The following is a 43,227-nucleotide window of genomic DNA, read 5'->3' as shown; positions in this document are numbered from 1 at the left end:
GTTATAGGGGCATAGTTTAAAGGTAGAACAAAGGTCTCCAAAACCTTTGGTGTGGGTTCAATTCCTGCTGCCCCTGTCCGGAAAGAAGTTACGATCAATCAGATAAACATCCAAGAGCTGCCATATCAGCTCTTTTTGACATGGAATTTATATGTTTTGGGTTCTGGGGTAAGCAATACTGTGCTATCGCTTGAGCGGATTCTCCGCGGAGAGGAAGTACAGGGCTCTATTTCATCGAAATAGGTTTTTTTCGCGCGGAGGGGGAACTGTGGTCCTCTATTTGTCCGTTTTTTTAGATAAAATGGGGTAAGAAAAGTAAATAAGGCCCTGTAGTTCCGTTGAACGCGGAAATGGGCTGAATTTGCTAGAATAACGGCCTGTAGTTCCTCAAAGGTATATCGAGATGGCCAAAGTAACTCTAGTTGAGGTTGGACCCTCACGCCAAGTGTCTTCGTAATGCGCGCCTAAATGTTCTCCACCCCCAAAAAATTCGCTCCTACTGGTATTTTAACAAACTAAATTAACCTCCAACGTTTTCTCCCCCGCAGGGGGAACTACAGGGCGCTATTTCATCGAAATAAGCCCTTTTTAGTTCACTCAACAAACGCGCTCATCCTAATAGAATGACGAAGTCGGTTATCCGTATATTCCATTTTTCAAAAAAGGTTGGTATCCTAGTATTTCATGCTGTAAGCATAACGCTCGTCAGGAGCCATAAATTCATTTATAATCGTGCAAGATATCGCACAAAATACGTCGTACTAGTGGTAGATGATGTAAATCTGGATAAGGAGTCTGTTATGACGATTTATTGCAAGGTTCTGATTGTTGATGATGAGATGTTGGTGCGCCAAGGCATCCGGCATCTTTTGGATTGGGAAAGCGAAGGGTTTCAAATTGTCGGTGAAGCCTCCAATGGCAAAGAAGCGCTAGAGATGGTTCATTTGTACCAACCGAACATTGTGTTGACCGATATCGTCATGCCGGTGATGGATGGCGAGGAGTTGACGAGAATCGTCAAGGGCCTGTACCCGGAGATGGAAATCGTGGTGCTCAGCAGCTTCGGAGAATTCGAGTATGTGCGTTCTACGTTTCAAAGCGGTGTCGCCGACTATATGTTAAAGCCCAAATTGGACGCGGTATCCATGCTAGCTGTTCTGAAAAAAACGGCAGAACGGATTCCTGCTTTTCAACATTCGGAGTGGAAAAGTGAGAAAAAGCAGTCAGTCGATTACATCCTGGACAAGCTGATTTCGGGTTATTCCGTTGATTATAACAAAAATGAATTAAGTGCGATCGTTCCGTATTCCAGTTTTGTCTTACTCTCGGTGGTTCAGGATAAATCCGTGTCCCTGACGCGAAATGAGGAATGGTTAGAAGCGGCCCTGAAAGCGATCATTCAAAATAGGGATAGACCCGTCGCTACACGCCGCCTTTCGCATCAAGATGGCTATATTCGCTACCTGCTGAATCTGGACAACTCCGCACAAGAGGACGCCGTACAGATCGCCCAGCAGCTGCTTGAAGCCGGTGATAAAGGGCATATGTCCATCGTCGTGGCGCTCAGCCATGTTTTTGAGCAGCTATCTGAGCTGCACGATATTTATACCAATGACATGCTGAAAGTGTTGGATCACCGCTTTTTTCTACCGGATCGCAGACTTCTCATTGTCAATGAATTGGAGAAGCAGGCGGAGAAAGGCGCTCCTTTTGATATGGAGGCGTTCACGGCAGAATTGAATCATCAAGAGTTCGATCTGGCTTTTGGGCGTCTAAGTACATACACTCACTCGATGAATGGCAGACTGGATACCGACATGTTTGAGTTTAAATCTTTTTTGGACCACAGCCTGTTTAATATTATTGTTACGCTAAAGCATTTTCACTATGAGGCAAGTTCGTTGGATGAAGGCAAATACGAGTATTTTCGCGCGATTCATGAGGCTGAGCATATTGGCGAAGTTATTCTTTTGCTAGAAAAGTTTTTGAATGAGGCTGTATCATGCGTCAGCGATAATCGGACGGGATCTCCGGGTATTCAGAAAATTTTATTGTATATGGATAAACATTTTTCACAGCCACTGACATTAACTGAGGTCGCCAAACACTTCCACTTCAATCCTTCCTACTTGTCCAATTACTTCACGGTTCATAATAAAGAAGGTTTTAATGAATATTTGAACCGGATTCGGATAGATAAAGCCTGTACGCTGCTGCGCGAAAACCCTAATCTCTCCATTTCAGAAATAAGCAATCTCGTCGGATACTCCGATCACAGCTACTTTACGAAGGTGTTCCGTAAGCTGATGGGAATTTCCCCAAGTCACTATCGCAAAAAATAAGAACGAAGGGACTACGAACCATAATGGGAGCATGGGCAAAAAAAATAACCGATCAAAGTCTGTTTACTAAAATGTTTATTGTGATGGTCGTAAGCATTATTTCCGTCACGATTCTGACCTCTTGGGTATCGGTTCAAATGTCGCAGAAGCTATTCGTCCAAACGTTCAGTATTACCAATTCCAAAATTATCAACCAGATCAAAACGGGATTAGACGCCATTCATTATTCCAATATAAATATTGCCATTAGTGTCGCGCAAAGCGGTGCGATTAGAAGCTTTCTAACGGAAGGGGATACGGATTCGTTAACGAATTTCAAAACGAATTTCAGCATGAGTGATCAGATGAAGCGAATTCAGTCCGGGATTGGGGCCAAAAATATTGGCATTAGCGTCCTGGGCATGAATGGCAGGAGCTACGTGAGCGACGTCACCTACTGGTCCGGTTCCTCGAAGGAGCTCCAGAATAGCCCGCTAACACAAGAGACATGGAAGCAGCCGGGCAGGATATTATACAGCTTCATGAGGGCGGGAACATGGGGCTCCAATGAAGATCGGATTGTTGCCACCAAAGCGCTGCTTTCTTCAGAAAGCAAAGAAGGTTACGGATCGCTCTACATGATGATTAGAGAAAGTGATTTTAAGAAAATCTATGCGAGCTTCACGAGTCAAGGCAACGATGTCATGATTTTGGATCAAAATGGTTTAATTGTCTCTAGCAACAGAGAGGACTCCATCGGAACGATATCCGAGGAACTCTTGTCGAGCGCCAAGCAAGCCCAGCAATCTCAAGCGACAAGTCAAGAAATGACTTTGTTTAATCATGACGTCATCGTTTTGGCGGATTATTTACCTATGTATGATTTCTATCTCGTCAATGTGATTGATAAGCAAATGACACTGGGCCAGATGCTCAACAGGAAGGCCTTATTTATGATTGGCGCCGGTATCGTATTGACGGCTGTGCTTGTTGTCTATTTTATCACTCGGAGAGTAACGCGATCTTTAAGAACGCTTGTCATGAAGATGTCGAACATCACCAAAAAGAATTTTCTCAACTACATGGCGGTGACCGGTTCGTATGAAACAAGAGAGCTCAGCAATGCTTACAACTATATGCTTGATGAGCTGAACGATTATATAATCCAGCTGGTGGAGACACAGGAGGAGCAGCGGAAGGCCGAGTTAGCTGCGCTGCAGCAGCAAATTAACCCGCATTTTCTCTATAATACGCTGACTTCCGTTAATATTCTGGTTCAACAAGGGAGTAAAGAAAAGGCCACGGACACGATTCATGCCCTGATTTCTCTGCTGCAAAATACGATTAGTAATGTGAAAGACACGATATCTGTTGAGCAGGAACTTTTGAATTTAAAACATTATGTCTTCATCAATCAAGTGCGCTATGGAAATGGCATCAAGGTGGATTATTTCGTTTCTCCAGACTGTCTGAAGTCGCAAGTGCCTAAATTAATGCTCCAGCCATTTATTGAAAATGCTTTTTTTCATGCTTTTAATAAAAAAACGACGGGGTATATTTATGTCATCATCACGAAAGAAGGGGATACGCTGCACTGTGAAATCGTGGATAACGGCGATGGCATGGACCTTGCGGAAGCGAAAAGCGAGCAGCGTACTTCAACGAGCGCGAGACAGCTTTTTACAGGGATTGGCATCCGCAACGTGCATGATCGCATCCTGCTTTTATACGGAGATAAATATGGAGTTTCCATTACGAGCACGCTTGGACAAGGAACAAAAATTGCCATTAGTCTTCCCTGGCGAACTTAGCAAGTCCCCCCATGTATAGAAATCTAAAGAAAGTACAAATTATAAATAAAGTACCAAAAGGGTCATTATGATAGCGGATACAATACACAAGAATTTCGCTAATTATGACAAATTTTTTTCTAACAGAAGGGATTTCCGAGATGCTATTCTTTTAAAAGAAAGCATTTTCAAAAAATCAAAACTACACGGGGGGCGCACATGAAAAAGAAAGTTTCAACCATCTTATTGGCTAGTTTTTTGCTGTTGTCTGCATGCTCAAGCAAAGCACCAGACACGACTGGAACAGCGACAGGGACTCCAACTGGAACAGACAAGGGAGCAGCGAAGGAAATTACGGTCTGGGCCTGGGATAAGAATTTCAACATTGCAGCGATGAAGCTGGCACAAGAGGCTTATGCCAAAGATCATCCTGACGTGAAAATAAACATTGTTGAATACGCGCAAGATGATATTATTCAAAAGTTGAACACAGGCTTGAACTCTGGAACAACGACCGGTCTACCGAATGTTGTACTGATTGAAGATTATCGTGCACAAAGCTTTTTGAAAACGTATCCTGATTCCTTTCAAGATTTGTCGGCATCCATCAAAGCATCCGATTTCGCAGATTACAAAATCGGTCCAACAAGCTTAAATGGCAAACAATATGGCCTTCCATTTGATTCCGGTGTGACAGGTTTATATGTTCGCTCTGATTATTTACAACAAGCAGGCTATAAACTGGATGATTTGAAGGATATTAACTGGCAGCAATTGATTGAAATCGGTAAAGCGGTCAAAGCTAAAACAGGTAAGGATTTGTTATCGCAAGATCCGAATGACCTTGGATTAATCCGTATGATGATTCAATCCGCAGGCGCTTGGTATCTGAAAAGCGACGGATCTACACCGGACCTGAAAGATAACGCAGCTTTGAAAGATGCTTTTGCTACATACAAAGAATTGATGTCCGCTAACATCGTTAAGATCACGTCAGATTGGAATTCCTTCCTGGCAGCTTTCAACAGCGGCAGTGTAGCGAGTGTACCGACAGGTAACTGGATTACGCCTTCGATTAAGTCGCAAGCTGACCAATCCGGCAAATGGGCGGTTGTACCTTTTCCTAAGTTGAAAAATACACCAAGTTCTGTTCATGCATCAAACCTTGGAGGCAGCTCATGGTATGTATTGAACAATCCTGGTAAAGAAGCGGCAGCTGAATTCCTTGGCAAAACACTCGGTTCCGACGTGAACCTGTATCAGAAGTTAGTGACAGACGTTGGTGTTATCGGTACGTACAAACCGGCAGCACAAGGTGATGCTTACACGAAACCGGATGATTTCTTCGGAGGTCAAAAAGTCATTTCCGATTTCGCAACGTGGACGACGCAAATTCCTAAAGTAAACTATGGCATGCATACGTATGCGATTGAAGATATTCTGAAAGTAGAAATGCAGAACTACCTGAAAGGCACGGATATCAATAAAGTGCTAAGTGATGCTCAGTCTCAAGCGGAGTCTCAAATTAAGTAAGTTTTTCCAATTAACCTAAGGGCGCTGACCCCCGAATTGCATGATGGTGCAAGCGGGGGACAGCGTTTCGATTTTTAAATGCAATATAGGAAGGATCTGGATAAATTGAACTACTCGATGAGTAACCGTGTAAGACTGACAGGTTGGGTGTTTATCGGTATAGCGGTATTGATGATTTGTTTGTTTTACTTCTATCCCATGATTCAGGCGCTGCTGCTGTCGTTTAAAACCGGCGCAGGGGCTAATCTGCATTTCAATGGCGTCAGCAACTATAAGCGTCTGTTGAGTGATAAAACGTTTTTCACAGCCGTAAAAAATACGTTTCTATATCTAATCATTCAGGTACCGATTATGATCGTTCTCGCGATGATGATTTCCGTTTTATTGAACGATAGCAAACTTCGTTTCAAAGGATTTTTCCGTACAGCGATTTTCTTGCCTTGTGTTACCTCGCTTGTTGCCTACTCCGTCGTATTCAAATACTTATTTGGCAATGATGGACTCATCAACTTGGCTTTAGTGAAAATGCACTTGATTGCACAACCGATTCAATGGATTTCCGATCCCTTCTGGGCGAAAATTACGATTATCATTGCCATTACATGGCGCTGGACAGGATACAACATGATTTTCTTCCTTTCCTCTTTGCAAAATATCGATAATTCGATTTATGAAGCAGCACGCATCGACGGAGCCTCTCCGTTCAAACAGTTTTTCTTTATTACGTTCCCAATGTTAAAACCAATTGTTCTTTTTACGTCGATTACATCTACGATCGGAACCCTGCAATTGTTCGACGAGATCATGAATATTACGAAGGGTGGCCCAGGTAATGCAACCCTCTCCATATCGCAGTATATTTACAATCTTTCCTTCAAGTACACACCTGATTTTGGCTATGCGGCGACAGTTTCCTATTCGGTTGTAGCTATGATCATTGTGTTATCTGTCCTTCAAATCAAATTGGCAGGTGATAAATAATGAGAGTTCTCAATCGCACAATTGTCTATGTCTTCCTTATTGTCGTAGCCGTGATTTCGATTTTTCCATTTCTATGGATGATCGTTAGTTCAACGAATCTTTCTGTGGATGTCACGCAGGGAAGAATGCTGCCAGGTACGCATTTTGTCTCTAACTTTAACAAACTGGTTGATTCCATCAATCTCCTTCCTGCCCTGTGGAATTCCCTTAAAATTTCTTTATCGACCACGATATTGGCACTGCTCGTTGCTTCGCTCGCTGGATATGCCTTTGAAGTGTACCGGAGTAAAGCGAAGGACGTCGTGTTTAACTTGCTGCTTGTCTCCATGATGATTCCGTTCGCAGCATTGATGGTTCCGCTTTACCAAATGTTCTCCAGCTTGTCGAAGACGGTTCCTTTTCTCGGGATCAACACGATGAATGCCGTCGTTCTTCCAACCTTTACAACGGCTTTTCTTATTTTCTTCTTTCGCCAAAGCACAAAAATGTTTCCGAGAGAGCTATTGGAAGCAGGACGCATGGATGGGTTAACGGAATTAGGTCTGTTTTTCCGAATTTATATGCCAACGATGAAAACGACATATTCAGCAGCAGCTATTATTACGTTCATGTCCAGTTGGAACAATTACTTGTGGCCGCTTATCGTGCTGCAAACACCGGAGAAACGAACAATTCCTTTATTGATTTCAAATTTAGGATCTAGTTACGCACCGGATTTCGGGGTCATTATGACTGCCATTGTCATATCTACAATACCCACAGCGCTCGTGTTTTTCCTTATGCAAAAACAATTTGTTGCAGGTATGGTTGGTTCAGTAAAATAGGAGCTGATAGCAGTCAAAATAGAGGTGTGATTCCAGTTTTATTTCTCAGGAGGCATTATTCATGAAACAATCGGTACCAAGCCTTGATTGGCTGCAAGATGTGCGTGTATTTCGAGTCAACAGGTTGGATGCTCATTCCGACCACCGTTATTATCGATCGATGGCTGCTGCTGAAGCAGGCGCATCCATGGACATGAGGCATAGCTTGAATGGCAGCTGGCAGTTCAGTTACGCGCCAAACACAGCGAGCCGTGTGCAATCTTTCTATCAATTGGATTATAACTGCAGCAGTTGGGAACATATCCAAGTGCCGGGACATATTCAGCTGCAGGGCTGGGGACAGCCGCAGTATGTGAATACGATGTACCCTTGGGATGGCGTAGAGGCACTGCGTCCTCCATTCATCTCGCAAGAACATAATCCCGTGGGCAGCTATGTGAAAAATTTCCAACTCCCTGACACGATGAAAGGAAAACCGGTTTATATCTCCTTCCAAGGTGTTGAATCAGCTTTCTACGTATGGCTTAACGGGGAATTCGTCGGTTATAGCGAAGACAGTTTTACGCCTTCAGAATTTGATCTTACGCCTTATATTCGCGAAGGTGAAAATAAGCTGGCCGTTGAGGTTTATCAGAGAAGTACAGGAAGCTGGCTGGAGGATCAGGATTTCTGGCGGTTATCCGGTATTTTCAGAGATGTATACTTATATACGGTTCCTAAGGTGCACGTATGGGATCTGCGCGTAAAGGCAGACTTGGATGATGCGTATGTGGAAGGATTGCTTGAAATTGATCTTGACCTCCGAGACGCTCATGCGAAAACAGCGAGTGCCAAACTTGAATTAAAAGATGCCAAAGGGCAGGCGATTCTCACAGAATCGGGTGAATTCCGAAATGGAAAGCTGTCTTTCAACCTCGCTGCGGGCATTGTTCAACCATGGAGTGCGGAAAATCCATATTTATATACGGCTTGTATCTCGATCTATGATGAGAACGGAAATTTGGTCGAGGCGATCGTGCAGAAAACCGGCTTCCGTCGCTTTGAAATGAAAGACAAGCTGATGTGCTTGAATGGCAAGCGAATCGTATTCAAAGGTGTAAACCGACATGAATTCAACAGCCGCAGCGGACGAGCCATCACGAAGCAGGATATGCTGTGGGACATTCAAACGCTGAAACGCAGCAATATCAATGCGGTCCGGACTTCCCATTACCCGAATCAGACCTTATGGTATGAGTTATGTGACGAGTATGGCGTTTATGTCATCGACGAGATGAATTTGGAGACGCACGGCTCGTGGCAAAAAATGGGGGCTGTCGAGCCTTCGTGGAACATTCCGGGCAACGATATGCAGTGGCAGGACATCGTGCTTGACCGGGCGATTTCGATGGTCGAGCGCGATAAAAATCATCCTTCGATTCTCATCTGGTCATGCGGAAACGAATCGTATGCCGGTCAAGTGATTTTGAATGTAGCCGACTACTTCCGTGAGACGGACCCAGGCCGACTCGTTCACTATGAGGGCGTATTCCATAATCGTGATTATGACGCTACAAGCGACATGGAGAGCAGAATGTATGCCAAGCCTGCGGACATTGAAGCATATCTCAACAGCCAACCTGGCAAACCATATATCAGCTGCGAATATATGCACGCGATGGGCAATTCCGTCGGAGGGCTTCATAAGTACACGGAGCTGGAAAACAAATATCCGATGTATCAAGGCGGCTTTATTTGGGATTATATCGATCAGGCGATTATGAAAAAAGATCGGTATGGCCGTGAGTTTTTGGCCTATGGCGGGGATTTCCAAGACCGTCCTACGGATTACAGCTTTTGCGGAAATGGACTGGTATTCGCTGATCGTCAGCTGACGCCTAAGATGCAGGAAGTTAAATTCCTTTATCAGAATATCAAGTTGGAGCCTACAAGAAGCCATATTAAAATAATTAACGAAAATCTATTTGTGAATACAGATTCGTATGTGCTTGAATATCGCCTTTATCATGAAGGCATAGAAATTGGTAATGGGTTTAAGGATGTTGCCGTTGAAGCGCAGAGTGAAAGCATCATTCCGATCGAGCTGCCAGACGTGAATGGGCAATCAGGCGAATATTGCATTCAGGCTTCATTAGTGCTCAAAGAGTCTGCGATTTGGGCTGACGCCGGGTTTGAGACGGCATTTGGCCAATCCACTTTCATCGTAGAAGCAACCGGTCAAAACGAACAACCTGCCGGTGAAGTCAACGTGGTAGAGGGAGACGTCAATATCAGTGTCACTGGGAAAGGATTCGCCGTTATTTTCTCGAAGCAGGTCGGATCGCTTGTTTCGCTTAGATATCATGGTCGTGAGATGATTGCGATACCCCCGGCTCCATTATTCTGGCGGGCAACCACAGACAACGATAAAGGTACCGCAATGGGCTATACAGCCGGCGCTTGGTACGCCTCGAGTCTGGCACGTAAATGTGTCAGCACAGAGTTGAAGCAAGAGAAAAGCTCGGCAACGGTTGCCTTTGAATACAGATTCAGCATTAGCTCTGAAGTCAGCGTTCGTATTGCTTATACGGTGCATGCGGATGGAACCATTCGGATTCACACGAATTACAAAGGAGCAGCAGGTCTGCCGAATCTTCCGATACTTGCCGTTTCCTTCAAAATGTCGGCTGATTATAACCAGTCCGAATGGTACGCAATGGGACCTGAGGAGAACTATAGCGATCGCAGCTTTGGAGCTCGTTTAGGAATCTTCAGCCGTCAGGTTGATCAATTGCCGACACCGTACCTCGTTCCGCAGGAATCCGGTAATCGAACTGGTGTTCGCCGTGTGAATGTGACGGATGTGAAGGGGAATGGCCTTATGATTAAAGCTGACCCGCAAGCCCCGGTAGAATGCAACTTGTCTCCTTATACGGCATTTGAGCTTGAGCATGCTGACCATGCTTGGGAGCTGCCGGATGTTCATTATACGGTTGTAACAGTTGCCGGCAAACAGATGGGTGTCGGTGGCGACGACAGCTGGGGAGCTCCTGTTCACGAGGAATATCAGATTCCGGCTGATCAAGAGATCTCGTTCGAGTTTGTTATTGCTAGTGCAGGAAACTAGTTATTTGAAAAAAGTCCAAGACACTTGTCTTGGGCTTTTTTGTCCCCTGGCGTGAGGTGAGCAATTTGCTTGGCATGATTGCATCGCGCCAAGAGACTAACCCGCTCAGCATGCTCGCCTCGCACCAAGTAATCATACCCATGCCTCATTACCGCTTAGCGCTCGGCCCCTCGCTCCCATGTCTATGTTGTAGAAAGTACACTATAGAACAGCTTTAACCCCCACAACCACACTCTTCCTTGCACAAAGTACAACGAATTCTATGCAAATAACGCAAAAACAGCGCTATCCTGCCCAAATCGTTGTACTTTGTACAACGTAGAAGGCTACAGCGGCCGATCTGGAGCCTTAATATTGCACAAAATGCAATATAGCGATGGCAGTGGCCATTGCTTACGGTTGACATTGGATTTCTTCCAATGTCACACACAGCCACAACGCGTCTGTGCCGCGCAAATAGCGGGAAAGCTGCACTATCCTTGCTCGTAGTTTTTGGAAGGGAACTACAGTCCTCTATTTCCTGCAAATTTACTATTTTCCATTTCAAAGGGAACTACAGTCCACTATTTTTCCAATTTTACGCGAATAACAGGTCATGGAGGCTAAATAAGATCCTGTAGTTCCGCTCGGTAAGGAAAACAGCTCATTTCCTACAAATAGAGTACCCTAGTTCCTCTAAGCAAAACCCTCGTTCAACTTTTATGCAAATCGCAGGGGGAGGGAGTAGTTACTGCATAGCGAACAGTCTGAATAGACGGCAGCCAGGTCTAATGCGATGTGCCCCTCATAATAGATTGCCATAAAATTACAAGAAATGCCTGAAATCTGTAAATACAAACAGCTAGATGGACATATATGCTTGATATGCGCTCACTTTTGATTTGAGGGTAATGCCAAGTTGAAAAGGAGAGGAGGCATATGCAAGAAGACTCGTTTTATAACCTGTAAATCCAGTAATTCAAAAGAGGAGAATTGTACAAATGAAAACGACCAGAAGGCTTGTGCAGTTATTTATCTTTTCTATGCTGATCTGTATGATTCTTCCGCATAGTTTATCCAAAAGCCATGCGGCAGATTCCAATCCCAATGCAACCAATTATGGGTTAAAAGCTGATTATTACAAGAACTCCGGACCCGATGAGTTTAGGTTTGAAAACTTGGTGACGACCGTGGTCGATCCGTACATTAATTTCAGTTCATTGGAAGGTGCATTCACAACGCTGGTAGGGCAAAACGATCGCGTGAATGTGAGATGGACAGGACAAATTACACCTGAATTCTCTGAAAATTATACGTTCTGGATGATTGGTGACAACGGCTTCAGACTATGGATCGACAACAAACTAATCATTGATCATTGGGTTAATGACTGGGATAAGGAGCAAACAAGCAGTCCAATTGCCTTGGTAGCCGGCAAGAAATACGACATTAAAGTGGAGTATTTCGAGAATGACGGCGGGTCCAATTTGTATCTAAGATGGGGCAGCCCAAGTGTGCCGAAGCAAATCGTACCTGCAACAGCTTTCACGCTGCCTGCCGATTTTGAGAATAGCGGGCCTGTTGCCGGATCGGTTCTCCCTGATGGTTTGCATGCCGAATTCACATTTGCGGAGGCGTTAGCGGAGCTAGGCAGCGATGCGAGCAAGCAACTTTCGGCTAATGTGCTCGGGAAGGATTGGCCGATCAAATCGGCGGTTTTAAAGTCAGGTGATCCGAAAACGATTCAGCTAGAGTTTGAATATCCTATGTATTATCAAGATGCCCCGATGGCCAATATCGGGTATACAGGAGGAGGCGCTCTTGTTTATGCAGCAAGCAGCAAGCCACTCAAAGATTTTTATCTTGCAATCAAAAATAACTCCACCTATCAGATTGAAACGCCGTGGGCAAGCCAAGTCGATTCGAACAATCCGCTGCCGGATTATCCAAGACCGCAGATGGTTCGTGATGAGTGGCTCAACCTGAACGGGAAATGGGAATTCCAGCCCGCCAAGCAAGGGGACGCCCTTCCAACAGGTCAAACGCTGAAGGAGAACATCACGGTACCGTTTGCCGTGGAGTCCCGGCTTTCAGGCATTCAACGCCAAGAGCAGCTGATGTGGTACAAGCGAAATTTCACGGTGCCGCAAAATTGGAATGGCCAGCATGTGAAGTTGAATTTTGGCGCAGTGGATTACGAGACGGACGTCTATGTGAACGGAACAAAGGTAGGAAGCCATAAAGGCGGCTACACGTCATTCAGTTTCGATATAACAAGTCAGTTGAAACCCGGGGAAAATGAATTGATTGTTCACGTACTCGATTATACGGATACCCAAGGGGATCAAATCAAAGGAAAGCAAACCGTTGTACAACCAGGAGGCATCTGGTATACGTCGGTGTCCGGGATCTGGCAAACCGTTTGGCTGGAGCCTGTCGCTAGCGCAAGCATTGACCGGATGAATATGGTGCCGGATATCTGGAATGGCCAGTTGAAGCTGACCGTTGATGCGGTAAATGGGACAGGTAAAACCGTAGAGGCTATAGCACTAAAAAATGGCGTTGAAGTCGGTCGCGTTAGCGGAAACGCTGGCACTGAATTGCAGCTTCCGGTACCGAACGCGAGATGGTGGACACCGGACGATCCGTTTCTCTACGATCTCAAAGTGTCTTTGAAGGATGGCGGAACGATCATCGATAACGTTGACAGTTACTTTGGAATGCGAGAAGTGAAATTGGGAAAAGTCGATGGCATCCAACGCCCATTGCTGAATGGGAAATTCGTTTTTCAAATGGGAACTTTGGATCAAGGGTATTGGCCGGATGGCCTGTATACAGCGCCAACGGACGAGGCATTGAAATTCGATATTGAAGCCGAGAAGCGGATGGATATGAATATGATCCGCAAACATATTAAGATTGAACCGGCCCGTTGGTACTACTGGGCAGATAAGTTGGGACTTCTCGTTTGGCAGGACATGCCAAGTGGAACCAGCAGAGATGTATCGGCTCAACCGCAATATTACAAAGAATTCGATGAAATGGTTAAGCAATTGCAGAATTCTCCTTCCATCATTGTCTATATTGTTTTTAATGAAGGGTGGGGGCAATTCGACAATGGTGGCGACTATACCCGAGAGGCAATTGCACATGCGATAAAAGCAGATCCAACTCGCCTCATTAATGGAGTTACCGGTTGGTATGATGCCGGAGGCGGGGCCAATGAGTCCAAAGCAGGCCATTTCCTGGATTGGCACAAGTATCCAGCACCTGAGTCGCCGACACCTTCGGACTATCGGGCAGCCACGCTTGGCGAGTATGGGGGCGTAGGACTTCGCGTGCCAGGGCATGAATTCAGTCCTTTGACCGTGTATGCCGGACTCGCGATGAACACGAAAGAAGAGTTAACGGATCAGTATATTCGTTATATTAACACGATCAAAACACTCAAAGATAAACCTGGACTTAGTGCGGCTGTATACACCCAAATCTCGGATGTCGAATACGAAATCAATGGATTATTAAGCTATGACCGCAAAGTGGAAAAGGTTGACTTCGCTCGCGTTGCCGCAGCACATAGGGAATTAATCGGGAGCAGCAATAAGTCCGATCTCCTAACCAGCATTCAAACGGCGAAGCAACTTCGCGATAACGCCGTTGTAGGCGATGGACCGGGACAGTATAAGCAGCAAGTCGTGAATCTTTTCTCAGCGGCCATTGTAAACGCACAAGCTGCGTATGACAATGAACAAACTACCGCTGACGGCATTAAAACAGCGATAGCTGCGCTGGATGCAGCCACGAAGCAATTCCTAGATAGAGCGAATAATCCGCTGCCTTTTGTTGATACGTTTGATGATCGGAATGCGGATGGTTGGACGACCTATGGCGGTGAGTGGAGTGCTGCTAAAGGCAACTACACCGTGATTAACGGTGAAGGTTATAAAGCTGTGGCTAACGATACGAAATTCAAGGACTTCACTTATGAAACGGATATTTCCATGAGTGCCAGCCCTAATTTAGCTAATGCCGGCGTCATATTCAGAGTGAATAATCCAACAGTTGGAACGGATAACTTGCAAGGATATTATGCGGGCATTACATTAGCAGGTCGAGTACAGTTGGGTAAACTGAATAACAATTGGACAGAACTGGCGAATCAAGCGCTCCCTTCGATCACCGTAGATACGGTTTATCGATTAAAGGTTGTAGCGAAGGGACCAAACATTGATGTTTATGTAGATGATAAGCTCGTGGCTAGTGCGGTTGACGGTACCTACACAGAAGGTGCTATTGGGGTTCGCACATACAAGGCTAACGCAACGTTCGATAACATTCGTGTGACTGAGATGGAAGATGCGGTACAGCCGAACATGACGTTAGACGGAGCAAGCCTTGTCAATGAAGGTTCGACGTTCGCGGTGAAGCTTGGTGTATCCAGTGTTACAAACTCGGTCTACGGATTAGATGTTACGTTGAAGTATCCGGCCGATTTGTTCGAACTGCAGAAGGTAGACTCGGCTGCAGACGCTATTGCCGTTGTTCATTATGTCGATGATCACAAGGGCAGCGTTCGCATGGTGCTTGCGAATATCGGGGGAGATGATCGAAGCAAGCATGAAACGCCGCTTGTTACGCTGCAATTGAAAGCGAAGGGTTCTCCGAATTCCTCAGGAAACATCTCGGTGCTCAAAGCCATTTTGGCCGATGAAAAAGGGGTGGAGACAGAAGCCGTGCTTGCTGAGCTTACGGTGAGCATTGAAGGTTATGTCTCGGATGGCGACTTGAACCATGACAGTAGATATTCAATTGGTGATTTGGCAATCCTTGCTACTCATTATGGGAAAAATAGCAGCAGCCCGGACTGGAATATTGCTAGAGCAGCAGACTTAAATGGCGATGGCAAAGTAGATGTTGAAGATCTGGCGAAAATGGCCCAGAAGGTATTGAGTCAATAAGAAGAATGGAATCATGGCTTTTTTAGCATGATTCCATTTTTTTTATTTGGAGGGAACTACAGTCCGTTATTTACATGAAAAAGCACGTTTGCACAAATTATGGGAACTAGTGTTCGCTAATTTGTCAGTTTTCATCTAAAAACGCGCAATGGAGGGCAAATAGGATCCTGTAGTTCCGCTTAGACAGGAAACTGCTCGTATTTCTCCAAACAGAGGATGCCAGTTCCATTCAGTCGAGCTTTTTCAATAGATCGATCATTTCCTGTGGCTCCGCCCGATTCATGAAATCGGGATCGACGCTGGCATAACGGAGGATACCTTGCCTGTCAATGAGGTAAGTCGCCGGAACCGGCAGCAGCCAGCGGTCGCTTGCATTGAACTTGGCGAGATCCCGTCCAAGTATGTCTGTAAACGTATTTTGAAGATAAGCAGGCAGTTCAAATAAAAGGTTGTAACTGTCAGCGACACGGCCGTTCGGATCGCTTAGCACATGGAACGTAAGCTGCTCTTTTTCCATCTGAGATAGCGAGTTGTCGGGGCTTTGCGGAGAGACGGCAATCAGTTGGCCGCCGATCTTTTGAATTTCAGGCAGCAACTGCTGGTAAGCTCTAAGCTGGACATTGCAGAATGGGCACCATCCGCCCCGGTAAAAGATGAGAATAACCGGGCCGTTGGCAAGCTCGTTATAAAGGTTTATTTGCTCTCCGAGCGGATTGGCTAATGTAAAGTCGGGGGCTTGATCCCCCTCGTTCAGACCATAAACGATACCGGATTGCTGCTGCTCCTGGATATGGCGAAAAATATTTTCTTGAGCCAATGCAGGCACTTTCGCGATAAAACCTGATTTGGTTTGTTCCAATTGTTCGTTCATCGACATCGGACAACGCTCCCTTTTGAATGGAATTTTGGTGCTTCAATTTGGATTCATATTGGGCCTCACGCAACATAAAATACCGATTGGTATCTTTTAATTGTAGCATACATCCAATAAATGGCAATGGATCACGCGAAAAATTTGCTATAATGAATTATCGACTACGGTTTGTACGGAGGGCTTATGAAAAAAGGAGATAGAACCAGGGAACACATCATCATGAAATCTGCTGAACTTTTTAATCAACAAGGATATGCGGGTTCATCGTTAAACGATATTATTGCCGCCACCGGCATTAAGAAGGGAGGCATCTATCGCCACTTTAGCAGTAAAGACGAAATTGCCCTTGAAGCCTATCAATATGCGGCAAGTACAGTCGGCAGGAGATTTACCGAAGCTATGGATAAAGAGGAGTCTGCCTCGAGCCGATTGCTCGCTTTTTTCCATGTCTATGAAGACGTTGCGGACAATCCCCCGTTCATCGGCGGGTGTCCCTTGCAGAACACAGCGGTAGAGAGTGATGACACTCATCCGATATTGCGCGATAGAGCGCAGCGTAGCCTTACCACTACTCTGGATATGATGAAGAACATTATTCATGAAGGCATACGATTGGGAGAATTTAAGGGGGATTTGGATGTAGATGCCTTGGCTACGTTTGCCCTTTCCTTATTGGAAGGAGGCATTATGTTGAGCAAGCTAGAAGGCAACAGCAGGCATATGCACAGGAATATGGCCAGCTTCACTTCGTACCTGCAGCAGTGTTGTTTGGATGTTCATTGAACGGCCGCACCTGCTCCCGGCACCTCGAATCATCTCAGGGAATTCGAATCAGCATACTGGGGACTGCGGACAAATACGGATGGGAAGTGAATCATTAGCATGATGGTACGATTTAAGGCTTATTGCCATGCTATTTTAAACAAATATCTTTCAGGGGAATCGATCGATTACCGGCAGGTCATCTCGTTATTTCTGCCGATCCTCATCGACCAAGCCTTCCTTGTTGGCTTAAGTTTGGTGAACACCGCGATGATCAGTTCATCGGGCGTGGCGGCGATCAGCGCCGTAAGTATGGTCGATTCGCTCAACATGTTTTTGGTTAACGTTTTTGTCGCCATAGCGACCGGCGGTACAGTCGTAGTGGCGCAGTATAAGGGCAGCGGGAACGATAAAATGGTTTCCAAAGCAGCGTCCAGCTCGCTTTCAGCGGTCACGCTGGTTGCGGTAGCGCTCAGCCTGCTCGTTCTGCTGTTTTATCATCCCATTCTGAAGGTACTGTTCGGTACGGCGGAGCCGGAGGTGTTCTCCCATGCCGGTACCTATTTGGTGGGCAGCTGTATTTCCTATACCGGGATCGCGATCAAGGAAGCGGTTAACGGAGCGCTTAGAGGGATCGGCAGAACGAGAGTGACCTTGGTGCTGTCTCTGATTATGAACCTCACCTACGTGCTGCTCAATGTCGTATTTGTCCATTATTTGGACATGGGCGTTCTAGGATTGAGCGTGGCTGTGAATATTTCCCGGTATGTAGCCGCAGGTTGCGCATTATTCTATCTGCTGCGGATGGATGCCAGCCTGCGAATTCAACTTCAGGATGTACTCGAATGGAATTTCTCCATGTTTAAGAAAATCATGTTCATTGGGCTGCCTTTCGCAGCGGAGCAGTTATTTTTTAACGGGGGAAAAATGTTAACCCAAATCTATATCGTCAGCCTGGGCACCTATGCGATTGCAACTAACGCCATCAGTTCGGTGATCGCCATGCTGCTGCAAATCCCTTCCATTGCCTTGTCTACTGCGTTAGTCACGGTGGTAGGGCAATGTATCGGGAGGCGCAATATTCAGGATGCCCGCAAGTTTACAAGGTCGTTCATGTGGCTGTCATCAGGCGCCCTCTTATTAATGGGGCTGCTGTTACTTCCGTTTTTTAATCCGCTTGTAAAAATGTTCAGCCCTCCGGCAGAGATTATGGACGACCTGTATCTCATTATGCTGGTCAATTTCTTAGCTCAAATTCCGTTATGGTCGATCAGTTTTCTGCTGCCAGGGGCACTGCGAGCTGCGGGGGATTCACGCTTCACCTCGATCTCATCGATGCTGACCATGTGGTTGTTCCGGGTTGTGCTCGGCTATGTGTTTGGCATCACCCTGGGTTACGGCGTTATCGGGGTTTGGGCGGCTATGCAATTGGAATGGGGCGTGCGCGGGGCGGTTTTCCTCTGGCGCTACTATGGCGACAAGTGGTATAAACACCGTTTGATCGAGCCGACGGGCGGGAAATAAACCGGGAAATAAGCCCCATTCCATCCGGGGTCATTTGAGAGCTTGTTTGCTCGCGTAATACTTGGGCAGCACGCCTACTTTTTTCTTAAACATGCGCAGGAAGCCAGTGTAATCATTAAAACCTGACCCCATGCAGGCTTCGGTTACGTTGTAACCATCTGCGAGCATTTTTTTGGCAAGCGCAATCCGCTTGTAGATGATGTACTCATGGATGGTGCTGCCAGTATGTTTTTTAAAAAGTCGGCTTAGATGGTATTTGCTGATAAAAAACATTTTCTCCAGCCGTTCAAGGGTCAAATCTTCCGTGAGATGTTGATCCAGATACGCCAGGATGGGGCTCAATCTTTTCGGCAAATCCATGCCGTTTTCGTTAGCTTTGTTGGTATAAAAGAACCGATGAACCAGAACAAGAATTTCAATTAAACAGCCAAGTCTCACGAGGGAATCCCCTGGGAATGGATGGTTGATGATGTCATTATATTTCGTAAATAAATCAAGCAAGGCGGATGACTGTTGTTCGCTAAGCTTGATTTTGTTTTTTTCACCGGCGGGACGATCATAGAAGCATTGAAGCGGTTTCAAGTCTTCGGTTTGAAAGAGAGCAATCAGAGCCGGATTAAATTCAATCGTTACACGTTCATATAAATCGTCTGTTGTGAGTGCAGGTTTATGAATTTCATGCTCATTGGTAATGATCAGATCACCGAATTCCAGGGGATACATCGTCTTGTCAACGAAATAGTTCACATCACCCCGGATTAAAAAAAAGATCTCACAGCCCTGATGCAAATGAAAATGCACATTAAACGGGGCTGTTCGAATGGCATGACGGAATTTAACATGTTCATCAAACTGTTCCAAGTAATCCGAAATCATGATAATGGCCTCCTGTGATGAGAGCAAGTTTATCCACTTTTGAGGCAATTTCATCAAGGAAGTGGTAATTGTAATGATATAGGATGATAGTGTGATATTCAATAGATTTGGGAGGGAACTACCTATGAGTGAGCAAAAAATCAAATTTGGACTTGTTGGCATTGGGAATATTGGAAATACGCATTTGAAGTATTTGAGTGAGATGGATAATGTAGCGCTTGTGGGCGTTTGTGATGTAGATAAAGAAAAGGCCGATTTGAATGCTAAAACGTATGGTACGACGGCTTATTACGATGTCTTGGATTTATTGGACAACTCCGGGCTGGATGTCATCATTATCGCAGTTCCCCATTACGATCATCCATACATTGCCATTGAGGCTTTCAAGCGGGGAATTCATGTTATGTGCGAGAAACCGATCGCGGTTCATGTCAATGATGCCAACCGCATGATTGACGCTTATGAATCCGCTAAAGAGACATATCCGGGTCTCCAGTTTGCCATTATGTTTCAAGAAAGAACGCTGCCATTTTATGCAAAACTTAAAGAAATTGTGGCAAGCGGAGAGTTGGGCCAACTTACTCGCGCTACTTGGATTCATACCAAATGGTTCCGCTCCCAGTCTTATTATAATAGCGGTGGATGGCGTGCGACATGGGCCGGTGAGGGCGGCGGCATCCTGACGAATCAGTGTCCGCACACACTCGATATGTACCAATGGCTGTTCGGGCTGCCTTCGCTGATTTCCGGTCATGCGCATATCGGTAAATATCATGACATCGAAGTTGAGGATGAAGTAACCGCTTACTTTGAACATTCAAACGGGATGATCGGGCATTTGATTGTGACGACAGCTGAGCTGCCGGGAACCAACCGCCTGGAAATCGTCGGCGATACCGGTAAACTCGTGTTGGAGAACGGGAAGCTGCTTCACTATAAATATGAGCAATCCATGCTCACGTTCACGAGAGAAACGGAGCAAAAGTTTGCCACTTGGCAGATTGAACCGGAGGAAGTTGAAGTGGATGAGAATGCTCCTAATGGCCATCATGTCGTAACTGGCCGTTTGGTTGACCGTCTCTTGGGCAAGGAGATTGACTTGATTGCTGAAGGTCCAGAGGGACTGGGCTCTTTGACGCTGGCTAATGGCATCATGCTGTCCTCCTTCCAGAAGCGCCCTGTTGAAGTTCCAATTGACGGCGATGCTTTCCAATCTCACTTGGACGAACTGATCAAATCCTCTACATTTGTGAAAAAAGTCGTTACAGAGTCTAAGACGCAAGAAGATATGTCAGCTTCTTTCGGCAGCAGCAAATAAAAAAAGGAGAGATGGCCATGCTTAAAGCAAAAATCACTTGTTTCGCCGATGAAATCTCGCAGGATTTGGAAGAACAGTTAGACGTGCTGCAGCAAGAGGGAGTCTCCTATATCGAGCTGCGGAATGTATGGGGCAAAAATGTCTTGGAGTTAAATGATGAGGAGCTCTCCTCCATTCGTCAAATATTGAAAGATCGCGGTTTTCAGGTATCTTCCATTGCTTCTCCCATCGGTAAATATCCGGTTGCGGAAGAGTTTGGTCCCCAAGTACAAGCGGTTCAGAAGGCGATTCATGCTGCACACGTGTTAGGAACCCCGTACATTCGTATATTTTCCTACCACCCGCCCGAAAATGCGGATCTCGATACGTGCAGAGATGAAGTGCTGCGTAGAATGAAGCAATTAACAGAAATTGCAGTACAGAACAACGTTGTCCTCATTCTTGAGAATGATAATAACTTGTACGGAACGTCGGATGAACGTTGTTTGGAAATTTTACAGCATTGCGCGTCCGATTCCCTGCGTATGGCTTTTGACCCAGGTAACTTTGTTAAGAATGATATTAAACCGATGCAGGATGCGTATCCGAAACTCCAAACTTATACGGATTACATTCATATTAAGGATGCTACATTCGAACCGAAGCTATTTGTTCCTGCAGGAGCGGGAGACGGAGAGGTGGATACACTGCTGCTGTCTCTAAAAGAGAGAGGCTACGACGGATTTCTGTCTGTAGAGCCGCATTTACAGCATTACATGCCGCACGCGAGTAATCCTAAACGTGTTGTCACTGCGGTCCGCGCGCTCAAGCAGCTGCTTGAACGGGCGGAATACCAGTGGGAGTAAAGTATTCATAAGAAGTTAGAAAAATAGAGCTCAATCCATTTGGATTGGCTCTTTTTTAGATTTATATGTTTTGGGTTGAGTGAAAGCTCAACCTTTAGTTAATTTTTTTGTTGAAATCTAAGTATGGAATCGAATCTACTGAAACCAATATTTTTCGTTGTAAAGACGGCTGTGCAGCAAAGTTGAAGGACTACGTTGCATTATATACAACGTAATGGTGTGGTCAGACCGCGATGGCGGTCTTTCGTTGCACATCATACAACCATTTGCTGCAAAAGGTGAAGTGTAAGCGGTTTAAATGCAACAATCGTTGTATGATGTGCAATATAGTGGCGACGTGAGACCCCTTTACGGCCAATTGGTTGCACAAAATACAATATAGCTGTCACAGTCGCTGTGATCGCTCCAGCGGTTCCTCCCTGAGGGGAACTACAGGGCTCTATTTCATCGAAATAGGCTCCTCTTCACGTGGAGGGGAACTGACGTCCTCTATTTGTCCGTTTTCTTGCAGAAATCGGGGTTAGGCGGTCAAATAAAGCCCTGCAGTTCCGCTTGGACGCGGAAACGGACTTAATTTGTTAGAATAGCGCTCTGTAGTTCCTCCAAGTGGCCAGCCAGCCAGCATACCTCTCCTATGAGGATGCCTCCTCCGCCAAATGTCTCAGTAACAGGGGGCGCGGCGAAAAGTCCGTGTGGGTAAAAGCATAGCAATTGCCGGCTCAATCGCCGGTTTTCCTGTGCGCCTCCCGACATGTTATAATGAACCCGATTAACAGCAGGAGATGATGGTCGGATGGGGTTCATGAAAGTTTATCTAGCCTACTTGAAAAATAATTTATTCATGAGACTGCTGCTCCTATTCTCACTCATTACGATTATTACGATTATTTCCTTTTCTTTTTACATGTATCACTCGATGTCGCAAGCCGCGATCAACCGTGAGCTGGATATACAAAAGAAGGCCATGATGAACGTTAATAATTATTTGGGACAGAAGTATGACTCGGCACAGTCCATTTTATTCGGGTTATATCGGGATAGCTCGCTGGCCGCGGGCGTATCCTTCATGCTGCAGCACCCGTTTCAAGAATATGTGCAGCATAGCCTTGAACAAAATAATTTGGGTGGAAACAGCACATGGAATGATGGTTTGGAGTATTTCAAAAACCACTTGGAAGATGACGAGGATATTCGCAATATCATGTTGTACAGCGTGGAGCAGCAGGACTTGTACGTTCTGAGCCACAACCGGCCGATGCGGCTCATATCCGCGAACGCGGCGCACTCCTATATTCCGGAAGTGATGGCGCTCGACAGCAAGAGTGTCACGCTTCCGAATATTTGGGTGCGCGAAGCCGCGGATCAGTGGGATAACCATCTATATGCCGTGCGGACGCCGATCAATGATAAACAAACGTTGAAAAACATTGGTCAACAACTTGTTTATTTCAGTTCGGACAGCATTTGGAAAGTGTTATCCGATGAGCAGAAGGATCTGAAAGGGGCGATTCTCGTCCTGTCGTCAGAAGGCGGCGTCCTGTTCGACTCCTCAGATCAGTATTATGGCAAGCCTTATCCGTACATGGATCAAGTGAATGCGATGTATGAGCACAGCGAGATGAATAATAACAATTATGTGACGAAGCTTACGCAAAATAAAGGTGATTTTATCGTCGTCGGCCTGATGCCCAAAGAGGAGCTTTCCGCTTCTTCGTGGCGAATCGGGAGCACGATTTTTTCAATTAGCGCCGTGTGTATTGCTATCGCGATCCTGCTGCCATCATTGGTCGTGCTGAATGTCGCCAAGCGAACGAACCTGATTATCCGCTTTACCCGGAAGGTCAAACAAGGCGATTTGACAGCACGGATTCAGGACGCTCGGGAGGACGAGCTGGGACAGATTTCCCGCAGCTTTAACGAGATGATCGATGAGCTGAACCAATATATCGACCGCGTATATAAGGCGGATATTAAGCAGAAACATACGGAACTAACAGCGCTGCAAGCCCGTGTGAATCCACACTTTTTATACAATACACTGGAAGTAATCCGCATGCGGGCGATATCCCAAGGCGCTCATGACGTTGGCGAAATGATCTACAGCTTATCAGCGTTATTCCGCAGCTTTGTCCAGCAGAAGAAGGTTTACACGTTGAAGGACGAGCTGGAAGCCTGCCGCTTATATTTGGAGTTGTTTCAGATTCGCTACAAAGATAAATTTACGTATACGATCGAATGGGATCGGAAGCTCGCTCCTCTTCGTATCATGAAAATGTCGCTGCAGCCTATTATTGAAAACTATATCGTACATGGGTTGCGAAATGAGAGCACGGACAACGAGCTGCACATTCGAGTCCATCAAATGGAGGAATTCCTGCACGTTCAAGTGACAGACAACGGCAATGGGATAACACCAGAACGGTTGAAAGAGATTGAGCAGCGCCTGCAAATGGAGGAGACGGAAGACGAATCGTTTGGTCTGCGGAGCATTCATCAACGACTGAAGCTTCTCTATGGAAGTAAATATGGCATCGAGCTGCGAAACACGCCTGGGCATGGAACGACCGTAGATGTATGGCTGCCTGCAGACGGCGGGAAGGAGGATTACGATGTTTAGAGTTTTTATCGTGGATGATGAACCATTTATTGTAGAAGGATTGTATGACATTATCGACTGGGCGGAAATGGGGCTGGAGATTGTTGGACATGCCGGCAACGGTCAAAAAGCTCTGGATGCTTTACAGGAAATGACCGTGGACATCCTCTTGACGGATATCTCCATGCCTGTGATGAATGGGTTGGATTTGATTCGGGGTGCCCGGGTTCACCATCCGGATCTGAAAGTCATCGTGCTCAGCGGATTCGATGAATTCAGTTATTTGAAAGAAGGCATGATGCTGGGCATTGAAAATTATTTGCTGAAGCCTATCAATATCAAAGAGCTCAAAGCTACTCTGCATAATACGGTTGAGAAGCTGAATTCTACGAAAGAGACCCGCCTGGTTCAAGCGTACAGCAAGCAAATTCTGAAAGACAACACCTTGCAGCGCTGGCTGACGCATCAGATTGCGCCGACGGAATTCTACGAACGAGCGGAATTGCTGGGCTTCAACTTGAATTGCCCGTATATGGTAGTCTCCGTATTGCGGACGGAAGCCAATGCCGCGGAGGTTTTTGAGACACTCTCGCAGCGGGTGGAGGCACATGACGGGTTCACGTCCTTTTACGATATGGATGGCGATATCGTGCTGCTTGCGGTTATGGATGATGCGGATCGCGGCAGAAAAGCATTAAAAGAGTTGCTTCGACAATTCCAAATCGATCTGCATGATCGTTTACTCCGCATCACGGTAGGCAGTGTTGAACAGCTTCCTGAACAAACAGGAGAGAGTTATGCAAGCGCGAAGAAAGCACAGGAGTATTTCTGGGTGTACCCGGAGCTCTTTCTGATTGATGTTAGCGACTTAGCGTTCCATGAAGGTCATCCTAAGGTGGATTTCTCGATCATAGACTGGGCTAGTTATGCCAAACTGATCGTGGCCAAAGATCTGGAACACTTAAAGCTGCAAATTCAGAGTGATTTCAAGCAGATTCAGGCGCTGCCGGGAATTACGCCGCAGCATTTTCAGGATATTGCTTTTGAGATGGTGATTCATTTCAAAATGGAACTCAAGGCGATCCGCCACACCGAGGAACAGGACGTATACAATCAAGCTTTTCAACAAATCAGAAGCTCCGTGACGCTCGACGATTTGGAAAAGGCGATTCTGGAAGTTGCTGAGATGACGGTCGGATTATTAATCTCTGACGTTCGAAGTCCCATCGTGCAGCAAGTATTAAAATATATTCACGAATCGTACGCGGATGAGCTTTCGCTCAAAATGCTAGGCGCCCACTATCATATTCACCCGGTCTATTTAGGACAGCTGTTTCACAAGGAAATTAACGAGTCGTTTACGGAATATATCAACCGGTACCGGATCGAGAAGGCCAAGGAATTGCTCAAAACAACCCATTTGAAAGTTCATGTCATTGCCAAAGATGTGGGCTATTGGGAAGTCGGTTATTTCTATAAACAGTTCAAAAAGTATGTGGGAATATCCCCGACCGATTATAGAGGACTGCTCTAGGGTAAACTGGAGTGCAGTCCTTTTTTTGTTTTTTCTTTGATTTGTACATGCTTACATTTAATTTATCGTCTATTTGTAAATGCTTTCATAGGTTACTGTAAATATAGCCCCTCGGGCGTTATACAATAGAGCACTGAACAGGGAGGATTCACACAGATGAGCAAGATTAAAAAACGATGGACGGCGACACTTGGACTAACGCTTGCAGCTTCAATGGTACTTAGTGCATGTGGAAGCAAAGATGCTAGCGATACGAATGGGGCGGGAACGCCAGATAAACCGGTAGAGTTGATTTGGTACACGATCGGGACGCCGCAAAAAGACGTTGACCGCGTGATGACGGAAGTTAGTAAATACACAGCTCAGAAAATTGGCGTAACTGTGAAAATGAACATGATCGATTGGGGCGACTATCCGCAAAAGATGCAGGTCATGACCGCTTCCGGTACACCTATGGACATTATGTTCACGTCTTCATGGGCATTTGACTATGTGCAAAACGCGCGTAAAGGCGCTTTCAAATCGATTGATGATCTTCTCCAAAAAAATGGACAAGGGATTGTCAAAGCGTTGGACCCTGCTTTCTTGAACGGCTCTAAAGTTGACGGCCACAACTATGGTGTTCCAGCTAATAAAGAGCTTCCGGCACAAGACGTATGGCGTTTTAACAAAAACCTGCTTGATAAATACAACTTGAAAATCGATAACGTAAAATCCATCGAAAGCTTGGAGCCATTGCTGAAAACGATCAAAGAAAAAGAACCGAATGTTTATGGCTTAGCCGTGGACAAAACGTTCATGCCCTATGTTCCTTATGACTATGTTATTGAAAAAATGCCGATGGCTGTGAAAATCGACAACCCGGATTACAAAGTCGTCAACATTTTGGATACAACGGAAATGAAGCAAGCGCTTCAAGCGATGAACAAATACTACAAAGCGGGATACATCCCGACAGAAGCAGCAACGCTTAGCTCTTTGAACGATGTTCAAGTGACAGGCAAATGGTTCGCGGACAAAGCGACCAACCAACCTTTCGCAGATAACCTATGGTCCGCGAGCTATGGCTATCCTGTTGTTTCCACGCAAGCAAGCCCAGCTTTGATTTACAACTGGTCCGTGATGGGTTCCATGCAAGCGATCTCAGCCAACTCCAAATATCCTGAGAAAGCGATGGAGTTCCTGAACTTGCTGAATACAGATCCGGTTCTGCGCAATATGGTTGACTCCGGTATCGAAGGCGTTCACTACAAAAAAATCGATAACGATAAAATGGAAAACCTGCCGGATTCCAAAAACTATGATATGCCGACTTTCTCACTTGGAAACGTTCTACTGACATACAAAGACAAGAAAGATCCTGAGAATAAATGGGAAGAGTTCAAAAAGTTTAATGACACGGGCGTACCTGCACCGCTTCTTGGTTTCAACTTCGATCCTTCGAAAGTAACAGCTGAAATCGCTGCCGTGCAGAACGTGAAAGAAGAATTCTGGGCTACATTGATGACGGGTACCGTTGATCCTGATAAATTCATTCCTCAAGCTAACGAGAAGTTCAAAGCGGCCGGTCTGGATAAAATCATCGCAGAAGCACAAAGTCAGATCGATGCTTGGAAAGCAGCAAACAAAAAATAAGCTCGAATTCGGATTAGGCGAATGTCACGCATTCGCCTGATCTTTTTAATCGCAAATGTGAGGGGTGGTTTTATGAATAGAATAGGAGCATTTCTAAAAGATGTTAAACAAAGCAAAGTGCTGCTGCTCATGGCATTGCCGGCAACGCTTTGGTTCCTGTTCTTCTCTTATTTACCGATGGCGGGCATGGTGATTGCTTTTAAGCAGTATCGCTATAGCCGAGACGGTTTTTGGGCAAGTATTATGGAAAGCAAATGGGTCGGATTGCAAAATTTCAAGTTTCTTTTCAGTACAAATGATGCCTATATCATTACGCGAAATACACTGCTGTACAATATCGTATTTATTGTTGCAGGTCTCGTGCTCTCAGTGGCGTTAGCCATTGTCTTATCGGAAATTGCCAACAAAAAGCTGGCGAAACTGTACCAAACCGGGATGTTCCTGCCTTACTTTTTATCCTGGGTTATTGTAGGCTACTTCGTATTTAGTTTTCTTAGCTTTGATAAAGGGATGCTGAATCATATTCTTTCGGCGTTCGGAGTTGATCCGATCCGGTGGTATAACGACAAAACGTACTGGCCACTTATTATTATTTTCGTCTATCTATGGAAATCCGTAGGTTATAGCAGTGTTGTTTATTTGGCCGCTATCATGGGGATTGATAAGTCCCTTTATGAAGCTGCGATGATTGACGGTGCCAGCAAATGGCAGCAAATTAAGCACATCACATTCCCGATGCTGAAGCCGCTGATGACCATTCTGACGCTGCTCGCGATCGGGCGTATTTTCTACGCAGATTTCGGATTATTTTTGCAAGTGCCAAGAGATTCAGGAACGCTATATTCGGTAACGAATGTTATCGACACTTATGTTTATCGCGGCCTCAAATCTACCGGTGAAATCGGGATGAGTACGGCAGCAGGTCTCTATCAATCGGTTATTGGTTTCATTCTCGTTATGACATCCAACTATATTGTTCGAAAATTTGATAAAGATAATGCATTGTTCTAAGGAATTGCAGGGAAAGGAGGAACTTTATAATGATAGCAAAACGGATGAAAAGTCGTGATTTTCATAAATTGCCGCCGGTACTTAATATCCTGTTCAACCTCGTCGCAGGGATTTTTGCTTTGGCGTGTGTGTTTCCATTTCTATTTGTAGCGATTATTTCATTTACGGATGAGAAGACGCTAAGTGCGAACGGGTATCGAATCTTTCCTGAAAAGTGGAGTCTGGAAGCCTATCGTTATTTGTTTAAGGCAGGCGATCAATTGCTCATGTCTTACGGAGTCACGATTCTAGTAACGGTTGTTGGTACGATTGTAAGCTTGATATTGACAGCAACATTTGCTTATGCGATTTCAAGAAAAAGCTTTAAATTCCGCAATTTTTTCGGCTTTTTTGCCTTTTTTACGATGTTGTTCAATGGCGGCCTCGTGCCGACTTATATCGTTGTTACGCAATTAATGGGACTTAAGGATTCCTTGTGGGCTCTTGTATTGCCTCTTGCCGGTAATGCCTTCTACATGATGATTATGCGGACTTTCTTCAGCACGTCGGTACCTGATGCGATTATTGAGTCCGGAAAAATCGACGGTGCCGGTGAATTCGGTATTTTCGTCAGATTGGTGCTGCCGCTTTCACTTCCGGGATTAGCAACGATCGGCTTGTTCAGTACGTTAGGTTACTGGAACGATTGGTTCAATGCGCTGCTCTATATCGATTCGCCTAATCTCGTACCGCTGCAATCCATGCTGATGCGGATCGAGAACAGTATGCAGTTTTTGCTGCAAAACACGAGCAATCCTTCGATTGGCGTGGGCTTACTGCAGTCTCTGCCGCAAGATACATCCCGAATGGCGATGGTTGTGCTGGCTACGGGACCGATCATCTTCGCTTATCCGTTTTTCCAACGGTACTTTATTCAAGGTTTGACCATCGGTGCAGTGAAAGAGTAAGACAGACGAATTCATACAACATTTGTATATCATAACTATTTTGGAGGACTTACCATGGAACAATTCAGACTGCCGAAAATTCCAATGCCGAAGCTGGAATTGCCAAAGGCGATTCAAGACGTATTAGCAGAAGCCGAAGAGAAGTTGGCGCACCGTCCGAAGCTTTTGCAATTATTTAAAAACTGTTTCCCAAATACGCTGGAGACGACTACGAAAATGATGGAGGACGGCACGACATTCGTCATTACGGGGGATATCCCGGCATCCTGGCTGCGTGATTCGGTTGAACAGGTGATGCACTATGTGCCGCTTGCGAAAAACGATCCGGATCTTGGGCGCATTCTTAGCGGGTTAATTAAAAGGCATGTGCAATATATTCATATTGACCCTTACGCGAACGCTTTTAACGAATCGGCGAACGATTGGCATTGGAACAAAGCGGATCAGACGGAAATGTCGCCATGGGTGTGGGAACGGAAATTTGAACTGGATTCCTTGTGTTTCTCGATGCGTTTGGCTTACGCCTATTGGAAGGAAACGGAACTAACGGATATCTTCGATGCCGGTTTTAAAGCGGCGATGATCAAAATCTATGAGCTTTTCAAAACGGAACAGCATCACTTCGAGCAATCTCCTTACCGTTTCACTAGAAATAACGGAATTCCGACCGATTCACTGCGCAATAACGGGCTGGGGATGCCGGTGAATTATACCGGTATGGTTTGGTCGGGTTTCCGTTCCAGCGATGATGCTTGCGATTTCCATTACAACATTCCAGCGAATATGTTCGCGGTTGTAGCTCTACGCCATATGCAGGAATTCGCGGAATGGGTGTTCCGGGATATGGATTTCTTACATGATCTGAAAGCGCTGGAAGCGGATATCGATCACGGCATTAAGCTCTACGGCATCTATCGCCATCCGGAGTTTGGGCCGATTTATGCATATGAGACCGACGGCTTTGGCAACTACTGCCTGATGGATGACGCGGGAACGCCAGGACTCATGTCGATTCCTTATCTGGGATATGTGTCTGCTGACGATCCGATCTATCAGAACACTAGACGATTTGCGCTGAGCAAAGAGAATCCGTTCTATTTTGAAGGGAAAGTGGCAAAAGGGATCGGCAGTCCACATACGCCGGACAATTATATTTGGCATATGGCTTTGTCCATGCAAGGAATTACGGCCTCGACAGCCGAAGAGAAATTAGCGATGATCGCCATGCTCGAAGCAACGGATGCGGACACTGGATTCATGCATGAAGGCTTTCATGTCGATGATCCAACCATTTTTACGCGCAAATGGTTCGCTTGGTCGAACAGTCTGTTCTCCCAGCTTGTGTATAAAGCGATGAAGGAAGGCTTGCTATGAGTCTGAGCCATCCTGTCGTCATTTTCTATGATCCGGCTTTCCCGATCAGCGCTTCACTTGAAGTTCCAACGGCTGAGTTGACAGCACAAGGTGGAATCCTTGCTGACTCCGACTCGCTGGCGGAAACGCTTCGGCAAGCGGAGGGAGGGTGCTTCGTCAACCTGCATGCTCCCTATTTCCCGAAATCCGCATGGCAGGAAATTTTGGCCTTCTTGAAACGCGGCGGAGGATTGCTAAGCGTAGGAGGCGCAGCCTTCAAGCGGCCGGTTCGCTGGCAGGCTGACGGCTGGCACGTGGAAGCGGAGCAAACCGCTTACCACCAGCAGCTATTCATCCACGAGATGCTCCGGGTCGAGTCGAGCCCGATTCTCAGCTATGCGGCTTTAGACAGCATACCGCTGCTGAAGGGGCAAGAATCGATGTTCGCGATTGCCGACACATGGAACATGGTGCCGCATACGACGCGCAACAGTGATTTGCCTCATCAAATGGGTGCCGCTGGAACGATGAGCACGCAGATATATCCCCTCATGAAGGGCATCGGCAAGGAAGGCCGTGAAGTTGCTGCACCTGTTGTTCTGTGGGAAAACACCCGCGGTGATTTTGTGGGTTCGCGTTGGCTGTTTGTCAATGTCCCATTGAGCGCTGGTTTCTGGCATGATGGCGGAGCTCAGGCGTTGCTCGCGTGGGCGGCATTTTGCGCCTTAGGGGTTACGGAGCTGTGGATCAAGCCGAATTATGCCAGCTACGAGCCTGGCGAGCATGCGGTACTGACGCTTCAAACACAACGGATGGGAAGGAACTTGGCGGAAGTCAAAACTCCTTCATGGAAGTTTAATCTGACTGTGGAGCGCGAAGACGGTGCTGGGGCCGGTTGGACGCATCAAATAACAGCAGTCGTGAACAAAGAATTTAATCTTGTGCGCATTCCAGTACCTATAGAGATTCAGCGCGGCTTGTATCGTGTAACGTGTGTGGCTGAGGCTGAAGACGGAGAGATTCGGGTGCTTCGCCAGGGCTTTTGGGGTCACGATGCGGAGCTGCTGGCTGAAGGAAGCCCAATCACTTGCGATCGCGATTATTTCATCAAAGATGGACGCCCACTGCCCGTTGTCGGCATGACGTACATGACTTCCGATGTCGCTCGGAAATTTTTGTTCCTGCCGAACGCGGACGTGTGGGACCGAGACATGGCCCAGATGGCGAAAGCGGGCATTAACTGGATACGTACGGGCATTTGGACGGCGTACCGCAACGTGATGCAGGTGGATGGGCATGCTTCCGAAGAAGTGCTGAGAGCGATTGACGCCTTTTTCTTAACGGCTAAAAAGCATAATTTGCAAGTAACGTTCACCTTCTTCTCCTTTACACCGGAGACTTGGGAAGGCGTGAATCCGTACCTGGATCCGCAAAGCGTAGAAGCGCAGAAGCGGTTTATCCGCTCCATTGTGTCGCGCCACCGTGAATCTACACACGTGGATTGGGACTTAATTAATGAGCCGTCCATGTTTGATCCGGCGCAGATTTTTGCGAATGGCCCTCGCTCCAGCCGGGATTCCTTCGAGCAGGCTGCTTTCACGGTATGGCTGAAGCAACGTCACGAAAACATTGCGCTCCTGCAAGAGCGGTGGAATATGTCGCCGGAACAGCTTCCGACCTTTGAAGCGGCCCTCATTCCGGAGGCGGATGAAATCAACTTTGACGTTCAGGATATGCACCGGGCCAAAAAAGGAACCCGTTGGCTCGATTACTGCCTGTTCTCGATGGATATGCATAATCGTTGGGCGAAGGAGCTCTACGACACGATCAAAGAAATCTGTCCGAATCACCTTGTCGTGGTCGGTCAGGACGAGGCGCTTGGTGCGCAGCGGCCTTCACCGTTCTTTTATCAGGAAGCCGTCGACTATACGACCGTACATTCGTGGTGGCTGATCGACAACCTCGTTTGGGACGGTATTTTTGCCAAAACACATAATAAGCCTAATGTTATTCAAGAAACAGGCATCATGTACGTAGAGACGCCAGATGGTCGCGCCAAACGCTCGGAGAACGAGCTGCGGAGCATGCTGGAACGCAAATATGCCTACGCATTCTCTACTGGCGGCGCTGGCGCTATTCACTGGATTTGGAATACGAACTTCTATATGGATAATGCGAATGAATCGCATATCGGCGCGCTGCGCGCAGACGGCACGGAGAAGCCGGAGGCGGATGTTTCTTATGATTTCGGACGATTTATGGCTGAAATTAGAGACCTATTCAAAGATCGAGAGCTGGAAGACATCGCAGCGATTTTCCCTTATTCGAACGATTTCTCGAATCGGAAATTAGCCTTCGATGCTACGACGCGCATGATTCGCGTCTTGACGTATCAGATGAACATGCCGCTGCGAGCGGCTTCGGAGTATCATCTGGACGTGCTCATGGACCAACCGCCGAAGCTGATTGTGCTTCCGAGCGCTCATAATATCGACGAGCAGGCTTGGGATAAACTGCTGGAGGTCGTGAAGACGACGGGGGCGACGCTGCTTGCAACGGGTCCGCTAAGTCTTGATGCCTACTGGAAGCAGACGCCACGCTTAACCGACGAGCTGGGCGAAGCGGAGCTTCAGAATGTGCGTCGAGAAGAAATGCTCTTGCTGCATGGCGAGAAGCTGCCGGTATCTTTTGGCCAGCGCCGCATTGCCGAGGTGGTTAAGGAAGTTCGCACCGCGGGTTCAGACGTTGTAGACAGCAGCCGAGGTGATTCAGTCGTTGAGATTCCGATTGGACGCGGCAAGCTGATTTGGAGTCCGCTGCCCGTTGAATTGAACGAACGGACGGAAACCGTGCTTGCTTTGTACCGCTACGCGATGGAAGCGGCGGGCTGCGACAGCGGCTTGCAGTGGAAGCAAGGCGGCGATATCGCTGGCGTGTATGGAAGGAAACTGCGTTATAAGGAAGGTTTCCTGTACATTTTCGTTTCCGAATATGCCTGGGATGTGGACATCGAAGTGAAAGATACGGATAGCGGGGCAACTTATGCCTTTACGTTGGAGAAAGAGCGCTCCGTGCTTTTTGCAGCTAATGCGAAGGGCGAAATCTTATCTGTCTACCGACCGGATGAAGTTCAAATTGAGAGGAGCTAAGCCATGAGCATCAAACGAACAGCTCATATCATTTCCCATACGCACTGGGATCGGGAATGGTATTTACCATACGAGAAACATCATGTACGCCTTGTGAAACTGGTGGACACTTTGCTGGATAAATTAGATAACGATCCGAATTATCGCAGCTTTTACCTGGATGGCCAAACGATTATTCTAGAGGATTACTTGCAAGTACGTCCTGATCAAAAGGGGAAACTGGAAAAATATATCCAAGATGGCCGAATCATCATCGGTCCTTGGTATATTCTGCAGGATGCTTTCCTGACTAGCGGTGAAGCCAATGTACGCAATATGCAGATTGGACATCAAGATGCAAGGAAATACGGCTCTGTAGCCAAAATCGGCTATTTCCCGGATACGTTCGGGCTTGTAGGCCAAACCCCGCAATTGATGCAGCAATCCGGCATTACGAACGCTTTTTTCGGCCGTGGGGTCAAGCCTACAGGCTTTAACAATACGGTCTCTGATAGCGACTATGAATCCTCATTCTCTGAACTGATGTGGGAAGGGCCGGATGGTTCAAAGGTTCTGGGTATTCTTTTCGCAAACTGGTACTCGAACGGCAATGAAGTCCCTGTAGATCTCGAAGAAGCTAAGGTGTATTGGGAGCGGAAGCTGTCGGATGCCGAAAAATACGCTTCGACGAGCGAGCTGCTCTTCATGAACGGCTGCGATCATCAACCGATTCAGCTTGATTTGCCTGAGGCGATTGAAACAGCTCGAGAGCTGCATCCGGACACGGTATTTATTCATTCGAATTTCAACGACTATTTGGAGTCTGTTCAGCGTTCATTGAAGCATGAGCTTTCTACGGTCAAAGGCGAGCTTCGCAGCCAACGAACGGACGGCTGGTCGACGCTCGTGAACACGGCTTCGGCGCGTGTTTATTTGAAGCAGATGAACCAACTGGGGCAGGCGATGTTGGAAAAAGTCGCAGAACCGCTGGCTGCATTCGCGCATACGCTTGGCGTCGGGGAGAAATACCCGCATCATTTGTTCACTTATGCGTGGAAAACACTCATGCAGAACCATCCGCATGACAGTATTTGCGGGTGCAGCGTGGATGAAGTGCACCGCGAAATGGTCACTCGTTTCGAGAAAAGCCGCCATGTGGCGGAAGCGATTGTAGAGGAAAAATCCCGCGCACTTGCCGACGCGGTTGATACTTCCAGCTTCGAGGGAGCAGGCAAAGACGCCCTGCCGGTTGTTGTTTTTAACACTTCGGGATGGGAACGTACCGGCGTTGTCAGTATTGAAATTGATGTGCTTAGCCTGTACTTCCGAGACGGTTATAAGCTCGAAGAGGCAAGCCGTCTTGCCAAGGAAGCGGATCTCACGGGGCGTGTACTCGTAGATGAGCAGGGGACAGAGATTTCCTGTTCTATGGAAGATATCGGTTTGCAGTTCGGCTACGATTTGCCGGACGATAAATTCCGCCAGCCGTATATGAGCCGCAAGGTGAAGCTGACTTTTGAAGCGGAGAGGGTGCCTGCTTTAGGCTTGAAGACGTATGCTTGGGTGAAAAAAGAGTCGACGGTCACTCAGCAGGATTCCTTGATCACGGCAGACCGTGTCTTGGAAAATGCCGAGCTGAAAATCGCCATTGCAGATGACGGCTCGTTCAGCCTGTTGGACAAAAAAAGCGGCCGTACGTACCGCGATTTGGGTGTATATGAGAATACCGGGGATATCGGTAACGAATATATGTACAAACAGCCGGACGGCGAAACGCCGCGTACGACCAAGGGCAGCGTCGCACAGATTCGCGTGCTGCAAGATACGGCTTATCAAGCCGCGATCGAAATCATCCATGAATGGGTAATTCCAGCATCGGCCGATGCAAAGCTGGATGAAGAGCAGCGCGATTTGGTATACTTCCCGCATCGTAAAGCCCAACGTTCCACACGCATGGTGCCTATGACCATTCGCACGGTTGTCTCTTTGAGCCGTGGCGGCAAAGGAGTAGAGATAGAAGCGACGTTCAATAATCAGGCCAAAGACCATCGTCTGCGGATGCTTTTCCCGACCGATTTGAACACGAGTGTTCACCAGGTGGACTCCATGTTTGAAATCCCGCAGCGCAGCAACAAGCCGGCAGCGGAATGGGAGAATCCAAGCAATACGCAGCATCAACAGGCTTTTGTTGATGTCAGTGAAGCGGGAGCAGGACTTGTTGTGGCTAATCTCGGTTTGAACGAATACGAAGTCCTGCAGGACGGGCGCAATACAATTGCTGTGACCTTGCTTCGTGCCGTTGGCGAGCTTGGCGATTGGGGCTTGTTCCCTACGCCGGAAGCACAATGTTTAGGCGAGCATACAGTTCGTATGGAAATCATTCCGTACAGTGATCAAGTTATGCAGTCTGCTGCGTATGCGCAGGCTTATCAATTCCAAATCCCGTGGACGTTAAGTCAGACGGGAGTTCACGTTGGCAGCATTGCGCCAACATATGCACCATTCGAGTGGGAAGGCGGAGATTTGGCTTTCTCTTCATTGAAAATGAATGAAGGTACGGGCGATCTGCTGCTGCGTTGGTACAACATGAGGCCTCATGCGGCTGAACTTATGCTTCATTCGAATACACCGCATTACTATTTCTACAAGAGCACGATCTTGGAAGATCACGGTGAGCGTGTGGATACGGATGCTTCAGGCTGTTTGACTCTGCCGATTGGCCCTTGTGAAATTGTAACGATTGGGGTTTCCCGCTGAATAATGATAAAGAGCTAAGCGGCTTATGCGCTTAGCTCTTTTTTATGAAATGCGTTGCTAGGGGAGGGGGAGTGAGTACGCTTTCATAGACATAGGCGACTATTCATGACGATAGCGCACAGCTGACCTCCAACGCCGAAGCCATGGCAGTCATCCTTGCTCAGGGCACAAAAGCCGCTTTTTCTCATCGGAAGCATCATAAGCAGCAAGAATAGATGAAAGCAAACCAGGGAAACGTTGTTCTAAATCCTCTGTTCTTAATGAGATAAGCCGTTGAGTGCCTTGGACGCGAATATTCACAACGCCGGCTTCTCTTAAAGTTCGAGCATGATGAGACATGGTTGATTTTACAACAGGCACTTGGAAGTCGCCGCAAGGTCGTTCGTTCAAAGTGCTGAGTTCAGAGACGACATGTAAGCGGATAGGATCGCTCAAGGCATATAAGACGGTGGACAAATGAATGTCTGCAATATCTGGATGATGTAAATGTTTCATTCTAGAGCCCCCTCATTTATTTCGGTTTAACGATTGTATTATACCATAACTCATGTTATTATTCTATTGTTCGATAATTATCGAATTATTAAATTGGATGAGGAGGCGAATAAACGCCATGCAAAAAGATACAAATCAAGCACAAGAGAGTGGCATCAAAAAAGAAGGAGTCGTTCTCTTTCTGCTCGGATTAACGATTGTACTCGTCATCATGAACACGATGATGTTTAACTTAGCATTACCGGATGTGGCCAAAGCGTTCAAACTTACAGCCGCATCCACGTCATGGATCGTAACGGGATATTCCATTGTATTCGCGATCTCATCCATTACGTATAGTCGACTTGCCGATTTTGTTCCAATAAGAAGGCTTTTCGTTATCGGAATCCTGTCGCTAAGTATTGGGGCCATCATGGGATTATTCAGCAACAGCTTCGCCGTCCTGCTAATTGTCCGCATACTGCAAGCCTCCGGAGCGGGTTCAATTCCAGCATTGGCGTTAGTCCTTTTGTCCCGTTACATTCCATTGGAACGCAGAGGTAAAGCGATGGCGTTGATTATGTCTTCCGTCGCATTTGGACTTGGCTTCGGGCCTGTTGTCGGTGGATTTATCGTTGAGTTTTTAGGCTGGCATCTTCTGTTTGTCGTAACGGCTATCACGTTGGTGCTAGTTCCACTTTATATGAAGCTCATTCCAAAAGAAGAACCACGCAAAGGTTCCTTCGACGCACTAGGCGCACTATTCATTGGTGTAGGTACGACAGGACTTCTTCTATTCTTAACAAATCATTCTCTCATTGCGCTACTTGCCGGGCTTGTCTCGATCGTTCTTTTTATTGTGCGCATTCGGTCTGCAAAAGATCCTTTCGTACTTCCGTCGTTATTTGCAAATCGTTCGTTTCTTATTTTAGGCGCTGTGGGTGTAGCCGCGTATTTGTGCAGCTTCGCAACCTTGTTTCTCATGCCGCAGATTTTGGTTAAACAGTATCACTTAAGTGCGATTCAAGCGGGTTTGGTGATTTTCCCAGGATCAGCTCTCGCGATGATCATTTCCCGTCAAGTTGGCCGTATCATTGACTTACGCGGTAACAGCTCGATCATTCGTTATACGCCACTGCTTCTACTGGCATCTGTGATTCTTTTTGCCTTATTCGAAGGTATCTCCTTCTTCTCAATCATGTTCATCTATATGTTAATGAGCGTAAGTTATACGATCTTAACGAGCAGTATCTCCAACGAAATGTCGAGACTGCTTCTTCCGTCACAGATTGCCTCCGGCCTTGGGTTATTTCAGCTACTGCAATTTTTCAGCGGTGCATTCGGGGTTGCAGCGACGGCAAGCGCCCTTGTTTGGCAGAAGGATCTCCCATTAGCACATGCTTACAGCAACATTTACTGGGGACTTACGCTGATTGTCATTCTAGCCATCGTGTGCGCGATTGCGTACCTTCGGGCTGCCTGGAGAAAAGCACAGCCTGCCGCTTAACATACTTGGAACAGATAAGGTTGGTTCATTTGTCTTATATGGCAAATGACCAACCTTTTCCTATTTTCTAATCCTACGATTTGTTATAATGGCGAAGTCGTATAGATCAGTCATACTTGGAGGTCTTCAAATGCTGCATGAAATGTTTAAAAAAGTACTTATCTGTTCAATCGCATTAATCGTTTTTATCGTTACAGGGTGTTCGCAACAAACAGCGGTTCCCACAGTAGTAGTCTCGCCATCACCGAGTGCGTCAACAACGCCTGCATCCGTACCAGCCAACAGCAAGATGATACCTGCGAAGATTGTACGGGTCGTCGATGGGGATACCATGAAAGTGTCGTTTCAAGAGTCGGGGAAAGTAAAGGAAGAAACAATCAGACTTCTGCTGGTGGATACGCCTGAGAGTGTAGCCCCTGATAAACCTGTTCAACCGTTTGCTCTGGAAGCTTCCAAGTTCGCCAAGGATACGTTAACGGATAAAGATGTGCGTCTGGAACTGGACGTATCCGAGCGGGATAAATACGGAAGGCTGCTTTGCTATTTATACATAGGGGATAAAATGTTCAATGAAATGCTGCTCGAAAATGGGTATGCGAGAGTAGCCTATATCTACCCGCCGAATGTCAAATATGTCGATAAGTTTCGTGAGATCCAAAAGGCAGCGCAGCTTAAAGGAGTTAACATTTGGAGCGTGGAGAACTACGCCCAGGAAGACGGTTTTCACGAAAATGCCGTGAAAGACAAACAAAGCCCTTCAGCAGCCGCGACGCCAGTGCCGACAGCTTCACCGACAGCTGGGCAACCAACGCCATCACCAACGGTGAAGCCTGCGCCAACGACAGAGTCGAACATTATTTATAATTCTTGCGCGGAAGCCAAGGCTGACGGCGTGTATAATATTAAAAGAGGTCAACCTGGATATAGTTCTAAACTTGATCGAGATAATGACGGCATTGCTTGTGAGAAATGATCCAGTAGCAATCCGCACTGTTTCCAACCGCGCGCGAATCCTGGACGTGCGGTGTCGCCGACGTATGGCGACGGTCAAAACCCACGCTATCGCTCTAGTAGTTTCTCCCTGACGAGGGGAACGACAGGGCTCTATTTCTGCGAAACAGACACTTTTTCGCGCGGAGAGGAACTGTGGGCCGCTATTTGTCCGTTTTCTTAAAGAAAACGGGATTAGGCGGTGAAATAAGGCCCAGTAGTTCCGCTGAACTTGGAAATGGGCTTAATTTGCTAGAATAACGTCTTGTAGTTCCTCAAAGGTGTTGCGTTGAGCAAGTTAATGCTAATATGAGGTTACCCCTCTGATATGGGTTTATACACCAATAGACCGTCAGGATGTTTTGTGGACAAATTTGGATGGGACCGCATCATAAGATAACCGAAGGGAGACGGTAATCGATGAAAAGAAGTGAAGTAAGCCAGGCGCAGGAGCGGGCTGCTCAAATGCTGGAGGCAAGCGGCATTGTGCTGACAGAGGAGGAAATCCGGCATATTGAAGTGGCTGGTTTCGGACTCGGCCAATTGGACGTGCAGGGGCTTGAATTAGTGACTTATGTCAACAATGATCGTTATTGCGCCAAAGAACTCGTTCTTTTTCCACGGCAAACCTGTCCAGAGCACTTACACCCACCAGTCGGTGAGGATCCCGGCAAAATGGAGACATTTCGCTGCCGTTCCGGAAAGGTTTTTCTGTATGTGGAAGGAGAAGCGTCCCTAAGCTTGAATGCAGTAATTCCTGCAGGAAGCGAGGCTTATTATTCGGTTTTTCACGAAGTTGAATTGCATCCTGGTGAGCAGTACACGATAAACCCTGGAATCAAGCACTGGTTTCAAGCTGGAGAGGACGGAGCGGTCGTTTCGGAGTTTTCCAGTACAAGCCGGGACGAGTATGATCTTTTTACAGATCCTCGTATTGTACGAGAGCCGCTCGTTGAAGAAGATGAGTAGATTTGCGAGGCGCTCAAAGAAGCAGCTGCAGAGTTGACAATGACTTAAAAACTTAATAACAGCAGTTCTTGAAAACTACTAGCCTAATGTGTGACAATGAAGGTGTTACATATAATGAGTCAACAAGTTGGAAGCCTTGAAGGAGGATATTTAGCACAATGAGAACGATGAAACTTGGTACAAGCAACTTGGAAGTTCCGGTTATCGCGGTAGGTTGTATGAGGATTAATTCATTGGAAAAAAATGAGGCTGAGCGCTTCGTCCAGTCAGCGCTGGATGCAGGAGCCAATTTCTTTGACCATGCTGATATTTACGGTGGAGGCAAGTGTGAAGAAATCTTCTCCGAAGCCATTCATATGAACGATGATATTCGCGAGAAAATCATTTTGCAATCCAAATGCGGCATTCGGAAGGGTATGTTCGATTTCTCGAAAGAACATATTTTGGAATCCGTGGACAATATCCTGAAGCGCCTCAAAACCGATTATTTGGACATTCTGCTTTTGCACCGTCCGGATGCTTTAGTAGAACCGGAAGAGGTAGCCGAGGCTTTTGATCTTCTTGAAAGCACTGGAAAAGTTCGACACTTCGGTGTTTCGAATCAGACTCCGATGCAAATTCAATTGCTGAAGAAATCGGTCAAGCAGCCGCTGGTTGCCAATCAATTGCAGCTAAGTATCACGAACTCCACGATGATTTCAAACGGTATGAACGTGAATATGCTGAATGAATCCGCTGTGAATCGTGACAGCAACGTACTTGATTTCTGCAGACTGAACGATATCACGATTCAGCCTTGGTCGCCTTTCCAATACGGATTCTTCGAGGGCGTATTCCTTGGCAACGAAAAGTTCCCCGAGCTGAATCTGAAAATTGATGAGATTGCTGCAAAATACGAAGTGAGCAACACCACTATCGCGATCGCATGGCTATTACGCCACCCAGCGCGGATGCAGCCGGTTACTGGCACGACGACGATCGAGCGCTTAATGGATTGCTGCAAAGCGGCTGATGTTCATTTGACACGTCAGGAATGGTATGAGATTTATCGCGCGGCAGGCAATGTGCTGCCATAAGATTTGCTAATAAAAAAGACTTCCAGCGCTGCTCGCTCGCTGCTGGAAGTCTTTTTTTGATGTTCGGTCGCGGAGCGGAGTAACTGGCATGAAAGCTGATCAGCAATATTGAAGGCGTATGTTGCATTTTATACAATATAATGGCGTGGTCTGATCGCGAATACGGTCTTTCGTTGCACAATATACAACATAGAGGGAATCTAAGGCCCAATTACAGCCAAATGGTTGTAAAAAGTACAACATACTTGCCACTAACCGAGTTTGACAGCCGACCGCGCGTCGGGAGACGCACGCGGTGCGAAGAGTCACTTGAGGAAAAGAACAATAGATTACCTTGAAGAAAGGAGCAGCTTATGAAAAGATTAGTGATTATAACGGTTGGCAAAACCCACAGCGGGAAAACGACATTTGCGAAAATCTTAGAACAACAGCTGCCTAACTCCCTAGTGATAGACCAGGATAATCATGCTGAGTTCATCAACGCCTGTTACCAAGCTTTGCTTCCGAAAAAAGGACCTAATGCGATTAAGTACGCCATCACTCAAACAATAGTCAATTATGCGGTTCAACAAACCGATGCTCATCTCATACTTTGCAACTCCAATCTTGCTCGTCAAGGACGATTGGATCTGCTTGCACATTTTCGTAATAAAGGCTTCGAGAGTGTGCTTGTTCATTTTGATATCCCGGATCATATTCTTCAGGCCCGAGTTGCAGATAGTCAGCGAAGCAAAGCAATATTTAGGAGCGCTGCATCGTTTGAAGAAGTACTTATTCGGCAACAGGCTGAATCTCATAAAAACGGCATGACAGGCCCGCTTGAGGGCGAGGCCGACCACCTTTTTGTCATCAGGAATACGGAGGATGTTCAGTCAGTTATTCAAAGTATTCTCCAAGTATAAGAATGGATGAAATAGAGAAAGGTTATACAGATGCTCAATAGAAAAAATGCTTACCTACTGCTGGTCTTTGTCACAGTTGTTTTAATTGTGTACAGTATTTACGCTAATTTCGTTTTTGATCCACGAGCAACCGCATTTCTAAGACAAAAGATCGATCTCAAACGAGCGTTACATGTCACGGTATGGCTGAAGGTGATGCATGTGCATGTCGCATTTGCTTGCTTGGCGATGATCGCGGGTGCAATTAATTTCTCCTCTAACATTCTTAAAAAATTCCGGAAGTTCCATCGCTTGAACGGCTATTTGTACGTTTTATCCGTTATGATCGTTGACCTTACGTCCGGTTACATGGCTCCCTATGCGACGGGGGGGAAGACTAGCAGCATGGCTTTTAATTTGTTAAATATTATATGGATGTTCTTGATCATCATGGCGATTGTGAAAATCAGAAAAAAACAAGTGGACCACCACCGAAAGTGGATGATCAGAAGTTACGCATTCGTTTTTACCAATTTCTCGATTCATCTGTTGACTGCAATCTTCCACAAGGGATTTGGCCTCCCCTATACGGAGAGCTATACGATTAGTATATATTCTTCAATTGTTTTACTGCTTCTAGTGGGTGAAGTTGTTACTCGTATCCCGTCGAAGGCGGCG

General features: G+C 46.5%; 28 protein-coding genes and 1 tRNA gene (1 of these 29 only partly in view). 26 read left to right on the top strand and 3 right to left on the bottom strand.

Annotated features, from left to right (window positions below; all coding sequences use genetic code 11):
• The first annotated feature begins 5 nt into the window (after positions 1 to 5).
• The 8 genes from PCH02S_RS04610 (at position 6) to PCH02S_RS04575 (ending at position 15,492) form a co-directional block, all read left to right on the top strand.
• Positions 6 to 76 (top strand) — tRNA-Trp (locus PCH02S_RS04610).
• 724 nt (positions 77 to 800) lie between these two features.
• Positions 801 to 2,342 carry a response regulator transcription factor gene (locus tag PCH02S_RS04605; RefSeq protein ID WP_164819441.1) on the top strand — a complete coding sequence of 514 codons (1,542 nt, stop codon included), beginning with the start codon at positions 801 to 803 and terminating at the stop codon, positions 2,340 to 2,342.
• Positions 2,343 to 2,365: 23 nt separating this feature from the next.
• Positions 2,366 to 4,132 carry a cache domain-containing sensor histidine kinase gene (locus tag PCH02S_RS04600; protein ID WP_127450498.1) on the top strand — a complete coding sequence of 589 codons (1,767 nt, stop codon included), beginning with the start codon at positions 2,366 to 2,368 and terminating at the stop codon, positions 4,130 to 4,132.
• Positions 4,133 to 4,330: 198 nt separating this feature from the next.
• Positions 4,331 to 5,644: an extracellular solute-binding protein gene (locus PCH02S_RS04595; RefSeq protein WP_127450497.1), complete on the top strand. Its 1,314-nt coding sequence runs from the start codon at positions 4,331 to 4,333 to the stop codon at positions 5,642 to 5,644.
• Positions 5,645 to 5,761: 117 nt separating this feature from the next.
• Positions 5,762 to 6,625: a carbohydrate ABC transporter permease gene (locus PCH02S_RS04590; RefSeq protein WP_174806730.1), complete on the top strand. Its 864-nt coding sequence runs from the start codon at positions 5,762 to 5,764 to the stop codon at positions 6,623 to 6,625.
• Positions 6,625 to 7,449 (top strand): carbohydrate ABC transporter permease, encoded by an 825-nt coding sequence (locus tag PCH02S_RS04585; protein ID WP_127450493.1) that lies wholly within the window; start codon positions 6,625 to 6,627, stop codon positions 7,447 to 7,449. Before PCH02S_RS04590 ends, PCH02S_RS04585 begins: the two co-directional genes overlap by 1 nt.
• Positions 7,450 to 7,510: 61 nt before the next feature.
• Positions 7,511 to 10,555: a glycoside hydrolase family 2 TIM barrel-domain containing protein gene (locus PCH02S_RS04580; RefSeq protein WP_127450491.1), complete on the top strand. Its 3,045-nt coding sequence runs from the start codon at positions 7,511 to 7,513 to the stop codon at positions 10,553 to 10,555.
• A 980-nt stretch (positions 10,556 to 11,535) separates the two neighbouring features.
• Positions 11,536 to 15,492 carry a PA14 domain-containing protein gene (locus PCH02S_RS04575; protein ID WP_127450489.1) on the top strand — a complete coding sequence of 1,319 codons (3,957 nt, stop codon included), beginning with the start codon at positions 11,536 to 11,538 and terminating at the stop codon, positions 15,490 to 15,492.
• Between the two features lie 229 nt (positions 15,493 to 15,721).
• On the opposite strand, the gene PCH02S_RS04570 is transcribed toward PCH02S_RS04575, so the two are convergent.
• On the bottom strand, positions 15,722 to 16,369 hold the full coding sequence (locus PCH02S_RS04570; RefSeq protein ID WP_127450487.1) for a peroxiredoxin-like family protein: 648 nt from the start codon (positions 16,367 to 16,369) through the stop codon (positions 15,722 to 15,724).
• 180 nt (positions 16,370 to 16,549) lie between these two features.
• On the opposite strand from PCH02S_RS04570, the gene PCH02S_RS04565 reads away from it, so the two are divergent.
• Together PCH02S_RS04565 and PCH02S_RS04560 are read left to right on the top strand one after the other, a co-directional pair.
• Positions 16,550 to 17,149 carry a TetR/AcrR family transcriptional regulator gene (locus PCH02S_RS04565; protein ID WP_127450485.1) on the top strand — a complete coding sequence of 200 codons (600 nt, stop codon included), beginning with the start codon at positions 16,550 to 16,552 and terminating at the stop codon, positions 17,147 to 17,149.
• Positions 17,150 to 17,239: 90 nt separating this feature from the next.
• Positions 17,240 to 18,652: an MATE family efflux transporter gene (locus PCH02S_RS04560; protein ID WP_407670026.1), complete on the top strand. Its 1,413-nt coding sequence runs from the start codon at positions 17,240 to 17,242 to the stop codon at positions 18,650 to 18,652.
• A 30-nt stretch (positions 18,653 to 18,682) separates the two neighbouring features.
• Here PCH02S_RS04560 and PCH02S_RS04555 read toward each other — a convergent pair whose 3' ends face one another.
• Complete coding sequence (locus PCH02S_RS04555; RefSeq protein WP_164819440.1) at positions 18,683 to 19,528, bottom strand: AraC family transcriptional regulator; 846 nt, start codon at positions 19,526 to 19,528, stop codon at positions 18,683 to 18,685.
• Positions 19,529 to 19,652: 124 nt separating this feature from the next.
• Between PCH02S_RS04555 and PCH02S_RS04550 the strand changes: the two genes are divergently transcribed.
• From PCH02S_RS04550 to PCH02S_RS04505, 10 genes are all read left to right on the top strand, one after another.
• Positions 19,653 to 20,846, top strand: a complete 1,194-nt coding sequence (locus tag PCH02S_RS04550) for a Gfo/Idh/MocA family protein (RefSeq protein WP_127450479.1) — start codon at positions 19,653 to 19,655, stop codon at positions 20,844 to 20,846.
• A 17-nt stretch (positions 20,847 to 20,863) separates the two neighbouring features.
• The gene (locus tag PCH02S_RS04545) at positions 20,864 to 21,691 is read left to right on the top strand and encodes a sugar phosphate isomerase/epimerase family protein (protein ID WP_127450477.1); all 828 of its coding nucleotides are present in this window, start codon (positions 20,864 to 20,866) and stop codon (positions 21,689 to 21,691) included.
• A 793-nt stretch (positions 21,692 to 22,484) separates the two neighbouring features.
• Positions 22,485 to 24,308, top strand: coding sequence for a sensor histidine kinase (locus PCH02S_RS04540; protein ID WP_127450476.1), 1,824 nt, complete (start codon positions 22,485 to 22,487; stop codon positions 24,306 to 24,308).
• Positions 24,301 to 25,821 carry a response regulator transcription factor gene (locus PCH02S_RS04535; RefSeq protein WP_127450474.1) on the top strand — a complete coding sequence of 507 codons (1,521 nt, stop codon included), beginning with the start codon at positions 24,301 to 24,303 and terminating at the stop codon, positions 25,819 to 25,821. Before PCH02S_RS04540 ends, PCH02S_RS04535 begins: the two co-directional genes overlap by 8 nt.
• A gap of 156 nt (positions 25,822 to 25,977) precedes the next feature.
• On the top strand, positions 25,978 to 27,456 hold the full coding sequence (locus PCH02S_RS04530; RefSeq protein WP_127450473.1) for an ABC transporter substrate-binding protein: 1,479 nt from the start codon (positions 25,978 to 25,980) through the stop codon (positions 27,454 to 27,456).
• Positions 27,457 to 27,528: 72 nt separating this feature from the next.
• Positions 27,529 to 28,467, top strand: coding sequence for an ABC transporter permease (locus PCH02S_RS04525; protein ID WP_127450471.1), 939 nt, complete (start codon positions 27,529 to 27,531; stop codon positions 28,465 to 28,467).
• A gap of 29 nt (positions 28,468 to 28,496) precedes the next feature.
• Entirely contained in the window at positions 28,497 to 29,414 is a 918-nt protein-coding gene (locus PCH02S_RS04520; RefSeq protein WP_127450469.1) for a carbohydrate ABC transporter permease, read from the top strand.
• A gap of 54 nt (positions 29,415 to 29,468) precedes the next feature.
• On the top strand, positions 29,469 to 30,788 hold the full coding sequence (locus PCH02S_RS04515) for a glycoside hydrolase family 125 protein (RefSeq protein WP_127450467.1): 1,320 nt from the start codon (positions 29,469 to 29,471) through the stop codon (positions 30,786 to 30,788).
• The gene (locus PCH02S_RS04510) at positions 30,785 to 33,916 is read left to right on the top strand and encodes a beta-galactosidase (protein WP_127450465.1); all 3,132 of its coding nucleotides are present in this window, start codon (positions 30,785 to 30,787) and stop codon (positions 33,914 to 33,916) included. The genes PCH02S_RS04515 and PCH02S_RS04510 overlap by 4 nt, the downstream gene beginning before the upstream one ends.
• A gap of 3 nt (positions 33,917 to 33,919) precedes the next feature.
• The gene (locus PCH02S_RS04505) at positions 33,920 to 36,652 is read left to right on the top strand and encodes an alpha-mannosidase (RefSeq protein ID WP_127450463.1); all 2,733 of its coding nucleotides are present in this window, start codon (positions 33,920 to 33,922) and stop codon (positions 36,650 to 36,652) included.
• Positions 36,653 to 36,802: 150 nt separating this feature from the next.
• Here PCH02S_RS04505 and PCH02S_RS04500 read toward each other — a convergent pair whose 3' ends face one another.
• On the bottom strand, positions 36,803 to 37,147 hold the full coding sequence (locus PCH02S_RS04500; protein WP_127450461.1) for an ArsR/SmtB family transcription factor: 345 nt from the start codon (positions 37,145 to 37,147) through the stop codon (positions 36,803 to 36,805).
• A gap of 118 nt (positions 37,148 to 37,265) precedes the next feature.
• Here PCH02S_RS04500 and PCH02S_RS04495 point away from each other — a divergent pair, with 118 nt between their 5' ends.
• From PCH02S_RS04495 to PCH02S_RS04470, 6 genes are all read left to right on the top strand, one after another.
• Complete coding sequence (locus PCH02S_RS04495) at positions 37,266 to 38,633, top strand: MFS transporter (RefSeq protein WP_127450460.1); 1,368 nt, start codon at positions 37,266 to 37,268, stop codon at positions 38,631 to 38,633.
• A gap of 130 nt (positions 38,634 to 38,763) precedes the next feature.
• A complete protein-coding gene (locus tag PCH02S_RS04490; RefSeq protein ID WP_127450458.1) occupies positions 38,764 to 39,606 on the top strand; it encodes a thermonuclease family protein in 843 nt (280 codons plus the stop codon).
• 437 nt (positions 39,607 to 40,043) lie between these two features.
• Complete coding sequence (locus PCH02S_RS04485; RefSeq protein ID WP_127450456.1) at positions 40,044 to 40,592, top strand: D-lyxose/D-mannose family sugar isomerase; 549 nt, start codon at positions 40,044 to 40,046, stop codon at positions 40,590 to 40,592.
• A 158-nt stretch (positions 40,593 to 40,750) separates the two neighbouring features.
• A complete protein-coding gene (locus PCH02S_RS04480; RefSeq protein WP_127450454.1) occupies positions 40,751 to 41,668 on the top strand; it encodes an aldo/keto reductase in 918 nt (305 codons plus the stop codon).
• Positions 41,669 to 42,021: 353 nt separating this feature from the next.
• Positions 42,022 to 42,570 (top strand): ATP-binding protein, encoded by a 549-nt coding sequence (locus PCH02S_RS04475; protein WP_127450453.1) that lies wholly within the window; start codon positions 42,022 to 42,024, stop codon positions 42,568 to 42,570.
• Between the two features lie 30 nt (positions 42,571 to 42,600).
• On the top strand, positions 42,601 to 43,227 hold the 5' portion of the coding sequence (locus PCH02S_RS04470; protein WP_127450451.1) for a DUF2306 domain-containing protein. It continues 6 nt past the right edge of the window; only the first 627 of its 633 coding nucleotides appear in the window; the start codon lies at positions 42,601 to 42,603; its stop codon lies beyond the right edge, outside the window.

This window comes from Paenibacillus chondroitinus NBRC 15376, assembly GCF_004000765.1.
In the GTDB taxonomy this organism is placed as follows: domain Bacteria; phylum Bacillota; class Bacilli; order Paenibacillales; family NBRC-103111; genus Paenibacillus_E; species Paenibacillus_E chondroitinus.
This window is presented reverse-complemented; position numbering and strand designations above follow the sequence as displayed.

What these genes read in the sequence shown, in the direction of transcription:
- PCH02S_RS04490 (WP_127450458.1), top strand. Translation starts at nt 38,764, where the DNA reads ATGCTGCATGAAATGTTTAAAAAAGTACTTATCTGTTCAATCGCATTA.
- PCH02S_RS04525 (WP_127450471.1), top strand. Translation starts at nt 27,529, where the DNA reads ATGAATAGAATAGGAGCATTTCTAAAAGATGTTAAACAAAGCAAAGTG.
- PCH02S_RS04530 (WP_127450473.1), top strand. Translation starts at nt 25,978, where the DNA reads ATGAGCAAGATTAAAAAACGATGGACGGCGACACTTGGACTAACGCTT.
- PCH02S_RS04495 (WP_127450460.1), top strand. Translation starts at nt 37,266, where the DNA reads ATGCAAAAAGATACAAATCAAGCACAAGAGAGTGGCATCAAAAAAGAA.
- PCH02S_RS04520 (WP_127450469.1), top strand. Translation starts at nt 28,497, where the DNA reads ATGATAGCAAAACGGATGAAAAGTCGTGATTTTCATAAATTGCCGCCG.
- PCH02S_RS04505 (WP_127450463.1), top strand. Translation starts at nt 33,920, where the DNA reads ATGAGCATCAAACGAACAGCTCATATCATTTCCCATACGCACTGGGAT.
- PCH02S_RS04480 (WP_127450454.1), top strand. Translation starts at nt 40,751, where the DNA reads ATGAGAACGATGAAACTTGGTACAAGCAACTTGGAAGTTCCGGTTATC.
- PCH02S_RS04570 (WP_127450487.1), bottom strand. Translation starts at nt 16,369, where the DNA reads ATGTCGATGAACGAACAATTGGAACAAACCAAATCAGGTTTTATCGCG.
- PCH02S_RS04555 (WP_164819440.1), bottom strand. Translation starts at nt 19,528, where the DNA reads ATGATTTCGGATTACTTGGAACAGTTTGATGAACATGTTAAATTCCGT.
- PCH02S_RS04510 (WP_127450465.1), top strand. Translation starts at nt 30,785, where the DNA reads ATGAGTCTGAGCCATCCTGTCGTCATTTTCTATGATCCGGCTTTCCCG.
- PCH02S_RS04550 (WP_127450479.1), top strand. Translation starts at nt 19,653, where the DNA reads ATGAGTGAGCAAAAAATCAAATTTGGACTTGTTGGCATTGGGAATATT.
- PCH02S_RS04575 (WP_127450489.1), top strand. Translation starts at nt 11,536, where the DNA reads ATGAAAACGACCAGAAGGCTTGTGCAGTTATTTATCTTTTCTATGCTG.
- PCH02S_RS04595 (WP_127450497.1), top strand. Translation starts at nt 4,331, where the DNA reads ATGAAAAAGAAAGTTTCAACCATCTTATTGGCTAGTTTTTTGCTGTTG.
- PCH02S_RS04545 (WP_127450477.1), top strand. Translation starts at nt 20,864, where the DNA reads ATGCTTAAAGCAAAAATCACTTGTTTCGCCGATGAAATCTCGCAGGAT.
- PCH02S_RS04515 (WP_127450467.1), top strand. Translation starts at nt 29,469, where the DNA reads ATGGAACAATTCAGACTGCCGAAAATTCCAATGCCGAAGCTGGAATTG.
- PCH02S_RS04600 (WP_127450498.1), top strand. Translation starts at nt 2,366, where the DNA reads ATGGGAGCATGGGCAAAAAAAATAACCGATCAAAGTCTGTTTACTAAA.
- PCH02S_RS04580 (WP_127450491.1), top strand. Translation starts at nt 7,511, where the DNA reads ATGAAACAATCGGTACCAAGCCTTGATTGGCTGCAAGATGTGCGTGTA.
- PCH02S_RS04500 (WP_127450461.1), bottom strand. Translation starts at nt 37,147, where the DNA reads ATGAAACATTTACATCATCCAGATATTGCAGACATTCATTTGTCCACC.
- PCH02S_RS04585 (WP_127450493.1), top strand. Translation starts at nt 6,625, where the DNA reads ATGAGAGTTCTCAATCGCACAATTGTCTATGTCTTCCTTATTGTCGTA.
- PCH02S_RS04485 (WP_127450456.1), top strand. Translation starts at nt 40,044, where the DNA reads ATGAAAAGAAGTGAAGTAAGCCAGGCGCAGGAGCGGGCTGCTCAAATG.
- PCH02S_RS04565 (WP_127450485.1), top strand. Translation starts at nt 16,550, where the DNA reads ATGAAAAAAGGAGATAGAACCAGGGAACACATCATCATGAAATCTGCT.
- PCH02S_RS04540 (WP_127450476.1), top strand. Translation starts at nt 22,485, where the DNA reads ATGGGGTTCATGAAAGTTTATCTAGCCTACTTGAAAAATAATTTATTC.
- PCH02S_RS04605 (WP_164819441.1), top strand. Translation starts at nt 801, where the DNA reads ATGACGATTTATTGCAAGGTTCTGATTGTTGATGATGAGATGTTGGTG.
- PCH02S_RS04475 (WP_127450453.1), top strand. Translation starts at nt 42,022, where the DNA reads ATGAAAAGATTAGTGATTATAACGGTTGGCAAAACCCACAGCGGGAAA.
- PCH02S_RS04590 (WP_174806730.1), top strand. Translation starts at nt 5,762, where the DNA reads ATGAGTAACCGTGTAAGACTGACAGGTTGGGTGTTTATCGGTATAGCG.
- PCH02S_RS04535 (WP_127450474.1), top strand. Translation starts at nt 24,301, where the DNA reads ATGTTTAGAGTTTTTATCGTGGATGATGAACCATTTATTGTAGAAGGA.